The 56,960-nt window shown below is 62.1% G+C and carries 52 protein-coding genes and 2 pseudogenes (1 of these 54 only partly in view); 31 read left to right on the forward strand and 23 right to left on the reverse strand.

What is annotated here, in order from left to right:
• The first annotated feature begins 411 nt into the window (after positions 1-411).
• From DQ405_RS01680 to DQ405_RS01690, 3 genes are read left to right on the forward strand one after another with little or no spacing between them, the layout of a single operon-like run.
• A complete protein-coding gene (locus DQ405_RS01680) occupies positions 412-1,740 on the forward strand; it encodes a flippase (RefSeq protein ID WP_168422623.1) in 1,329 nt (442 codons plus the stop codon).
• Positions 1,737-2,795 (forward strand): nitroreductase family protein, encoded by a 1,059-nt coding sequence (locus DQ405_RS01685; protein ID WP_168422624.1) that lies wholly within the window; start codon positions 1,737-1,739, stop codon positions 2,793-2,795. The genes DQ405_RS01680 and DQ405_RS01685 overlap by 4 nt, the downstream gene beginning before the upstream one ends.
• Positions 2,796-2,803: 8 nt before the next feature.
• Positions 2,804-3,988 (forward strand): polysaccharide pyruvyl transferase family protein, encoded by a 1,185-nt coding sequence (locus DQ405_RS01690; protein WP_168422625.1) that lies wholly within the window; start codon positions 2,804-2,806, stop codon positions 3,986-3,988.
• 205 nt (positions 3,989-4,193) lie between these two features.
• On the opposite strand, the gene DQ405_RS01695 is transcribed toward DQ405_RS01690, so the two are convergent.
• From DQ405_RS01695 to coxB, 6 genes are read right to left on the reverse strand one after another with little or no spacing between them, the layout of a single operon-like run.
• On the reverse strand, positions 4,194-4,799 hold the full coding sequence (locus DQ405_RS01695; protein WP_168422626.1) for a DedA family protein: 606 nt from the start codon (positions 4,797-4,799) through the stop codon (positions 4,194-4,196).
• Between the two features lie 2 nt (positions 4,800-4,801).
• Positions 4,802-6,049, reverse strand: coding sequence for a c-type cytochrome (locus DQ405_RS01700; protein ID WP_206678892.1), 1,248 nt, complete (start codon positions 6,047-6,049; stop codon positions 4,802-4,804).
• Positions 6,030-6,659 carry a cytochrome c oxidase assembly protein gene (locus DQ405_RS01705; protein WP_168422627.1) on the reverse strand — a complete coding sequence of 210 codons (630 nt, stop codon included), beginning with the start codon at positions 6,657-6,659 and terminating at the stop codon, positions 6,030-6,032. Before DQ405_RS01705 ends, DQ405_RS01700 begins: the two co-directional genes overlap by 20 nt.
• Complete coding sequence (locus DQ405_RS01710; protein ID WP_168422628.1) at positions 6,656-7,069, reverse strand: hypothetical protein; 414 nt, start codon at positions 7,067-7,069, stop codon at positions 6,656-6,658. The genes DQ405_RS01705 and DQ405_RS01710 overlap by 4 nt, the downstream gene beginning before the upstream one ends.
• Positions 7,066-9,594, reverse strand: coding sequence for a cytochrome c oxidase subunit I (ctaD, locus tag DQ405_RS01715; protein ID WP_168422629.1), 2,529 nt, complete (start codon positions 9,592-9,594; stop codon positions 7,066-7,068). Before ctaD ends, DQ405_RS01710 begins: the two co-directional genes overlap by 4 nt.
• Positions 9,591-10,607, reverse strand: coding sequence for a cytochrome c oxidase subunit II (gene coxB, locus DQ405_RS01720; protein ID WP_168422630.1), 1,017 nt, complete (start codon positions 10,605-10,607; stop codon positions 9,591-9,593). Before coxB ends, ctaD begins: the two co-directional genes overlap by 4 nt.
• Positions 10,608-10,724: 117 nt before the next feature.
• Here coxB and DQ405_RS01725 point away from each other — a divergent pair, with 117 nt between their 5' ends.
• The gene (locus tag DQ405_RS01725; protein WP_168422631.1) at positions 10,725-11,381 is read left to right on the forward strand and encodes a DUF2238 domain-containing protein; all 657 of its coding nucleotides are present in this window, start codon (positions 10,725-10,727) and stop codon (positions 11,379-11,381) included.
• 19 nt (positions 11,382-11,400) lie between these two features.
• Here the strand turns inward: DQ405_RS01725 and DQ405_RS01730 are convergent, their stop codons facing one another.
• Positions 11,401-11,808, reverse strand: a complete 408-nt coding sequence (locus DQ405_RS01730) for a VanZ family protein (RefSeq protein ID WP_168422736.1) — start codon at positions 11,806-11,808, stop codon at positions 11,401-11,403.
• 343 nt (positions 11,809-12,151) lie between these two features.
• Here DQ405_RS01730 and DQ405_RS01735 point away from each other — a divergent pair, with 343 nt between their 5' ends.
• The 5 genes and pseudogenes from DQ405_RS01735 to DQ405_RS01755 form a co-directional block, all read left to right on the forward strand.
• Positions 12,152-13,303 (forward strand): MlaE family ABC transporter permease, encoded by a 1,152-nt coding sequence (locus DQ405_RS01735; protein WP_168422632.1) that lies wholly within the window; start codon positions 12,152-12,154, stop codon positions 13,301-13,303.
• A 2-nt stretch (positions 13,304-13,305) separates the two neighbouring features.
• Positions 13,306-14,088: an ABC transporter ATP-binding protein gene (locus DQ405_RS01740; protein ID WP_168422737.1), complete on the forward strand. Its 783-nt coding sequence runs from the start codon at positions 13,306-13,308 to the stop codon at positions 14,086-14,088.
• Between the two features lie 2 nt (positions 14,089-14,090).
• Entirely contained in the window at positions 14,091-15,029 is a 939-nt protein-coding gene (locus DQ405_RS01745; RefSeq protein WP_168422633.1) for an MlaD family protein, read from the forward strand.
• Positions 15,026-15,649 (forward strand): ABC-type transport auxiliary lipoprotein family protein, encoded by a 624-nt coding sequence (locus DQ405_RS01750; RefSeq protein ID WP_168422634.1) that lies wholly within the window; start codon positions 15,026-15,028, stop codon positions 15,647-15,649. The genes DQ405_RS01745 and DQ405_RS01750 overlap by 4 nt, the downstream gene beginning before the upstream one ends.
• Before the next feature lie 15 nt (positions 15,650-15,664).
• Positions 15,665-16,954 (forward strand): annotated as a pseudogene (locus tag DQ405_RS01755) (ATP-binding cassette domain-containing protein); the annotation flags it as partial.
• Positions 16,955-17,078: 124 nt separating this feature from the next.
• On the opposite strand, the gene DQ405_RS01760 reads toward DQ405_RS01755, so the two are convergent.
• Positions 17,079-17,312 (reverse strand): hypothetical protein, encoded by a 234-nt coding sequence (locus tag DQ405_RS01760; RefSeq protein ID WP_168422635.1) that lies wholly within the window; start codon positions 17,310-17,312, stop codon positions 17,079-17,081.
• 379 nt (positions 17,313-17,691) lie between these two features.
• Between DQ405_RS01760 and rfbB the strand changes: the two genes are divergently transcribed.
• From rfbB to dctM, 9 genes and pseudogenes are all read left to right on the forward strand, one after another.
• Positions 17,692-18,762, forward strand: a complete 1,071-nt coding sequence (rfbB, locus tag DQ405_RS01765) for a dTDP-glucose 4,6-dehydratase (protein WP_168422636.1) — start codon at positions 17,692-17,694, stop codon at positions 18,760-18,762.
• Positions 18,759-19,631 (forward strand): glucose-1-phosphate thymidylyltransferase RfbA, encoded by an 873-nt coding sequence (gene rfbA / locus DQ405_RS01770; RefSeq protein WP_168422637.1) that lies wholly within the window; start codon positions 18,759-18,761, stop codon positions 19,629-19,631. Before rfbB ends, rfbA begins: the two co-directional genes overlap by 4 nt.
• Positions 19,628-20,173: a dTDP-4-dehydrorhamnose 3,5-epimerase gene (gene rfbC / locus DQ405_RS01775; protein WP_168422638.1), complete on the forward strand. Its 546-nt coding sequence runs from the start codon at positions 19,628-19,630 to the stop codon at positions 20,171-20,173. Before rfbA ends, rfbC begins: the two co-directional genes overlap by 4 nt.
• Positions 20,170-21,080 (forward strand): annotated as a pseudogene (rfbD, locus tag DQ405_RS01780) (dTDP-4-dehydrorhamnose reductase). The gene rfbC and the pseudogene rfbD overlap by 4 nt, the downstream one beginning before the upstream one ends.
• Positions 21,081-21,182: 102 nt before the next feature.
• Positions 21,183-22,982, forward strand: coding sequence for a sensor histidine kinase (locus DQ405_RS01785; RefSeq protein WP_168422639.1), 1,800 nt, complete (start codon positions 21,183-21,185; stop codon positions 22,980-22,982).
• Between the two features lies 1 nt (position 22,983).
• Entirely contained in the window at positions 22,984-24,375 is a 1,392-nt protein-coding gene (locus DQ405_RS01790) for a sigma-54-dependent transcriptional regulator (protein WP_168422640.1), read from the forward strand.
• Between the two features lie 384 nt (positions 24,376-24,759).
• The gene (gene dctP / locus DQ405_RS01795) at positions 24,760-25,752 is read left to right on the forward strand and encodes a C4-dicarboxylate TRAP substrate-binding protein DctP (protein WP_168422641.1); all 993 of its coding nucleotides are present in this window, start codon (positions 24,760-24,762) and stop codon (positions 25,750-25,752) included.
• A 238-nt stretch (positions 25,753-25,990) separates the two neighbouring features.
• Complete coding sequence (locus DQ405_RS01800; protein ID WP_168422642.1) at positions 25,991-26,617, forward strand: TRAP transporter small permease; 627 nt, start codon at positions 25,991-25,993, stop codon at positions 26,615-26,617.
• Positions 26,618-27,898, forward strand: coding sequence for a C4-dicarboxylate TRAP transporter large permease protein DctM (gene dctM, locus DQ405_RS01805; protein ID WP_168422643.1), 1,281 nt, complete (start codon positions 26,618-26,620; stop codon positions 27,896-27,898).
• Between the two features lie 77 nt (positions 27,899-27,975).
• On the opposite strand, the gene DQ405_RS01810 is transcribed toward dctM, so the two are convergent.
• Positions 27,976-28,584, reverse strand: a complete 609-nt coding sequence (locus tag DQ405_RS01810) for a 2OG-Fe(II) oxygenase (protein ID WP_168422644.1) — start codon at positions 28,582-28,584, stop codon at positions 27,976-27,978.
• Positions 28,585-28,736: 152 nt separating this feature from the next.
• Between DQ405_RS01810 and DQ405_RS01815 the strand changes: the two genes are divergently transcribed.
• Positions 28,737-29,537 carry a hypothetical protein gene (locus DQ405_RS01815; RefSeq protein ID WP_168422645.1) on the forward strand — a complete coding sequence of 267 codons (801 nt, stop codon included), beginning with the start codon at positions 28,737-28,739 and terminating at the stop codon, positions 29,535-29,537.
• Here DQ405_RS01815 and DQ405_RS01820 read toward each other — a convergent pair.
• Positions 29,518-30,456 (reverse strand): alpha/beta hydrolase, encoded by a 939-nt coding sequence (locus tag DQ405_RS01820; protein ID WP_168422646.1) that lies wholly within the window; start codon positions 30,454-30,456, stop codon positions 29,518-29,520. The genes DQ405_RS01815 and DQ405_RS01820 overlap by 20 nt on opposite strands.
• An 85-nt stretch (positions 30,457-30,541) precedes the next feature.
• Between DQ405_RS01820 and DQ405_RS01825 the strand changes: the two genes are divergently transcribed.
• Complete coding sequence (locus tag DQ405_RS01825; protein ID WP_168422647.1) at positions 30,542-31,132, forward strand: DUF6436 domain-containing protein; 591 nt, start codon at positions 30,542-30,544, stop codon at positions 31,130-31,132.
• A 1-nt stretch (position 31,133) separates the two neighbouring features.
• Here the strand turns inward: DQ405_RS01825 and DQ405_RS01830 are convergent, their stop codons facing one another.
• The 8 genes from DQ405_RS01830 to DQ405_RS01865 all read right to left on the reverse strand — a co-directional run bounded on the left by DQ405_RS01830 (position 31,134) and on the right by DQ405_RS01865 (position 40,569).
• Positions 31,134-32,030, reverse strand: a complete 897-nt coding sequence (locus DQ405_RS01830; RefSeq protein ID WP_168422648.1) for an ABC transporter permease subunit — start codon at positions 32,028-32,030, stop codon at positions 31,134-31,136.
• 76 nt (positions 32,031-32,106) lie between these two features.
• Positions 32,107-33,003, reverse strand: coding sequence for an ABC transporter permease subunit (locus DQ405_RS01835; RefSeq protein ID WP_168422649.1), 897 nt, complete (start codon positions 33,001-33,003; stop codon positions 32,107-32,109).
• Positions 33,000-34,151 (reverse strand): polyamine ABC transporter ATP-binding protein, encoded by a 1,152-nt coding sequence (gene potA, locus DQ405_RS01840; protein WP_168422650.1) that lies wholly within the window; start codon positions 34,149-34,151, stop codon positions 33,000-33,002. Before potA ends, DQ405_RS01835 begins: the two co-directional genes overlap by 4 nt.
• Before the next feature lie 81 nt (positions 34,152-34,232).
• Positions 34,233-35,318, reverse strand: coding sequence for a polyamine ABC transporter substrate-binding protein (locus tag DQ405_RS01845; RefSeq protein ID WP_168422651.1), 1,086 nt, complete (start codon positions 35,316-35,318; stop codon positions 34,233-34,235).
• Between the two features lie 251 nt (positions 35,319-35,569).
• Complete coding sequence (locus tag DQ405_RS01850) at positions 35,570-36,667, reverse strand: polyamine ABC transporter substrate-binding protein (RefSeq protein ID WP_168422652.1); 1,098 nt, start codon at positions 36,665-36,667, stop codon at positions 35,570-35,572.
• Positions 36,668-36,918: 251 nt separating this feature from the next.
• The gene (locus tag DQ405_RS01855) at positions 36,919-38,277 is read right to left on the reverse strand and encodes an aspartate aminotransferase family protein (RefSeq protein ID WP_168422653.1); all 1,359 of its coding nucleotides are present in this window, start codon (positions 38,275-38,277) and stop codon (positions 36,919-36,921) included.
• A 144-nt stretch (positions 38,278-38,421) separates the two neighbouring features.
• The gene (locus DQ405_RS01860) at positions 38,422-39,777 is read right to left on the reverse strand and encodes a glutamine synthetase family protein (RefSeq protein WP_168422654.1); all 1,356 of its coding nucleotides are present in this window, start codon (positions 39,775-39,777) and stop codon (positions 38,422-38,424) included.
• Positions 39,778-39,822: 45 nt separating this feature from the next.
• Positions 39,823-40,569 (reverse strand): gamma-glutamyl-gamma-aminobutyrate hydrolase family protein, encoded by a 747-nt coding sequence (locus DQ405_RS01865; RefSeq protein WP_168422655.1) that lies wholly within the window; start codon positions 40,567-40,569, stop codon positions 39,823-39,825.
• Between the two features lie 252 nt (positions 40,570-40,821).
• On the opposite strand from DQ405_RS01865, the gene DQ405_RS01870 reads away from it, so the two are divergent.
• The 7 genes from DQ405_RS01870 (at position 40,822) to DQ405_RS01900 (ending at position 47,161) form a co-directional block, all read left to right on the forward strand.
• Positions 40,822-42,198 (forward strand): glutamine synthetase family protein, encoded by a 1,377-nt coding sequence (locus DQ405_RS01870; protein WP_168422656.1) that lies wholly within the window; start codon positions 40,822-40,824, stop codon positions 42,196-42,198.
• A 166-nt stretch (positions 42,199-42,364) separates the two neighbouring features.
• Positions 42,365-43,024 (forward strand): TetR/AcrR family transcriptional regulator, encoded by a 660-nt coding sequence (locus tag DQ405_RS01875; RefSeq protein ID WP_168422657.1) that lies wholly within the window; start codon positions 42,365-42,367, stop codon positions 43,022-43,024.
• Positions 43,025-43,160: 136 nt separating this feature from the next.
• Complete coding sequence (gene aguB, locus DQ405_RS01880; RefSeq protein WP_168422658.1) at positions 43,161-44,039, forward strand: N-carbamoylputrescine amidase; 879 nt, start codon at positions 43,161-43,163, stop codon at positions 44,037-44,039.
• A 94-nt stretch (positions 44,040-44,133) separates the two neighbouring features.
• Positions 44,134-45,249, forward strand: a complete 1,116-nt coding sequence (aguA, locus tag DQ405_RS01885; protein WP_168422659.1) for an agmatine deiminase — start codon at positions 44,134-44,136, stop codon at positions 45,247-45,249.
• 27 nt (positions 45,250-45,276) lie between these two features.
• The gene (locus DQ405_RS01890) at positions 45,277-45,951 is read left to right on the forward strand and encodes a hypothetical protein (protein ID WP_168422660.1); all 675 of its coding nucleotides are present in this window, start codon (positions 45,277-45,279) and stop codon (positions 45,949-45,951) included.
• A 134-nt stretch (positions 45,952-46,085) separates the two neighbouring features.
• Positions 46,086-46,679: a lytic murein transglycosylase gene (locus tag DQ405_RS01895; protein ID WP_178113968.1), complete on the forward strand. Its 594-nt coding sequence runs from the start codon at positions 46,086-46,088 to the stop codon at positions 46,677-46,679.
• Between the two features lie 98 nt (positions 46,680-46,777).
• Entirely contained in the window at positions 46,778-47,161 is a 384-nt protein-coding gene (locus DQ405_RS01900; RefSeq protein WP_168422662.1) for a hypothetical protein, read from the forward strand.
• Between the two features lie 59 nt (positions 47,162-47,220).
• Here the strand turns inward: DQ405_RS01900 and DQ405_RS01905 are convergent, their stop codons facing one another.
• Together DQ405_RS01905 and desA are read right to left on the reverse strand one after the other, a co-directional pair.
• Positions 47,221-48,219 (reverse strand): GGDEF domain-containing protein, encoded by a 999-nt coding sequence (locus DQ405_RS01905; protein ID WP_168422663.1) that lies wholly within the window; start codon positions 48,217-48,219, stop codon positions 47,221-47,223.
• 141 nt (positions 48,220-48,360) lie between these two features.
• Entirely contained in the window at positions 48,361-49,551 is a 1,191-nt protein-coding gene (desA, locus tag DQ405_RS01910; RefSeq protein WP_168422664.1) for a delta-9 fatty acid desaturase DesA, read from the reverse strand.
• Between the two features lie 487 nt (positions 49,552-50,038).
• Between desA and DQ405_RS01915 the strand changes: the two genes are divergently transcribed.
• From DQ405_RS01915 to DQ405_RS01925, 3 genes are read left to right on the forward strand one after another with little or no spacing between them, the layout of a single operon-like run.
• The gene (locus DQ405_RS01915; protein ID WP_168422665.1) at positions 50,039-50,425 is read left to right on the forward strand and encodes a response regulator; all 387 of its coding nucleotides are present in this window, start codon (positions 50,039-50,041) and stop codon (positions 50,423-50,425) included.
• A 34-nt stretch (positions 50,426-50,459) separates the two neighbouring features.
• Entirely contained in the window at positions 50,460-52,865 is a 2,406-nt protein-coding gene (locus tag DQ405_RS01920) for a PAS domain S-box protein (protein WP_168422666.1), read from the forward strand.
• Entirely contained in the window at positions 52,862-53,251 is a 390-nt protein-coding gene (locus DQ405_RS01925) for a response regulator (protein ID WP_168422667.1), read from the forward strand. The genes DQ405_RS01920 and DQ405_RS01925 overlap by 4 nt, the downstream gene beginning before the upstream one ends.
• A gap of 260 nt (positions 53,252-53,511) precedes the next feature.
• On the opposite strand, the gene DQ405_RS01930 is transcribed toward DQ405_RS01925, so the two are convergent.
• The 3 genes from DQ405_RS01930 to rpmB form a co-directional block, all read right to left on the reverse strand.
• The gene (locus DQ405_RS01930; protein WP_168422668.1) at positions 53,512-55,005 is read right to left on the reverse strand and encodes an aldehyde dehydrogenase; all 1,494 of its coding nucleotides are present in this window, start codon (positions 55,003-55,005) and stop codon (positions 53,512-53,514) included.
• A gap of 373 nt (positions 55,006-55,378) precedes the next feature.
• Entirely contained in the window at positions 55,379-55,534 is a 156-nt protein-coding gene (gene rpmG, locus DQ405_RS01935) for a 50S ribosomal protein L33 (RefSeq protein ID WP_014854577.1), read from the reverse strand.
• An 11-nt stretch (positions 55,535-55,545) separates the two neighbouring features.
• Positions 55,546-55,782, reverse strand: coding sequence for a 50S ribosomal protein L28 (gene rpmB, locus DQ405_RS01940; RefSeq protein ID WP_025243688.1), 237 nt, complete (start codon positions 55,780-55,782; stop codon positions 55,546-55,548).
• 613 nt (positions 55,783-56,395) lie between these two features.
• Here rpmB and DQ405_RS01945 point away from each other — a divergent pair.
• Positions 56,396-56,960 carry the 5' portion of an IclR family transcriptional regulator gene (locus DQ405_RS01945; protein ID WP_168422669.1) on the forward strand. It continues 218 nt past the right edge of the window, so only the first 565 of its 783 coding nucleotides appear in the window; it begins with the start codon at positions 56,396-56,398; the stop codon falls past the right edge of the window.

Consider the following 56,960-nt stretch of genomic DNA (forward strand, 5'->3'; position numbering starts at 1 on the left):
GGGTCACGGACCGGCCAGCAACGGCAGCAGGGTTAAGAGCTGACGTGATGGCAAAAGTTCCACTTTTGGAATGAAAAGGCCATCAGCTTAAGCGCGCCGAGGCTGGACGACGGATGCCGATAGTCGGCTGAGGCCAATGCACCTGGTCGGAGGCGCGCTGCGCAGCTGAACGAGCGACATCATCTGTGATGTCACGAGGGAGCGCCCGCCAGCGCTGCGATCCGGCACATTGGACAGTCTGATGGCCTTCCGCCGCGCCGGTTTACCGGTAGCGCATCGACACATGTCCTATTCCCAACGGGCCGGAACATACCGAATAGATCGCGGTCAGCTGTGCGTCGCCATACTCCAGCGCAACTGCAAGGCAATGCTTGCCACCACGGAGCCAGCCTTGAGGAGCCGGGCCACTCGATGACCGCGATTAAGACCATCTTCGACAAACTCAAGCTCTATCTCTTCAACGCCTCGTGGATGATGGCGGAGCGGTTGCTGCACATCGGTGTGGGTTTTCTTACGGCGATTCTGTTGGCGCGGTATTTGGGGCCGGAACAATTCGGCATCCTTTCCTACGCGATTTCGATGACGGCGATCTTCGCCTCCGCCGGACACATGGGACTGGCCGGGCTGGTGGTGCGCGAGGTCGTGAAGAAACCGGACAAGGTGCCGGAAACCCTGGGCACGACCTTTCTTCTTAAACTGACCGGCATGACGCTGGGGTTCGCCCTGATCGCTATCTACGCGCTGCTGTTCGAAGAGGTCGGTGGCACCGAGTTCTGGATGCTGCTGATCGTCGCCTCGGCGATTTTTTTCCAGACCTTCGACGTGGTGGAGTACTGGTTTCAGTCGCAGGTTCAGGCCAAGTACCCGGCCATCGCCAAGTCCAGCGCGATTGTGCTCTCGGCCGGCATTAAGCTGCTGTTGGTCTTCAGCGGCGCCGGCGTGATGGCCTTTGCCTTTGCCCATACCGCGCAGTTCGTGATGGCTGCGGTGATTCTGGCGATTCTCTACAAGGGCACCACCAGCGTCTCGCTGATGGAGTGGAAAGCCAGTTTCGCCAAGGCCAAGGAGCTGCTCAGCCAGGGCTGGATCCTCTATGTCGGCTCGATCTTCGCCGTGATCTACATGAAGATCGATCAGGTGATGCTCAAGTGGATAGTCGGCGCCGAGGAGGTCGGCGTCTATGCAGTCGCCGCGCAGCTGTCGGAAGCCTGGTACTTCCTGCCGACCGCCATCGTCGCATCCTTCTTCCCCAAGCTGATCAAGCTCCATGCCGCTGACTCGGCGCGATTCAATCAGCGCTTCCAGCAGCTGTTCGATGTGCTGTTCATCCTCGCCATCGCCGTTGCGCTGCTGGTGACGCTCGTCGCCGGGCCGCTGATTTCGCTGCTGTTCGGCGCCGAGTACCAGAACTCCGCCGCGATCCTCACCATCCATATCTGGGCGGGTGTGTTCATCTTTATGCGCGCGGCGTTCAGCCGCTGGATTCTGATCGAGGGCGCGCTGATGTTTTCCTTGATAACTCAGGGTCTCGGCGCGCTGGCCAACATCGGGCTGAACATGCTGCTGATCCCGCATTACGGCGGTGAGGGTGCAGCCATGGCAACCCTGATTTCCTATGCGATTGCCTCCTACGCCGCGCTGCTGGTGCATAAGAAGACCCGGCCGGTGTTCTACATGATGACCAAATCCATTTTCAGCCCGTTTCGCTATGCGTTCAGCGCTGTAGGAGCCGCCCGATGAGCCTCAAGTCCCTCGCCAAAGCCCTGCCTGAGCCGGTCAAGCACCTGATCAAGTCCACCCGAGACAACACCGGCCTAGCTCTGGTCCGGCTGTTTTCCAGCAACGGCTTCCTGTCTTCCATTTATTACTGCCTGATCAGCCGCGAGTTCGACCGCGAGCACCGCGCGGTGCTGCTGGGGCGGCTGCAGTTCGCCCGGCTGATGCGCAGCAAGGGCGAGAACGACGCCTTCCTGCGGCGTAACGTGCACCGCCTGGAGAAGGGGCTGATCATGCGCCCGCGGCGTTCCACCTTCGCCGAGGACTACATCGGCCCGACCGTGCGCTGCTTCGCTGATGCAGCCCAGGCCGGAGTCGCCAACGGCCAACAGCGCTGGGCCAACGACGTGCTCACCGACTACTTCTCTGCGGTCGGCAGCACGCCGCGCATCGACTCGGCCAAGCAAACCTTTGCCGGCGCGCAGAACCTCGATGAGGCCAGCCGTTGTGTGCCCTACCCGCACAGCGAGCTGCCACCGTGCCCGGTCAGCTACGACGAGCTGATGCTGCTGTTTCGCCGCCGCCGCTCGGTGCGCTGGTACCAGGACAAACCGGTCAGCAACGCGCTGATCGAACAGGCGGTCAGGGCAGCCGCCCTCGCGCCTTCGGCCTGCAACCGCCAGCCGTTTCGCTTTTACGTCAGCAACGACCCGGCCAAGGCGGCCGATGTTGCCCAGTGCGCTGGCGGCACGGCGGGTTTCCACGACAACCTGCCCTGCGTAATCGCGGTGGTGGGCGATCTCGGCTGCTACCCGGAGGCGCGCGATCGCCATGTGATCTATATCGACGGTTCGCTGGCAGCGATGCAGCTGATGCTGGCCCTGGAAAGCCTGGGCCTGTCCAGCTGCTCGATCAACTGGCCGGACGTCGAAGAAAAAGAGCGCCGTCTGGCAAATAAACTGGGCCTGGCCTACCACGAGCGCACGGTGATGCTGCTGGCGGTGGGTTATGCCGATCCAACTGGAGGGATCCCCTATTCGGACAAGAAGACCGAGAAAGACTTGATCGTATTCAACTGAGGTAAGCGATGATTATCGAGATCAGAAAGGCAGGCTTCGTCAATAAAGGCGCAGAGCTGATGTTGCATGCGGCACTGCAGAAGCTGAGGACACGGTATCCCTACGCTACCTTCGTCATGGCACCAACCCCGAAGAAGGCCGAACAGCCGTTCCGCAAGCTGGTCCAGCTGGGCTTCTATCCCAAGGCCTGGCTGTGGCGCTACGGCATCCAGTGGGGCACGCTGGCCAATTTCGCTCCGCGCCCGCTTCGTGAAATGTACGGCGTGGTGCTGGATAAAGAGGTCGACGTGGTCATCGACGCCGCCGGCTTTGCCTACAGCGATCAATGGGGTGAGGATCCCTGTGCCGAGTTGGCGCAATCGACCAAGCGCTGGAAGAAGAACGGCACCCGCGTGATCCTGTTGCCGCAGGCGCTGGGCCCGTACAAATCGGAGAAGAACCAGGCGGCGATGAAGACCGTGGTCGAGAACGTCGATCTGATCTTCCCCCGTGAGCGTGTCTCATACGACCACCTGACCCAGTTGGTCGGCGAGCAGCCCAAAATCAAGCAGTCGCCGGACTTCACCAACTTGATCACCGGCGTGCTGCCGCCGAACTTCAATGTCGAGCAGAACCGCTTCTGCATCGTCCCCAACTGCCGGATGCTCGACAAGACCGACCAGAAGACGCGCGAGGCCTACCTGCCGTTCCTGATCAGCTGCACACGTTATCTGCTGGAAAAGGGTGCCAAGCCTTTCGTGCTGGTGCATGAAGGCAAGGACGATCAGCGCCTGGCCGATGAGCTGTCGGCGGCCGTCGGCGGCATCCCGATTGTCCAGGAAAGCGGCGCGCTGGAGATCAAGGGCATCCTCGGCGCCTGCAGCGGTACGCTCGGCAGTCGCTTCCACGGCCTGGTCAGCGCACTGTCCCAGGGCGTGCCGGCCCTGGCCACCGGCTGGAGCCACAAGTACCAGATGCTGTTCGAGGACTACGGCTTCCCGGAAGGCCTGGTCCAAGTCACTACCGACGAGGCGGAGATCAAACGCAAGATCGATCTGGTGATCGACGACGCGGCCCGGATCAAGGCGCTAATCCAGTCGCGCACCGATCAGCTCAAGCAACAGTCCGAGCAGATGTGGCAGAAGGTCTTCGCCGTGATCGATGAATGCGAGCGTGTCCGGCAGACTCAGCACCACACTGCCGGCGCCGCCTGAGCCCGGCAGCCTGCCGAACGTCGACTACAACTGAACCCTACACGCGGGCCTGCGCGGTTTGTCGGGTGAGCCGGGCGGCGTTCCGCTTTAGCCCACCGGCTCAGTCACGCCGCGCGAAGCTGACGAATCAGTTTTGTAGGGTGGGCTTCAGCCCACCAGCAACGGACAAGTGGCAACAGACCTGGCGGCTTCCGCAGCCACCGGCTCAGTGGCGCCGGCCGAAGCGTTGACGGATCAGCCGATACAGGTAGTAGAGGACGAACAGCACCACCACGCCGGTAGAGATCGGGTCGAGGTACTGCGAGACCTTTTCATACTGCGATTCGAGGACGAAACCGGCCAGGGCCAGCAGCGCCGTCCAGATCAGCGAACCCAGCGTCGAATAGATCAGAAACAGCGCCATCGGCATACCGACGATGCCGGCCGGCACCGAGATCAGGGTGCGCACCGCTGGCATCAGACGGCCGAAGAACACCGCCCCCTTGCCATGCCGATCGAACCAGCCGCTCGCCTTGTCGATATCCTCCGGTGACAGCGTCAGCCAGTGCCCCCAGCGCTTGGCCAGGCGCTTCATGCGCGCCTGACCGAGCTTGGCGCCGGCGTAGTACCAAGGCAATGCGCCGACCACCGAGCCGGCCGTACCGACGGCGATCACTCCGGCAAAATTCAGCTCGCCGCGCGCCGCGACAAAGCCGGCCAGCGGCATGATCAGCTCCGAGGGGATCGGCGGAAAGATGTTTTCCAGCAACATCAGCGCAAATACGCCGAGGTAGCCGAACGCCGAAACCACTTCCACGATCTTGTCGAACATCGTTACCTCCGCTGGCTCGATGATGGGTCGTCTGGCGCTTCGGCCAGGGCGGGTGACGCCTTTGCCGGAAGCGATGCGTAGTAGTCCGCCAGTTCCTGCATCTGCTCGGGTTTGAGGCGCTGCGCGGCGCTGTGCATGACATGGGCGTATTCACTGCCGCCACGCTTGCCCGCTGTGAACAGCTCCAGTTGCAGCTTCAGATAAGCGCTGTATTGGCCGGCGATGTCCGGATACATGGGATTGCGAGGCGAGCGCTTCGGCCCGTGGCAATGAACACAGGACGGCACGCCCCGTTCCGGCACGCCGCGTTCGGCCAGGGCGCGGCCGCGCTTGAGCGCGGCAGCCGATGCGTCCGGCTTGTCCGCCCGGACAGGCACGGGCAGTTCGGCGTAATGCTTGGCGAGTGCGGTCAGCACGGGCGGTTCGAGCCCGGCGGCAATCGGCTGCATGATGCCGCTGTGGCGTTTTCCACCGGCATAGGCCTGCAGCGTTCCAAGCAGGTAAGCCTGACTCTGGCCGGCCAGTCGCGGAAAGGCGCCCTCCCCACGCCCACCGCCATCCGCCGCGTGGCAGCGGTTGCAGTTGTCCAACACCGGGCCCAGCGGGTCCTGCAAGGGCCGCTGAGAATCAGGCGTCAGCGCTTTGCTGCCGGCGCGGGCTCGCTCACCCAGCGCAAGCCGTTGGTAGCGCTCGGCCGGCATTTCCGGCAGCGCCTGCAGGAAGGCCACCATCGCCCAGACCTCGTCCTCCCGCTTCGTTGCCGGCCAGGCCGGCATGGCGGTGAACTTGACGCCATGTTTGACGATCCAGAACAGCTCGCGCGGCTTCCAGCGCTCTATCCGCGGGGGCAGGAACGGCGGCTCGGGGGTCATCTGCCGCACGATCAGCGAACGCTCTCGCCCCGGTGCGCCATGGCAGAACACGCAGCCTGTCTCGTAATGCCCGGCGCCCTTGAGCACCAGTACAGGATCGTCAAGGGGCGGCACCTTGATGCCCATCGACTGCGTACTGACTGCGCGGCGCATGGCGTAATGCAGCATCCAGCCAGTCGCCTTCCAGTGCCCGGAGCTGGCGCTGATCGAGACCAGCCCCAGCGATATGAGCAGGAAGCCACCCGCACCAGCAAGCCCCGCCAGCAACATGATGCCGGCCGCCACGCGCCGCCAGGAACCACCGGTCAGCCAGCGCAGCCAGCAACGCAGCGGCATCGACACGCGGCAGAGCAACGACCTAGCTGACCGAAACGACATCGCGCTTGTCCTGTAAAAGTCCACCGAGCAGACACAGCCCGCCGAGCAGGTAGGCGGTACCGCCGAATACCAGCATGATCACGCCACCCAGCTGTTGATCCTCCAGCGGGCTGAGGCCCGACAGCGCCGAACCTGCGTGTTCGAATAGCGGACGGCTGGACATCGCCAACAGCACGCCGAGCAGCGTCATGTGCATGGAGGTCAGCAGCAGCCCGGCGATACCGGCGAGCGCGCGCCTATGCCTGACTCCGCCGAACGCTGCGAGCCACACCAGCAGCCCGACGAACAGGTAGCTGCCCTGCTCCAGCACTTGCGCGGCCTGGGAGGTTCGCGCCGCATGGTGCAGTGCCGGCATGTGCCAGGCCCAGACGACGAACAGCTCGATCACCGAGGCCAGGATCGGTGAAAACAGCACCGGCACTCGGCTGGAAAAGTCCAGCCGGCCACCGGCCAGTCCGATTGCCAGCAAGGGCGCCGCCACCGCCACCACCATCACGTGCATCAGCATGTGGCCGACGAACAGACGATCCGCCATCGCCGGCAGCGGGCCGAGCCAGACCGCCGCCAGCGTGGCCAGTCCTAGCATCAAGGACAAGGGCCGCCAGATCATTCGCAGCTCCCGATGAAGACCACGCACAGCGCAACGAATACCGTAGCGACGAAGCTCAGGCCGCTCAGCAGTAGCGTCGAAAAGCCCAGAAAGCGATGGCGATCGGCAGCCGTATCGAAATCATGCGGAGCCGTCGCGTTGCCGAACGTATGCCGACGCCAGCCGCTCCAGCCGGTCAGCGCGATACCCGCCAGCGCCACGAACGTGAGCACGCCGATGGCGACACGCAGATCCCCCAGGGGACCGGCGCGCCCCGCCATCTTGGCGCACCAGACGGCCGCCGCCACGTACGACAACAGGAAGTGCATGGCCCAGATTGCCGGTCCGATGACGAGCAACCACAGCGTGTCGCGCACCTGTGGCGTGGCTTCCGGCTGGTCCTCAGGCCTGGGTTCGCGCTGTTCGCTCATGCGACCTCCGGGAAGCCGGCGATGACCGCGACGGTCACGACCAGGGTGATGGCCATGAAGTGCCAGTAGAGCGCGACGTTGCGAATGTCGATGTCGTACTCGGCCGTCATCCGTCCCGCCGCACGGCGAGCCAGGCAGTACAGTTGCATGATCAGCCCCACACCGAGATGCAGCAGGCACCAGAGCACCAACACCCAGACTGTCGCCGGGTAGACGTTCTCGGTCGGGTCGAGACCGTTGAAATGCGGTCCAGCCCAAAGCGAATAGGCACCGGCCAAGGTCAGAATGGCCGCCAGCCCCAGCGCGGCATAAAAGCCGGCCGCCTGGTCGCGGTGATTGCAGCGGCGGGCCAACAGCGTCAGGCCCCAGGAGGCGAGAATCAGGCCCAGGGCGGCCGTCGGCCACATCACACCCGGGCCCGCAGCATCGGCCGGCGGAAAGTTCTCGTGCACCGTCCAGAAGAAGAAGTAGCCGAAGACCAGGCTGGCGAAGGCGCTCATGTCGCCGATCATGGTGATGAAGGTGGCCCACCAGCCCACCGATTTGGCGCCCGAGGCATACAGCGGCAGCGACACATCCAGGCCGATGTCCTTGCGCGGTTTCTCCGGAATCAGCGCGGTACCCGTCCAGAGCCAGACGAGGATAGTCACCAGAGCCAGAAAACCACTTGCCAGGGCCGCGACATACCAGCTGTACGTGGCGAAGATGAACAGCCCGCCAGTGAAGATCGCCGCCCACATGCTCAGGAAGGTCGGGCCCGGCACGCGCAGGCACTGGATCGGCTCGGCATCGATGATGCTGCTGATCAACGTCTCGCGCTTGCCCTCCTCGGCATCCGGCAGATAGAAGCGCCCTGCATCGACGTCGCGCATCAGGTTGGGTTGATCCCATAGCGGATAGCGGCTCTTGATGATCGGGATCGAACGCGACCCCCAGGGCATGCCGGGCATTTCGGCGAGCCACTCCAGCGTGCCGGCGTTCCACGGGTTGCGCTTGCTGTAGGGCTGTTTGCCCTTGGGCCGCAAGACGTCCCAGACCAGCACCGCGACGCCGGCGGCGAGGATGAAGGCCCCGACAGTGGAGACCATGTTGAGCACATCGAAGCCCATGTCCGGCGCATAGGTGTAGACGCGCCGCGGCATGCCCAGCAAGCCGGTGAAGTGCATCGGCAGGAAGGCGATATTGAAGCCGATGAACATCAGCCAGAAGGCGATGCGTCCGAGGCGATCCGATAGCGTCTTGCTCATCGCCAACGGGAAGAAGTAGTAGAGCCCGGCGATCACCGGGAACAGCATGCCGCCGATCAGCACGTAGTGCAGGTGGGCGACGATGAAGTAGGTGTCGTGGGCCTGGAAGTCGAACGGCGCCAGCGCCACCATCACCCCGGTCAGACCGCCGAGGACGAAGATCGCCAGCGCGCCGGCGACGAACAGCATCGGCACCGATTTGACGAAGCGCCCTGCCAGCGCCGTTGCCAGAAAGCAGAAGATCTGCACGCCGGTGGGAATCGCCACCGCCTCGGACGCAGCCGAGAAGAACGCCAGCGAGATGGCCGGCATACCGGTGGTGAACATGTGGTGGACCCACAGCCCGAAGCTGATGAAACCGGTGCCCACGGCGGCCAGCACGATGAAGCTGTAACCGACGATGGGCCGCTGAGCGGCGGTGGGCACGATGGTCGCTACCAGCGCCACCGCCGGCAGGAAGATGATGTACACCTCGGGATGGCCGAATATCCAGAACAGGTGCTGCCACAGGAGCGGATCACCGCCGCGGCTGGCATCGAAGAACGGCCAGTCAAAGGCGCGTTCCAGCTCGAACAGCAGGTCGCCAGCGATCAGCGGTGGAAAGGCGAATAGAATCATTCCCGCCACCACCAGGATGTACCAGGAGTACAGCGGGATCAGGTTGATGCGCATGCCCGGCGGCCGCGTTTTCAGCACGCCGACGATCAGCTCCACCGCCGCCGCGATCGACGACACCTCGATGAACGACAGCCCGAGCAGCCAGATATCCGCGCCGAGGCCATCCTGATAAGTCGTGGTCAGCGGCGGGTACATGAACCAACCGCCCTGGGGCGCGACGCCGAAGAAGATCGAGCCGCAGACAAACACGCCACCGATGATGAAACACCAGAAGCCGTACGCCGAAAGCCGGGGGAACGGCAGATCCCGCGCCCCGAGCATCTGCGGCAGGATGAGAATCGAGAAAGCCTCGAAGATCGGCACGCCAAACAAAAACATCATCACCGAGCCGTGCAGGGTGAACACCTGGTTATAGGTTTCGGCCGACAGCAGATCATTGTCCGGCACCGCCAGCTGCGCACGGATCAGCATCGCCAGCACGCCGGCGAAGAGAAAGAACAGGAACGACACGCCGGTGTACCAGAGCCCGACCTCGGTGTTGTTCACCGCCGACCAGTAGCGCCAACCGGTGGGCGTCTTCCAGGCGGCGGCGAGGCGTTCGGCCTGAGCCTTGGCGCGGGCCTCTTCCGGCGGGTCGCGGTAGTCCATCGGCTCGCTCATTTCAGCCCCTTCAGGTAATGCGCCATGGCGTTCAGCTGGTCATCTGGCAGCATGCCAAAGGTCGGCATCTTCACGCCCGGCTTGATTTCGCCGGTATGCCCGATCCAGCGCCGGAACGCCTCGACATCGGCCGGCAGCGTCCCGGCCGCGAGGCTCAAGCGGCTGCCGACGTGTGTCAGGTCGGGGCCGACCGTGCCGTCCGCCTCGGTACCGCGCACCTGATGACAGGCGCCGCAACCGTTGCTGAGAAACGCCCGCTGGCCCTGGCGCTGCAATGCCGATTCAGCTGCCTGGGCCGGCTGTGCCTGGCGGGCGAGCCAGCTACTGAAGGCCGCCGGCTCCATCACCACCACGGGGAACGCCATCAGCGCGTGGGACGTGCCGCAATACTCGGCGCATGCGCCGCGAAAGGTCCCGGTGCGAGTCGGCTCGAGTACCAGCTGATTGGTGCGGCCGGGAATCATGTCGACCTTGCCACCCAGCGAGGGAATCCAGAACGAGTGGATCACGTCCGGGCTGGTCAGGTTGAAGGCGACCCGCTGGCCGACCGGTAACCGAATCTCGTTAGCCAGCTCCACCGTTTCACCGGCATCGGTCTGGTAGCGCACCCGCCACCACCATTGTTCCCCGGACACATCCACCCGCAGGTCGATATCGGTGGTTGAACGCAGCGACGGCATCAGCATCAGCCCATAGGTCAGCAGCCCGGTCAGCACCACGACAGGAAAGATGATGCCGCCGCCGAGAATCAACCAGCGCGCGCTGCGAATGCCATGTGCCTCCGGGTGCGCCTGGGTCGCGTAGAGCGCGATGCCCATAACCACGGCCCAGATCAGCACGCCGCCCGCGCACATCCACCAGAACAGCGTGGCGATGCTCTCGGCGCCGGTCCCGGCGGGGTTCAGCGTCGACTGCTGCCCATCACAGGCGACCAGCAATGCCATCGGCAACAGGCCGAGGCCACGCTGCCATTGCCGTGTCCGCTGGATGTCGTTACTGCGCTGATGCCACATGGTCCGGCTCGTTGAGGGTCCAGTTCGTGTGACCGCCTTCGAGGCCGAAAAGTTGGATGGACTCTCTCGCCGCAGCGCCGGTCGAATGCTCAAGCGCTCGAACTGCCGGAGAAAAGAATGGAGGCCGACCGTAGCCATCGACGCTATCTGCTGGCGCTGCTCATACTGTTTCTGCTGGTCTGGGGTGGCCTCGCCATCGCCCCGGAAGACCGGCATGACTGGGTGCTGGAGAACCTGTTGGTGCTCGCGCTGGCCGTCGCTCTGCTACTGGGTCACAGGCACTACCTGCCCTCGCGCAGCGCCGCGACACTGATCATCCTCTATCTGTGCATCCATCAGCTGGGCGCGCATTACACCTACGCCAAGGTACCGTACGACGCCTGGTGGCAAGCCATGACGGGAGAAAGCCTGGACCAGACGCTTGGCTGGGAGCGCAATCAGTTCGACCGGCTGGCGCATCTCAGTTACGGGTTGCTGCTGGCCTACCCCATCCGTGAAGTGCTGATACGCCTGGGCCTGAAGCCCGGTTACTGGAGCCTGTTGCTGCCGGTGGACATCGTCCTCTCGACCTCGGCGGTCTATGAGCTGATCGAGTGGTTCGGTGCCGCGACGCTTAGCGCCGAAGACGGACGTACCTTCCTCGCCGCGCAACATGATCGCTGGGATCCGCAGAAGGACATGGCCCTGGCAGCGGCCGGTGCGGTATTTGCCATGCTCTGCACGGCGCTGATGTCGTGGCGTGCCAACCACCTGGCCCGGCAGGCGTCGCCTTGATGCTGACGCCCGCGGGCACTCAGGGACGCGCGGGATTCTCGATACGCGCGACCGCATCGGGGGCTTCACGGTCGGTGGTGACACCGATGCGTCGCAGGTACCAGAGATACGCCAGGTGCGAGCAGCCCCAGCCAAGCAGCACGCCCAACGTATTGGCCAGCATGTCGCCCATCGATGCCCAGCGATTGGGCAGGAAGCTTTGGCCAATCTCGATCAACAGCGCCGCCCCGGTACAGGCGGCGAGGGTCCAGATCACACGCCACTGCGGAAAGGCCAGACGCAAGGTGAAGACCAGTGCGGCAAAACCCAGCATATGGTGCAGCTTGTCCTGCTGATCGAACACCTGCGGCACCGGTTCGGGCCGCAAACCGCTGAACAGGATCACCCCCAGAACCACGATGAACGGCAGGGCACGCAAGTAATTCATAGGCAAACGGAAACTCTCGCATTGGGCACGGATAAAGGGCTGGCAGGGCCCGAGCGGGCTGAATATAAAGGCGCGTCGGCAAACCGCCGGCGTAAGATAGCAACCCGCGGGCATTGCGTATCGATCGGGGTTGCCTGACTCGCACGCTATGGAGGCCGTTCGGAGTCGATAGTTCGCGACCGCCTGTAACAAATTGCGCACTCGCCGTCCGGCCGTACCCTTTGCGCATCACCTGCCCACGCTAAACGGAACCGTGATCGCAGGGTCCGACCTGATAGGATCTGTCAAAAGCCGCAGCGTACGGGCACCGGCGTCCTACGCCTCGCAAACATGGGAAACCACTTTGACGCACCCGATTTCGCCGCCCGGCAGTTTACAGCGGCAACCACACAGCGACACCTCCGCCGCGACCCTGGCGATCGGCGGTGACTGGACGCTAAAACACTACGCAACCCTGCACCGTCAGGTCGAGCGGGCTCGCCGTCAGGTCACCGATGCCGACCAGGTCGACCTCGATGCGATCGGCGAGCTGGACACGGCGGGCGCCGGTTTGCTGGTCGAACTGCTCGGACCGGCGCGAATGGCCCGCCTGCAGGAGTGGGCGCCGCAGCTGCCGGCGGAACGACAAGCGTTGCTGACGACCGTCGCCGCCGCGCTGGACCAACCAGAAGCCGAACAGGCACCTGAAACCAACGGCCTGGCCGATGTACTGGCACACGTGGGGCGCACCGTCTCAGGAGTCTGGAACCAGCAACGCACCCTGCTCGGCTTTATCGGCCTGACCCTGCAGACGCTCTTTACCGTCATCCTCAACCCACGGCGCTGGCGCGTGACCGCGCTGGTCGCGCATATAGAGCAGACCGGCCTGGATGCGATCCCGATCGTTGCCCTGCTGACCTTTCTGGTCGGCGCCGTGGTGGCTTTTCTCGGCGCCACGGTGTTGGCTGACTTCGGCGCAACCATCTATACGGTCAATCTGGTGGCGTTCTCCTTCCTGCGCGAATTCGGTGTGCTGCTGGCCGCGATCCTGCTCGCCGGCCGCACCGCCAGCGCCTTTGCCGCACAGATCGGGGCAATGAAATCCAACGAGGAGATCGACGCCATTCGCACCCTCGGCCTCAGCCCCATCGAGCTGCTGGTGCTGCCACGGGTGCTGGCGATGTTGATCACCCTGCCAATCCTGACCTTCATCGGCATCATCAGCGGCATCGTCGGTGGGCTGGTGGTCTGTTCGCTGGCGCTGGATATCTCGCCGGCGATGTTCTTCACCATTTTGCAGCGCGATATCCCGCTCAATCACTTCCTGGTCGGCATCGGCAAAGCACCGATATTCGCCTTCCTGATCGCGGTGATCGGCTGCCTTGAAGGCTTCAAGGCCAGCGGCAGCGCACAGTCAGTGGGCGAGCACACCACTTCCAGCGTGGTGCAGTCGATTTTCATGGTGATCCTGCTGGACGCCGTCGCCGCATTGTTCTTCATGGAGATGGGCTGGTGAGCATGAAAGAACCTGTGATCCAGGTCAGCGGGCTGGTCAATCGCTTCGGCAAACAGGCGGTGCACGTCAATCTCGACCTGGATATCCGCCGCGGCGAAATCCTCGGCGTGGTCGGCGGCTCCGGCACCGGCAAGTCGGTGCTGCTGCGCAGCATCGTCGGCCTGCGCCGACCGAACGCCGGCAGCGTCAAGGTGTTCGGCGAGAACCTGTTGAAGCTTCCCGCCCAGCGGCGCTCGGAAGTGGAACGACGCTTCGGCGTGCTGTTCCAGCGCGGCGCACTGTTCACCTCGCTGAACCTGCAGGAAAACGTCGCCCTGCCGCTGATCGAGCACATCGGTCTCAAGCGCGCCGACGCCGAACACCTGGCGCGGCAGAAGCTGGCGCTGGCCGGGCTGCCACCGGAAGCGGCCTGCAAATACCCCGACGAGCTGTCTGGCGGCATGGTCAAGCGCGCGGCGTTGGCCCGCGCCCTGGCGCTGGATCCGGAAGTGCTGTTTCTCGATGAGCCCACCGCCGGCCTCGACCCCATCGGCGCGGCAGCGTTCGACCAGCTGATACTGACTCTGCGCGATGCGCTGGGCTTCAGCGTGTTCCTGGTCACCCATGACCTCGACACGCTCTACACCATTTGCGATCGCGTCGCGGTACTGGCACAGAAGCGCGTACTGGTCGTCGACACCCTCGAAGCCGTCGCAGCCACTGACGATGAGTGGATTCGCGAATACTTCCATGGCCCTCGTGGCCGCGCTGCGCATGATGCCGCGCTTATGTTGGAGACACCCTGATCATGGAAACCCGTGCCCATCATGTTTTGATCGGACTGTTCACGGTCGTAGCGGTCGGCTGCGCGCTGCTGTTCGCGCTGTGGCTAGGCAAATCCAGCATCGACCGCGAATACAGCTACTACGATATCGGCTTCAGCCAGGCCGTGAGCGGGCTGTCCAGCGGCAGCTCGGTGGAATACAGCGGCATCAAGGTGGGCGATGTGACCCAGCTGTGGCTGGAGCCGGACGATCCGCGCAAGGTCCGCGCGCGCATTCGTGTCTACGGCGGCACGCCGATCAAGACCGACACCCAGGCGCGTCTGGCGCTGGCCAACATCACCGGCAGCATGGTCATCCAGCTGCACGGCGGTACGCCGGAGGCCCCGCGCCTTGAAGGCGACCCCGATGACCCGCCACTGATCGTCGCCGATCCTTCCTCGCTCAGCGCGCTGCTGGAGAACGGCGAGGATCTCATGAGCAACATCAACAACCTGCTGCTCAGCGCCAACCAGATCTTTTCCGAGGAAAACACCACGCGCCTGAGCCGCACCCTGGAACATTTGGAGCAGGCCACCAGCGTGCTCTCGGACCAGCGCGGCGACCTGGCCCAGACGCTGCAACAGTTCAATCAGCTGAGCCAGCAGGCCAACACCGTCATGGGCGAGTTGTCGAGCCTGGCGCGCAACGCCAACGGTCTGCTCGACGACCAGGGCCGCAGCGTACTCGACAGCGCGGCGCAATCGATGAGCGCGCTGGATCGCACCACGGCACGCCTGGATACCCTGCTGGAGGAGAACCAGGGCGCGCTGAACAACGGTATGCAGGGCTTCAACGAACTGGGCCCGGCCATCAACGAATTGCGCACCACCCTCGGTGCCCTGCGCCGGGTGACCCAGCGCCTGGAAGACAACCCGAGCGGCTTCCTGCTCGGCCGAGACAAACTGCAGGAGTTCAACCCATGAACCTTCGCCTTCATTCCCTGCCTCGCCTCGTCCTGCTCGGACTGCTCGTCGCGCTCTCGGCCTGCTCGATACTGCCGGAGTCCGAGCCGTTGCGAATTTATCTCCTGCCCACCACGACATCGCCGCAGCAAGCCCGCGAGCCGGCACTGCAACACGCGCTGCGCATCAATACCCCGCAGGCCAGTCGCATCCTCTCCAGCCCGCGCATCGCCGTGGTGCCGCAGGGCAACCAGATCAGCGCTTATGGCGGCGCACGCTGGAGCGATGCGGCGCCCGTGCTGCTGCGCGATCGCTTGATCGAAGCGTTCCAGCGCGATGGCCGCATGCCCTCGGTGAGCAACGAGGACGTGAATCTCTATGCCGACCTCAGCCTGCACAGCGATCTGCGCGCCTTCCAGAGCGTCTACATCGACGACAAGCCAGTCGTGGTCATCACCCTCGATGCGCGCCTGGTCAATCGTAACGACCAGCACACCCTGGCCAACCGACGGTTCGAGGTTCGCCAGCCCAGCGCCGACCCGAGCGTGGAAAGCGTGGTCGAGGCGTTCGGCAAGGCCAGCGACCGGCTCAGCGGCGAAATCCTCGAATGGACCTTGAGCCACGCCCGCAAGCTGCCATGACGAGTCAGCGCAACGCTTGCGACTATTCACGCCGATATCGGTGATTCCCGCCATCGTCGCAGGGTCTGCCCCCGTATCGCCTACATGCCGCAGGGGCTGGCAAGAACCTCTATCCGACGCTGACGGCCTTCGAGAACCTCGAATTCTTTGGGCGCCTGTTCGGCCAAGATGCGCAGGAGCGGCAATGGCGCATCGCCGAACTGACTCGTAGCACCGGGCTCGGCCCCTTCATCGACCGGCCCGCCAGCAAGCTCTCAGGCGGCATGAAACAGAAACTGGGGCTCTGCTGTGCGCTGATCCACGACTGACCTGCTGATCCTCGACGAACCCACCACCGGCGTCGATCCGCTGTCGCGGGCACAGTTCTGGGAGCTGATCGAACGCATCCGCCGCGAACGACCGCAAATGAGCGTGCTGGTCGCTACCGCTTACATGGGCGAGGCCCAGCGCTTCGATCATTTTGTGGCGATGGACGCCGGCACGGCGCTGGCCACCGGCAGCCCGGCAGAACTCCTTGTCTCGTACCGACAGCGACTCGCTGGAACAGGCCTTCATTCGCCTGCTGCCGGAAGCCAAGCGCAGCCAGCACCACGAATTGCTCATCCCGCCGCCGCTGCACAGCGACAGCATCGCGATCGAGGCCCATGGCTTGACCATGCGTTTCGGCGATTTCATTGCGGTGGATCAGGTCAACTTTCGCATCCCGCGCGGCGAGATCTTCGACTTTCTCGGCTCCAACGGCTGCGGCAAGACCACCACCATCAAGATGCTCACGGGTCTTCTGCCAGCCAGCGAGGGCGAGGCGCTGCTGTTCGGCAAAACAGCTCTCTCCAGCTGACGTGGCCATCCGTTATCGCTACAACCCCGACAAAGCCTGCCGGCCATGGCGCCGGCGATGATTCCGCTGCTGCTGATGATCCTGGCGATGCTCACCGCACTCGGTGTGGTACGCGAGAAGGAGCTGGGTTCGATCACCAATTTCTACGTCACCCCAACCACCCGCCTGGAGTTTCTGCTCGGCACGCAGCTGCCCTATATCGGTTTGGGCATGTTCAATTTCGCAACACTCGCCCTGCTGGCGGTATTCGTCTTCGGCATTCCGACCAAGGGCAGCCTGCTCACGCTCTGCCTCGGCGCGCTGCTCTACATCGTCTGCGCCACGGGGCTCGGACTGTTGATGTCATCGATCTGAACAGCCAGATCGACGCCATCTTCGGCACCACCATCGTCACCCTGCTGCCGGCCATCCAGTTTTCCGGACTGATCCACCCGACCTCGGCGATGGAAGGGTTCGGCGCCTTTATCGTCTGGCCGCAGCTACTGGCGCTGTTGGCCATCGGCGCGGTGTTCTTTCTTGGGGCGCTGTCCCGGCTGCGGAAGTCGCTGTATTAGGGACTGCCGGCGCTCGCTACGTTTTTTGAGTATTCATTCAGTCGTCAGCACCCGGTACGGACGCATCACCGTCGAGTGCGGCGGGCACCGGACCGCATGCTGCGCGGATTTCGGCAATTCGCGAGACCATCCGCCGGCTGGCGATCCGTACTGCCGGGTCTTCACTGGCCATGAGTTCGAAGGAAAACGTGATCAGAGCCTCGGCCAGTTCAGAAAAACCGGGCGTGGTGAGGCTCAGCAATTCAGCAAGCTGTTCATTGCGGGTGTGCATTCCATTGCTACCTGTCGATAATGTCGCGCTGATATTACCCAATCGCGTCCCTTACGCCACCGCTCCTTGTCCAGTGGGCTTGAGTCTGTTCGCATTTACGCACGGCTGAAAAGCAAGAGAGACGGGGGCACCGCGGTGCATAGGGCTGCTGCTACCGGTGTGAATGGGTCGCTGGCAAATAAACCGTCAGCACGCCGTAAGCCACCGCAACGCCTGAGGCGACTAGCGACGCCGGTCGTGCCGCTGAAAGCTGCCCGGCCGTTCACTGCGTCTTACCAACTCCAGCCCCGGCTGGGAATTTTTGTATTTTCGGCAGGTCTATCCTGCCGACATGCCAAGAGCCTGTTGCTCTGTAGCGCGCCAAGGAAGCCTTTCAATCATGCGCATTCTCGTAACCGGCGGAGCCGGATTCATCGGCTCTGCTCTGATCCGCCACCTCATCAAAGACACCGAGCACAGCGTCCTGAATCTGGACAAGCTGACCTACGCCGGCAACCTGGAGTCGCTGGCAGACGTGCAAAACAGCGATCGCTATCAGTTTCTACAAGCAGACATCGCCGACCGTGAGCGGGTGAGCGAAGCGCTGCTGGAGTTCCAGCCGGACGCCATCATGCATCTGGCCGCCGAATCCCATGTCGATCGCTCCATCGATGGCCCGGCCGAATTCATCCAGACCAACATCGTCGGCACCTACCAGCTGCTCGAAGCGGCACGCGCTTACTGGCAGACCCTGCCGACCGAGCGCCGTGAAGCCTTCCGCTTCCACCATATTTCCACCGATGAGGTGTACGGCGATCTGCACGGTGTCGACGATCTGTTCACCGAGACCACGCCCTACGCACCCAGCTCGCCCTATTCGGCCAGCAAGGCTTCGTCAGACCATTTGGTCCGTGCCTGGCAGCGTACCTATGGCCTGCCAGTGCTGATCACCAATTGCTCGAACAACTACGGGCCCTACCATTTCCCGGAAAAGCTGATTCCGCTGGTGATTCTCAACGCGCTGGATGGCAAGCCGCTGCCGGTCTATGGCGACGGCGCCCAGGTACGTGACTGGCTCTACGTCGAGGACCACGCCCGCGCGCTGTTCAAGGTTGTCAGCGAAGGCAAGGTCGGCGAGACCTACAACATCGGCGGTCACAACGAGCAGAAGAACATCGACGTCGTACGCGGTATCTGCGCCCTGCTCGAAGAGCTGGCGCCGCAGAAACCCGAAGGCCTGGCACGCTTCGAGGACCTGATCACTTTCGTCAAGGACCGCCCGGGCCACGACCTGCGCTACGCCATCGACGCCAGCAAGATCGAGCGCGAGCTGGGCTGGGTGCCGCAGGAAACCTTCCAGACCGGCCTGCGCAAGACCGTGCAGTGGTATCTCAACAACCTCGAATGGTGCCGTCGCGTACAGGATGGCAGCTATCAACGTGAGCGCCTTGGCGCGCTGGAGAACGCATGAAAGGAATCATCCTCGCCGGAGGCTCTGGCACTCGTCTGCACCCCATCACCCTGGGCGTATCCAAGCAGCTGCTGCCGATCTACGACAAGCCGATGGCTTACTACCCGATTTCGGTGCTGATGCTCGCCGGGATTCGCGACATCCTACTGATATCCACCCCGCAGGATTTGCCGCAGTACAAGAATCTGCTGGGTGACGGCAGCCAGTTCGGAGTGAACTTCAGCTACGCCGAACAGCCGTCACCGGACGGCCTGGCTCAGGCCTTTCTGATCGGTGAGGAGTTCATCGGTGATGACTCGGTGTGCCTGATCCTCGGCGATAACATCTTCCACGGTCAGCATTTCACCGAGAAGCTGCAGCGTGCCTCGGCGCAGCAGAAAGGCGCCACGGTCTTCGGCTACTGGGTCAAGGATCCGGAGCGTTTCGGCGTGATCGATTTCGACGAGAACGGCAAGGCGTTGTCGATCGAAGAGAAGCCGGCCAAGCCGAAATCCAGCTACGCGGTAACGGGTTTGTACTTCTACGACAACGACGTGGTCGAGATCGCCAAGTCGATCAAGCCGTCACCGCGCGGCGAGCTGGAGATCACCGACGTCAACAACGCCTACCTCAAGCGTGGCGACCTTAACGTCGAGCGCTTCGGTCGTGGCTTCGCCTGGCTCGACACCGGGACCCATGACAGCCTGCTTGAGGCCTCGCAGTACGTGCAGACCATCGAGCACCGCCAAGGGCTCAAGGTTGCCTGCCTGGAGGAGATCGCCTACCAGAACAAGTGGATCGACCGCGAGCAGCTACTGCGCCGTGCCGATGCGCTGGGCAAGACCGGCTACGGACAGTACCTGTTCAAGCTGGCGGGTGAAGACGCATGAAGGTCATCGAAACCGACATTCCCGATGTGCTGATCATCGAGCCCAAGGTGTTCGGTGATGAGCGCGGTTTTTTCTACGAAAGCTTCAACGCTGCGGCTTTCGAGGCGGCCACCGGGCTCAAACGGACCTTTGTTCAGGACAACCACTCCAAGTCCCAGCGCGGCGTGCTGCGCGGGCTGCACTACCAAATCCAGCAGCCGCAGGGGAAGTTGGTACGGGTCGTCGCCGGCGAGGTGTTCGACGTAGCGGTGGATCTGCGCCGCAGCTCGCCCAGCTTCGGTCGCTGGGTCGGCACCCGTCTGAGCGCCCAAAACCAGCGCCAGCTATGGATTCCTGAAGGTTTTGCGCACGGTTTCGTGGTACTCAGCGAAAGTGCCGAGTTCCTCTACAAGACCACCGACTACTACGCGCCAGCCCATGAGCGCTCACTGCTCTGGAACGATCCGCAGATCGGCATCGAGTGGCCGTTCCAGGAGCTGCCGCAGCTATCGCAGAAGGATGCGGCAGGAAAGGTTCTCAGCGAAGCGGAGCTGTTTGCATGAAAATCCTGATCACCGGTAGCAAGGGGCAACTGTCTCAGGAGCTGCAACTGGCGCTTGCCGGTGAAGGGAAGGTGCTCGCTTTGGGCCACAAGGTGCTGGACTTGGCCGAGCCGATGCAGATCCGCCAGCAAGTTCGCCTGCTGCGCCCCGACCTGATCATCAATGCCGCCGCCTACACGGCGTCGACCCGGCGCAGGACAATCGCGACCAGGCCTTTGCAGTGAACGCCACCGGACCTGCTGTGCTGGCCGAAGAAGCGGCCGCGCTTGGCGTACCCCTGATTCACTACTCCACCGATTACGTCTTCGACGGGCGCAAGCGCGAGCCGTACCACGAAGAGGACCAACCGGCCCCGTTGAGCGTATATGGCGCCAGCAAGCTGGCCGGCGAGCAGGCGATTCAGGCGGTCGGCGGCCAGCATCTGATCCTACGTACGAGCTGGGTCTATTCGCTGCACGGTCGTAATTTCCTCCTGACCATGCAACGCCTGTTGCAGGAGCGTGACGCGCTGTCGGTAGTTGACGACGAAGTCGGCGCACCAACCTGGGCCGGCACCATCGCCGCAGTGACCGCCGAGATGGTGCGCAAGTGGCGCACGGGCAACGGCGGCCCCAGCGGGCTGTACCACCTGACCGCCAGCGGCGAAACGTCCTGGTACGGCTTCGCCTGCAGCATTGCCCAACATTTGGAACGCCAAGGTCTGTTGCGGGCCCGGCTCGAACCCATCCAGTCCACGGACTACCCCACCGCTGCCCAGCGTCCGCTCAATTCGCGGCTCAGCTGCGCACGCTTGCAACATGACTGGGGCGTCGAGTTGCCGGACTGGGAAACCGCGTTGCATCAATGCCTCGGCAACACAGGCAACTTTCAGGCGATTGAAGGCCTTCAGGCCACACAAAGCATTTGAATGCCGCTGGGCATCGGCTCGGCCGTCCATTCCGCCCGCGCCTGCGGCGCCCTGCCCTGTGCTTAAGGTGCATAATGCCGCCCGAATCACAGGCGCATCTGCATGACACCACTCGAACCTCCTCGTCGCCCACGTTGGCGCAATCTGGCCCTGGTCGCTTTGCTGCTGGCGCCACTGCTGTGGCCGCTGCAGCAACTGGCCGAACGTTATTACAGCAATGAGCTGATCGAGCAGAACCGCCAGACGCTCGACCTCTACGTGGCCAACCTGCTCGGCTCGCTGCGTCGCTACGAGGTGCTGCCACGCATCCTCGGCGACTTGCCGACCCTGCGCACGGCACTGCGCCAGCCGGACAGCCCTACCGCCAAGGACCAGGCCAATCGCCTGCTGGATCAACTGCGCAAGGAAACCGGCGCCGATGTGATCTACCTGATGGCACCCGATGGCAACACCCTGGCGGCGTCGAACTGGAACGACGAGGACAGCTTCGTCAATCGCAACTTCGCCTTCCGGCCCTATTTCAGGGAAGCCATGGCCGGCAAGCTGGGTCGCTTCTTCGGCCTCGGTACTACTTCTGGCAAACGCGGCTACTACTTCGGCGCGGCCGTGCGCGACGGCGACGAGGTGCTCGGCGCGCTGGTGGTCAAGGTGGACCTGGACTACACCGAGACACTCTGGGGCAACACGCCCGAGCAGCTCATGGTGACCGACAATTTCGGTGTGGTGATCCTCACCTCCAAGCCGGAATGGCGATTCCGCGCAAGCCGGGCGCTGGATATCGAAGAACGCGAGCAGATCGCGTCCGAACGGCCCTACCCGACGCTCGAGCCCCAAGATCTGACGCTCGATATCGATGCCTGGCTGATCCAAAGTCGAGAGCTCAAGGAAACCGGCTGGACGGTACGCATCCTCGCCCCGATCAGCCTGGTCGAACGACCGGTGCGGACTGTCGTCGCGATCGGTGCGGCCACCCTCGCCGCGTTATTGCTGCTGCTCGGGTTGTTGATGCAGCGTCGCCGCCACTACCTGGAGCGCATCGCCCTGGATGCCAAGGCGCGGCAGCAGCTAGAGCGCCGCGTGCAGGAACGGACGCAGGATCTGGAGGCGCTGAACAGCCGGCTCAAGGAGGAAGTACTGGAACGCGAGCAGGCCCAACAGGAGCTGGTCCGTGCGCAGGACGAACTGTTGCAAGCCGGCAAGCTGTCGGCGCTGGGCACCATGTCGGCGAGCATCAGCCACGAACTCAATCAACCGCTGGGGGCGATTCGCAGTTATGCGGACAATGCCGGTGTGCTGCTCGATCAACAGCGCAACGAAGAAGCCCGCGACAATCTCCGACTGATCAGCGAACTGACCGCACGCATGGCGTCGATCATCGCCCACCTGCGCGCTTTTGCACGTCGGGATCGGCACGCGCCGGAGCGGGTGGCGCTACAGCCGGCCCTGGACGATGCGCTGGCCTTGCTGGCCAAGCGTCGCCAGGCCATGGGCGTCGAGCTGATTCGCGACCTTCCGGACGCGACGTTGTGGGTTCAGGCGGGTGAAACACGGCTGCGGCAAATCCTCTCCAACCTGCTGGCCAATGCGCTCGACGCGCTCAACGAGCGGCCACCGGTACGGCGCATCTGGCTGCGCGCCGAACGTCAGGGAGACGGCGTCTTGCTGACCCTGCGCGACAATGGCCCGGGCTTTTCCGCCGCGGCGCTGCAACGCGCCCGCGAGCCATTCTTCACCACCAAGACCAGCGCCCAAGGCCTGGGGCTGGGTCTGGCCATTTGCGATACCCTGACGCGGGCCCTGGACGGCGAGCTGACCATGGCCAACCATCCCGACGGCGGCGCCCAGCTCAGTCTTTACCTGCGATCCGCCGACCCCGGCGTCGCCTTTCCGAGCGAGGACTAGCATGACCAGCCAGATCGACCCGCAGTTTCAGGTAGTCCTGGTCGATGACGACCCCCATCTGCGCAAGGCGCTGAGCCAGACGCTTGACCTCGCCGGGCTCAAGGTGCTCAGCCTGGGCGATGCGCGCGGCCTGCCCGCGCTGTTGACGCCGGACTGGCCCGGCGTGGTGGTCAGCGATATTCGTATGCCCGGGCTCGACGGTCTCGAGCTGCAGCAGCAGTTGCACGCGACTGACAGCGAGCTTCCGGTTCTGCTAATCACCGGCCATGGCGACGTCCAGCTGGCGGTACAGGCGATGCGCGCCGGCGCTTATGACTTTCTCGAGAAACCCTTTCCCAGCGAGGCGCTGCTCGACAGCGTGCGCCGCGCATTGGCGTTGCGCCAGCTGGTACTCGACAACCGCAGCCTGCGCCTGGCGCTGGCCGACCGTCAGCAATTGTCGACGCGCCTGCTTGGCCAGTCACCAGCCATGCAGCGCTTGCGCGAACAGATCGGCGCGCTCGCAGGCACCCAGGCCGATGTGCTGATCCTCGGCGAAACCGGAGCCGGTAAGGAGGTCGTGGCGCGCGCGCTGCATGACCTGTCCAGTCGGCGCGCCGGTCCCTTCGTCGCCATCAACGCCGGCGCGCTGGCCGAGTCTGTGGTCGAAAGCGAGCTGTTCGGTCACGAGGCGGGCGCCTTTACCGGCGCGCAGAAACGTCGCATCGGCAAGTTCGAGTTCGCCAATGGCGGCACCCTGTTTCTCGATGAAATCGAAAGCATGAGCCTAGATGTGCAAGTCAAGCTGCTGCGCATGCTGCAGGAGCGGGTCGTCGAACGCCTGGGCGGCAACCAGTCCATTGCGCTGGATATCCGTGTGATCGCCGCCACCAAGGAGGATCTACGCCAGGCTGCCGACCAGGGCCGCTTCCGTGCCGACCTCTACTACCGGCTGAACGTGGCGCCGCTGCGCATCCCACCGCTGCGCGAACGCAGCGAGGACTTGCTGTTCCTGTTTCAGCATTTCACCGAAACCGCTGCCAGCCGCCACGGCCTGCCAATCCGCGAGCTACGCCCGGAACAGCGCGCGCAGCTGCTCCGGCATGCGTGGCCGGGCAACGTGCGCGAACTGCAGAACACCGCGGAGCGATTCGCCCTGGGTCTCGAGCTGGGCCTCGAAGATCCGAGCCAGATCGCCGCCGGCACAGCTGCTTCGGCCGGCAGCGCGCTCAACGAGCAAGTCGACGCCTTCGAACGGGCTCTGATCGCTGCCGAGCTGGCCCGGCCGCATGGCTCGTTGCGCAGCGTCGCAGAGGCTCTCGGCCTACCCCGCAAGACACTCCACGACAAGTTGCGCAAGCACGGCCTGGTTTTCAATGAAGCTGGCGGAACCTCGCCGGAAGACGGCGAATAGCTGGCGGATTTCCGCCACGAGCCAATGATCGGGAACCGGGTTTTCCCCCGCTGTGCGCTTTTGCCACGCCTTTGCAACAGTTGTCCGGCTAGATAACGCGCGCGGCCTAACCCAGCCGTCATCAATGAAAGCTCCGGGTTAGACGTGCTGGTTGAGAAATATTCGTCAGCATTCTGCCACTACACCGGTAAACTCCGGCATCACGAGGGCGGGCTATGTGTCTTCTGGCACAGCACTTGCTCTCGCTAATCCACGAGTTGGTGAAACAGGTCTACCCATGGGCGCCGCGACTTTTCCTCGATGACGCCTAGACTTGTCTTGCCGGCCACAGCCGAGCCGCCGTTGAGAAACGACGACTCAATTCACAACAAGAGGAAAACAACAATGTTCAAACTGACCGCCACGGCGCTTGCCTGCGCTCTGTCACTGGGTGTCGCAGGCCTGGCCCAGGCTGCCGATCCGATCCTGATCAAGTTCTCCCACGTGGTTGCGGACAACACGCCGAAAGGCCAGGGCGCCAACCTGTTCAAGAAGCTGGTAGAAGAGCGTCTGCCCGGCAAGGTTGAAGTTCAGGTCTACCCGAACTCCTCCCTGTTCGGTGACGGCAAGGAAATGGAAGCGCTGCTGCTGGGCGACGTGCAGCTGATCGCGCCTTCGCTGGCCAAGTTCGAGCACTACTCCAAGGGCGTTCAGGTGTTCGACCTGCCGTTCCTGTTCGACAACATCCAGGCGGTAGACCGCTTCCAGCAGAGCGAAGCCGGCCAGAGCCTGCTGAGCTCCATGGAAGACAAGAACATCACCGGCCTGGGCTACTGGCACAACGGTATGAAGCAGCTGTCCGCCAACAAGGAACTGCGCGAGCCGAAAGACGCGCGCGGTCTGAAGTTCCGCGTACAGGCATCCGCTGTACTGGACGAGCAGTTCAAGGCGCTGCGCGCCAACCCGCGCAAGATGAGCTTCGCCGAGGTGTACCAGGGCCTGCAGACCGGCGTGGTCAACGGTGCCGAGAACCCCTACTCGAACATCTACTCGCAGAAGATGCACGAAGTGCAGAAGCACATCACCGAGTCCGATCATGGTCTGCTCGACTACATGCTGATCACCAACACCAAGTTCTGGAATGGCCTGCCGGCTGACGTTCGCGGCGAGCTGGAAACCATCCTGGACGAGGTTACCGTTGAGGTGAACAAGCAGGCTGACGCGCTGAACCAGAAGGCCAAGGCCGACATCCTGGCCGCGGGCACCACCGAAATCCTCGTACTGACGCCGGAAGAGCGCGCCAAGTGGCGCGAAGCCATGAAGCCGGTCTGGAAGAAGTTCGAGAACGAAATCGGTGCAGACCTGATCAAGGCCGCTGAAGCGTCCAACGCTCAGTAAGTACTGACTGAAAGGGAGCGAGTGACCCTCGCTCCCTTCATTCAGCAAGGCAGTACCGACAGCGCAGCGAAAAAAACATAACGACATCGCGACCAAGACGGCAGCTGAATCAGCGCCTTTCTCGCCTTGTCCAGAACAGGCCTTTTCACTGCTCTGTCATCCGGTTACCAGGCCGGCTCATGGCGCACGCTCCGTACGCCTGTCGACACACAATGCATTCCATCGGGAGATGTCATCCATGAACGCCCTCTGGCGCGTCTGGGACCACTTCGAGGAGGGCTTCATCGCCTTTCTGCTGGCCGCCATGACTCTGGTGACCTTCGTTTACGTGGTCCTGAACAACCTCTACACCGTTTTCTACAGCCTTGCCGAGTCCTTTCCGGCAGCTGAAGACTTCTTCTTCGCCATTGGCGATTTCGTCATCGGCTTCGCCCAGGCGATGACCTGGAGCACCGCGCTGACCAAAGCACTGTTCGCCTGGCTGATCTTCTCCGGCCTGGCCTACGGTGTGCGTACCGCCGGCCATATCGGCGTCGATGCGCTGGTCAAGCTCGCGTCGCGCCCGGTACAGCGTTACATCGGCATCGTTGCCTGCCTGTTCTGCCTGGGTTATGCCGGCCTGATGAGCGTGGCCAGTTTCGAATGGATCCAGGCGTTGTTCACCGCCAATATCGGCGCGGAAGACCTTGGCCATTTCGGTGTCAAGCAATGGCACATCGGCATGATCGTGCCGATCGGGTTCGCGTTGGTCTTTATCCGTTTCGTCGAGATTTTCGTGCGCATCCTGCGCAACGAGCAAACCGGCCTGGGCCTGGCAGACGAAGCTGCCGAAGCGGCCAAGCTCGGTGAAGAGGAGCCGAAGTAAATGACTATCCTGTTCCTCTTCCTGGCGCTGTTCGCCCTGATGTTCATCGGCGTGCCGGTGGCCGTTTCGCTCGGCCTGGCCGGCTCGTTGACCATTCTGCTGTTCAGCCCGGACTCGGTCACTTCGTTGGCGATCAAGCTGTTCGAGACGTCCGAGCACTACACCCTGCTGGCTATTCCGTTCTTCCTGCTGGCTGGCGCCTTCATGACCACCGGCGGTGTGGCACGACGTCTGATCGACTTCGCCAACGCCACCGTCGGCCACATCCGTGGTGGCCTGGCCATCGGTGCGGTAATGGCTTGCATGCTGTTCGCCGCACTTTCGGGTTCGTCGCCGGCAACCGTCGCCGCGGTCGGCTCCATCGCCATCGCCGGCATGGTCCGCTCCGGCTACCCTCAGGCCTTCGGCGCCGGCATCGTCTGTAACGCCGGCACCCTGGGCATTCTGATCCCGCCCTCTATCGTCATGGTCGTCTACGCCGCCGCTACCGAAACCTCGGTGGGCAAGCTGTTCATGGCCGGTGTGGTGCCAGGCATTCTGCTGGGCGTCGGGCTGATGCTGGCGATCTATATCATTGCCGTGAAGAAGAACCTGCCGGCGATGCCGCGGGCGACCTTCCGTGAGTGGCTGTCATCGGCACGCAAGGCGGTATGGGGCCTTCTGCTGATGGTGATCATTCTCGGCGGAATTTACTCCGGCATGTTCACCCCGACCGAAGCGGCTGCGGTTGCGGCGGTGTATTCGGCCTTTATCGCGCTGTTCGTCTACAAGGACATCAGCATTCGCGATTGCCCGAAGGTGCTGCTGGAGTCGGGCAAGCTCACCATCATGCTGATGTTCATCATCGCCAACGCGATGCTCTTCGCACACGTGCTGACAACTGAGCAGATTCCGCAACAAATCACCGCCATGGTGCTCGAGGCTGGGCTGCAACCCTGGATGTTCCTGCTGGTAGTGAACGTCGTGCTGTTGATTGCCGGTGCGTTCATGGAGCCGTCGGCGATCATCCTGATCCTGGCGCCGATCCTGTTCCCGATCGCCGTGCAGCTGGGTATCGACCCGATTCACCTCGGCATCATCATGGTGGTCAATATGGAAATCGGCCTGATCACTCCGCCAGTGGGGCTGAACCTGTTCGTCGCCTCGGCGGTAACCGGTATGCCGGTCACTCAGGTGATTCGCGCAGTGCTGCCGTGGCTGGCCTTGCTGCTGACATTCCTGATGATCATTACCTATGTGCCGGCGATCTCCCTGGGCCTGCCTAACCTGCTGGGGATGTAATAAACGCCGCACATGCTTTTTTCTTTAGCCCGGCCTTAGTGCCGGGCTTTTTTATGCGTGTCCAGAGCGTTTCGGTCTTAGAGCGCCAACACATCCACCGGACGCCGGCGAAACCAGCCGGTCAACGACATCCGATCGCTGCGGGTGACCAACACTTCATGGGGAAAATCACCGGACATAAAGATCAGCAGGTCGCCGGCCTGCGGCGGGATGTCCCGGCTCGATCCATCAGCGAAATGCATGCGCAGCTCACCCCCATCGGCGGGCTGCCAGTTCGGGTTAAGGTAGAGCACGGCGCTGACGCAGCGGCTGTCGTCATCGCGGAAACGATCCAGATGGGTCTGATAGAAGGCACCGGGCGGATAGAGCGCGAAGTGGCACTCGAACTCTTCCAGACCAAGAAACAGCTCGCGATTGAGCATCTGCCGCAACCCGTCCATCAGCGCCAGGTAGGCATCGCAGACCTCCGCCTGTCCCTCTTCCAGCCAGTGAATATGGTCGCCACGAATACCTTCGCGCACTGCCTGTTCCTCGCCTCGACCGACACCGGCGGGTAACAGCTCACCCTCGGCATAACGTCTGCGGCACTCGTCGGCCAGCTCTTGGGTCACATCATTGGACAGGAAGGAACTCTGCAACGACCAGCCGCGCGCGGCGAGATCGTCGATGATCATAGAGAACGGCAAGGAAGGTGACTCCAATGGGTCGGATAACGTTTCCCCGCGGCCTCGGTGGGCCCGCCCGGAAACAGCGGCTGAGTCTAGCAGCAGTGCTTTCGCTCCTCGACAAGCCCGGGGCGCGACGCCGAAAATAAACCGCCCGCCACAGAGGAGCTTCCATGCGCGCCCTTATTGCTTGTGTATTACTCGCCTTCAGCCTGAACACGCTGGCCGATAGCTACGATGAACTCTACGAGGCCGCAGGCTGGGCCGAGCAGCGCGCCAACTTTTCCGATGCCCTGACGGCCGCTCAGCAACGCTACAAGAGCAGCTTGCCGCCCGCGGTTTATCAGGCGCTGGTGAACAACAGCAACCGGCGCTTCGCGGTCAACGCCATCGACCAGCGTGCCAAGCAGGCATTACGCAATAATCTGCAGGACCCGCAGCCAGCGCTCGACTTCTTCCAGTCACCGCTGGGTCACAAGGTCGTCGCGGCAGAAACCTTGGCTGGCCGCCGCGAGCAGCTGGCCCGCTACGAGAATGGCTTGCCACGCATGGAAGCCGGCAGCAATCGGCAACTGTTGATCCGTCATCTGGCGCAGGCATTGCCGGCGGCTGAAGCCGGTGCGGAGGTCAGCCTGGCGCTCGCCGGGGTCGCGGCCGATAGCCTCAGTCAGATGATTCCCGGCCTGCTCGGTGGCGGGCAGGCACAGGGGTTGCTCGACAGCCAGCGCGAGCGTTTGCAACAGCAGGTCGAGAGCGACCTGGACAACACCTTGCTGTACATCTATCGCGACCTCTCCGACGCCGAACTGGAGGAGTTCGTCGACTTCGCCCGATCGGAAGCCGGCCAGCACTACTACCAGGCCGCGCTAGAAGCCCTGCGGGCCGGCCTTGCGGTCGGCATGAGCAGCAGTGAAATTCAGGCACAGGCTGGCGCCGAGGATAAAGCGCTTGAGGCTACTTCAGCCGCTCGCTGAGAAAATCGAAATACTCGCGGCGTATTGCTTCGCGCTCGTTGACCAGATGATGACGTGCGCCGGGGAGGCAGAGGATCTCCGGCGTGGTGAATTTGCCTTCGAGTACCGGAAGGTTGTGCTGCCAGTCGACGGTCATGTCAGCGTCCCCCTGGATGATGATCGGGCTGTGCGAACTGCGCGGCGCATTCTCGATACGGGGAATCCACCGTGACAGTGCGCCGACCCAGGCAGTCGGCAGAATGTCCGGCTGCAGCGGATCGCCCGACTGGATGAACTGGAGAAACGCCGGATCGCCCGAGTTCTCGCTGAAGCGGCGAGGGATCTGTTTGACGAAGCGCCGTACCATTTCATAACTGAACCGCGACCAGCCCCAGGCGCGTGGCCGCACCAGCGGCGCCAGCAGAATGCCGCGCCCCAGTTGCGGGTGCTCCGGCTGACCGAGCAGATAATCGAGCACGATCGCAGCCCCGGTGCTCTGCCCCAACAGGTGCCAGGGCTGCGGCAGCTCCAGCCTTTCAGCCTCATGCAGCAGGCCGTGCAGCACTGCCTGATATTCATCGAATTCGTTGATGCTGGCGCGCGGGCCGCTGGACAGGCCATGCCCCGGCAGGTCGCAGGCGAGCACGGCGAAGCCCATGTGCAGCCCCCAGTCCACGACGTGCCGGTAAAGGCCCATATGGTCGTAATAGCCGTGCAGGATCAGCAGCGTCGCTACCGGCTGTTCGGGATACCACGCCTGTGCGGCAACCTGATAACCGTGCACCGAAAAGCAGCCCATACGCCGCTGGATACCCAAGCGATGGGGCAGATCCAAGCCGTAGTAGGCCTGGTAGAAGCGCGCGTCAGCGGTGAGCTCGGCTCCATGACTGAGGGGCCTCAGCTGTGCGCGGAGGGCGTCGGGATCGATTTGCGAAGGCATGACAGGTTTTCTTGCTCAAGTTGAACAGATATTCAGCTCTGCAGCGCGACGTGGCAAGCTGACGCCTCCATCGAAGAGCGCCTCCATGTCCTTACGCAGCAAATATCTGATAGCAGCGCTCGTCGCGCTACTGTGGGGCGGCGCCATGCTGGCCGCTTTCTGGTGGTTCGAGGCGCGCTATCTGCGCCCCTTCGAAAGCGAAAGTACGCAGTTGTTTTCAGGTGAGAACCTGGCGCTGCCCTCAGCCCTGGCCGGCGACGGGCCGATCCGCGTCGTGCATTTCTGGGATCCGGCCTGCCCCTGCAACGCAGGCAACCAGCAACACCTGTCCGAACTGGTGCAGCGCTTCGGCGATCGAGGTGTGCGCTTTTATGCGCTGCAAAAGCCGGGCACTCGGGGCCGTCTGCCGGAACAGCTGGCCGGCCTGCACGCCCTTTCTGCTTTTCCCGGCGCAGACAGCCTGCCAGCCAGCCCGGCCGTGGGTATCTGGGATACGAGCGGTCGCCTGGTCTATGTCGGCCCCTATAGCGAGGGCGCCGTGTGCAACTCCAGCAACAGCTTCATCGAGCCGATCCTCGAAGCGGTGCTGGCGGATCGTCAGGTCAACGCCACGCATTCGCTCGCGGTGGGCTGTTTCTGTGACTGGAACCCCGCCAGCCAGGGAGCGGTCAGGTAGCTCAGCTATGGGCCGAGGGTGGCGTCGCGACCGTATTGTCGACTGCCGGCCGCCAATTCGACTGAGCGCCCTCATCCATGGCCTGGCGCATCGCGCGAACCCTGCGTTTCTCTGCACGACGGCTGAAGTACCAGGCGAGGAAAGTCGCCAGCGACACCACCAGCAGGATCAGACTGGCCACCGCGTTGATCTCGGGCTTCACGCCAAGCCTGACGGCGGAGAAGATCTCCATTGGCAAGGTGGTCGAGCCCGGCCCGGAAACGAAGCTGGCCAGGACCAGATCGTCCAGCGACAGGGCGAACGAAAGCATCCCACCGGCCGCCAGCGATGGCGCGATCATCGGCATGGTGATCAGAAAGAACACCTTCCAGGGCCGCGCACCGAGGTCCATTGCCGCTTCCTCGATGGATTGGTCAAGCTCGCGCAGACGCGCCATCACGACCACCGCGACATAAGCCGAGCAGAAGGTGGTATGCGCGATCCAGATGGTCACGATGCCCCGCTGTGCCGGCCATCCGATCAGTTGTGCCATCGCGACGAACAACAGCAGCAGCGATAGACCGGTGATCACTTCAGGCATGACCAGCGGCGCGGTGACCAACCCGCCGAACAACGTGCGGCCTCGGAAATTGGGAATCCGCGTCAGCACGAACGCCGCCATGGTCCCCAGCGCCACCGCGGCCACAGCGGTATACAACGCAATCTCCAACGAGCGCATCACCGCGCCCATCAGCTGGCTGTTGTCCAGCAAGCCGATATACCACTTCAGCGACCAGCCGCCCCACACCGTCACCAGCCGCGACGCGTTGAACGAATAGATGACCAGCAGCACCATCGGCAGATAGATGAACAGCAGCCCAAGCACCAGGATGAGATTGGAAAAGCTCAGACGCTTCATAGCTTGCCCCCCGACTCTTTCGCCGTGCTGGTGGGTGACGTGCCGGTTGAACAGGGCAGCCGGCTACTTGGATGAGTCATAGCTTGCCCTCAAGTTCTTTGGCCTGGTTGCGGTTGAACAGAATGATCGGCACCAGCAGGATCGCCAGCATTACCACAGCAAGTGCGGACGCCACTGGCCAGTCACGGTTGTTGAAGAACTCCTGCCAGAGCACCTTGCCGATCATCAGCGTTTCGGGCCCGCCCAGCAGTTCAGGGATGACGAACTCACCTACTACCGGAATGAACACCAACATACAGCCAGCAATGATGCCGTTCTTCGACAGCGGCACGGTGATCTTCCAGAAGCTGGTGAGGTTGCGCGCACCGAGGTCCGAGGCGGCTTCGAGCAGGCTGAAGTCGTGCTTCACCAGATTGGCGTAGAGCGGCAGGATCATGAACGGCAGGTAGGAATAAACCACGCCGATGTATACAGCCAGATCGGTGTTGAGGATGCGCAGCGGTTCGTCGATCAGGCCCAGGCCCATGAGCAGGCCGTTGAGAATACCGTTGCTGCTGAGGATGCCCATCCAGGCGTAGACGCGGATCAGGATCGCAGTCCAGGTCGGCATCATGATCAGCAACAACAGCACGGTCTGCAGATCCTTGCGCGCCCGGGCGATGGCGTACGCCATGGGGTAGCCGATCAGCAGGCACAGAAGGGTGCTGAAGAAGGCAATTTTCAGCGAGCCGGCATAGGCGGCCCAATACAGATCGTCTTCGCTGAGGAAGATGTAATTGCCAAGATTGATCACCACCTGCAGCTGTTGCTCGGCGTAGGCGAAGATATCCGTGTATGGCGGAATGGCCACATCCGCTTCGGCAAAGCTGATCTTCAGCACGATGGCGAATGGCAGCAGAAAGAACAGCATCAGCCACAGGAAGGGCACGCCGATGACCAGTCGGCGCCCGCTGTTCAAGCGCGAGCGGCTCATGCCTGCAGCACCACGCCGCTGTCGCTCTGCCAGTGCAGATAGACCTGTTCTTCCCAAGTCGGCCATTTCACGTGGCGCTCGGCGTTGGCGACGAAGGCCTGCAGCAGCATCCCCGACTCAAGCTTGATGTAGTACACCGAGTGACCGCCCAGGTAAGCGATATCGTGCACCTCGCCCTGCACCCAGTTGTAGTCGGCCATCTCCAGCACCGGCTTCTCCAGGCTCATGAGGAGTTTTTCCGGGCGCAGGGCGTAGGTCACGCGCTTATCCTGGGCCCGCGTGCTGATGCCGTGGCCGACATAGATCGGCCGCTCCAATTGCGGGCAGGCGATCACGGCATAGGCTTCGGAGTCTTCGATCAACTCGCCGTCGAACAGGTTGACGTTGCCGATGAATTCGCAGACCAGCCGACTAGCCGGCGTTTCGTAGATATCCATCGGGCTGCCGACCTGGGCGATCCAGCCCAGGTGCATGATTGCGATGCGCTCGGCCATGGTCATGGCCTCTTCCTGGTCGTGCGTAACCATCACGCAGGTCACGCCGACCCGCTCGATGATCTGCACCAGCTCCAGCTGCATCTGCGAGCGCAGCTTCTTATCCAGGGCACCCATGGGCTCATCGAGCAGCAGCAGCTTCGGGCGCTTGGCCAGTGATCGCGCCAGCGCCACCCGCTGCCGCTGACCACCGGAAAGCTGATGCGGCTTGCGCTTGGCATATTGGGTCATCTGCACCAGGCCGAGCATTTCCTTCACTCGTTCGTCGACCTCGGCCTTGGCCAATCCGTCCTGCTTGAGGCCGAAGGCGATGTTCTGCTCCACGCTCATGTGCGGAAACAAGGCATAAGACTGGAACATCATGTTGATCGGCCGCTCATAGGGCGGCATGTCGGTGATGTCCTGACCGTCGAGGAAAATCCGTCCTTCGGTAGGCCGTTCGAAGCCCGCCAGCATGCGTAGCAAGGTTGATTTGCCCGAGCCCGAGCCTCCGAGCAGCGCGAATATTTCGCCCTGATGGATACTCAGCGAGACATCATCGACCGCCACCGTTTCATCGAACTTCTTGGTGACGCGGTCGATCTTCAGCAGCACCTGCTTGTTCTGGCTCTCACCGGTGAGGGCTTTTTTGTAGGCGCTGGAGGCAACTGCCATGCGCGAACTCCCGATTGGAAAAATAGGCCCGGCGCGCCGGGAGTATCGGGTGGGCGCGATGCACCCACCACTTCGTCGTCGTTACTGGCCGGACTTCACTTTGGTCCAGCTACGGGTCTTCAAGCGCAACACCTTCTGCGACAGCTCGGCGGAGACATACAGCCGATCCAGCACTTCCTGCGGCGGGTAGACCGAGGGGTCATTGCGCACTTCCTGATCCATCAATTCATCGGCTTTCGGGTTGGGGTTGGCATAGCCCACGTAGTCGCTGACCGACGCGATCACGTCCGGCTTCAGCAAGTAGTTGATGAATGCATGAGCTTCGTCGACATTCTGCGCGTCCGCCGGGATGGCGAGCATGTCGAACCAGAGATTGCCGCCTTCCTTGGGAATCGAGTAGGCGATGTCGATGCCCTTGCCGGCCTCGTCGGCGCGAGCAGCGGCCTGGAAGACATCCCCCGAGAAACCGGCGGCGATGCAGATATTGCCATTGGCCAGATCGGAAATGTACTTGGACGAATGGAAGTACCGCACGTACGGGCGCACTTCCAGCAGCTTGGCTTCGGCCAAGGCGTAATCTTCGGGGTTCTCACTGTTGGGGTCCAGGCCCAGATAGTTGAGCATGGCCGGAATCATCTCGTCGGCCGAGTCCAGAAAAGCAATGCCGCAACCGGCGAGCTTCTTGGCATTTTCTGGCTCGAACAATACCGCCCAGGAATCCACCTTCTCGATCCCCAGTGCGGCGGTCACCTTCTCGACGTTGTAGCCAATGCCGTTGGTTCCCCAGAGATAAGGGGCAGCGTAGGCATTGCCGGGATCGTTCTTTTCCAGCTGTTTGAGCAGCGCCGGGTCAAGGTTTTCCCAGTTCGGCAGCTTGCTCTTGTCCAGTTTCTGGAAAGCCCCGGCCTGGATCTGCTTGCCTAGGAAGTGATTGGAAGGCACCACCACGTCATAGCCCGTGCGGCCGGCAAGGAGTTTGCCCTCGAGGGTTTCGTTGGAGTCGAAGACATCATAGACAGGCTTGATGCCGGTCTCTTTCTCGAATTCTTCCAGCGTGGTTTCGCCGATGTAGTCAGACCAGTTGTAAATGTGAACGGTATCGGCCTGCGCGGTAGCGGCGCCGCCAACGGCAGCGGCGATGATGAGCGACTTCAGTGTCGAGTGCATGGGATTGTCCTCTTGTTACAGACCGCACCTGCCGCAGCGGGCGAAAGGCGGGCTGTTTATTGGAAAAACCTCGAAAAATCAACTGGAAGAACGCAACCGGTGATGCGGCCATGCTCCAGAAACAAACTGCACGTGAAGAATGCCGGCCAGAAATGCGGTTCCGTGCATGCCATCCTCCCGATAAGAATGCCGGCGGTTGTCCCGCCGGCGTATCGCCAGACCGCTCCGAAGAGCGGGCCTGAGCGCCTCGATCAACGACCCGACTTGATCTTGGTCCAGCTGCGGGTCATGGTCCGTTGGGTTTTCGGATCGAGATCCGGGAACGTGTAGAGCTTCTGCAGCACAGCCTGGCTCGGATAGATGCCCGGATCGGTTCGGATCGCCTCATCCACGAGAGGCGTCGCCGCCGCGTTTCCGTTGGGGAACTGGACGTAGTCGGTGATCGACGCCATCACTTCGGGCTTCATCAGGTAGTTCAGGAAGACATGCGCGCTCTCGACATTCTTCGCGTCGGCCGGAATGGCCAGCATGTCGAAGAAGGTGCCGGCGCCTTCCTGAGGAATGTTGTACTTCACCGTGACCGCGTTGCCCGCTTCCTCGGCACGCGCCTTGGCCTGGTACACATCGCCCGAATAGCCGATGGCGACGCAGACGTTGCCGTTGGCCAGATCGGAAATATATTTGGAGGAATGGAAGTACGCCACGTGCGGGCGGATCTGCATGAACAGCTCTTCGGCCTTTTTCAGCTCGTCCGACTTGGTGGAGTCCGGTTCATAACCGAGATAGTGCAGCGCCGCCGGGATGATTTCTGTCGGCGAGTCGAGGAAAGACACGCCGCAGGATTTCAGCTTTTCCATGTTTTCAGGCTTGAACACCAGATCCCAGGAATTCACCGGGGCGTCTTCGCCGAGCGCGGCCTTGACCTTCTCGGGGTTATAGCCGATGCCGATGGTGCCCCACATGTAAGGAACCGCGTACTGGTTGCTCGGATCGCTCGGTTCCAACGCCTTGAGCAGATCCTTGTCGAGGTTTTCCCAGTTCGGCAATTTGCTCTTGTCGAGTTTCTGGAATACCCCGGCCTTGATCTGCTTGGCCAGGAACGGGTTGGACGGCACGACCACGTCATAGCCCGAGCTGCCCGCAAGAAGCTTGGCTTCCAGCACCTCGTTGCTGTCGAAGACGTCGTAGACCACCTTGATGCCGGTTTCCTTGGTGAAGTTTTCCAGAGTGTCTTCGGCGATGTAATCGGACCAGTTGAAAACGTGCAGCACCTTGTCTTCGGCCTGCGCAGCGCCAGCTACGGCGCCAGCCAGCGTCAGGGCAAGTAGGGTTTTGGCAAAGGGTTTCATCCGTGCAGCTCCTGTTGTCGTCGTTCTGTATCGGGCTAGGGACAGGTCGGAAAGATGAACATCATCTCCCACCGCTTCCTCGCAGCAACCGGTTGCGCCGGCTTCGACACACCCCTCGGTAGTCTGGCCAAAGCACGCGCGCAGTCTGGCAAGGTCGGTGTCCGTTTTTCAACAACCCGAACGCGGTTCGCACCCACGTTCGTAACATTAGCTCTTGGCGGTGCTGAGCACCTTCGTTCGCACCCTTTCGGTCAGCCGAGCGCGTCCTTGGCGGTGGCATCCAGGCACAGGCGAACCTTGCCGATCAGCTCGTCGATCTGCTCTTCGTTTATCACCAGAGGCGGCGAGATGATCATGGTGTCACCCACCGCGCGCATCACCAGACCGTTACGGAAGCAATGCTCACGACAGAGCATGCCCACCCCTGGATCGGCAAAACGCTCGCGGGTCTTCTTGTTCTTTACCAGCTCCAGCGCGCCAAGCATGCCCACGCCCCTCGCCTCACCCACCAGCGGATGCTCGACCAGCTCCTGCCAGCGAGACTGCAAATAAGGTGCCGTCTTGCTCTTGACCCGCTCGACGATTTTTTCTTCGCGCATGATGCGGATGTTTTCCAGCGCCACCGCGGCCGCCACCGGATGCCCCGAATAGGTGAAGCCGTGGTAGAACTCGCCGCCCTCATTGAGGGTGTGCACCACTTCGTCGCGCACCACCACGCCGCCCATGGGCAGGTAGCCCGAGGTCAGGCCTTTGGCAATCGGCATCAGATCCGGCGCATTGCCGTAGTAGTCACTGCCGAACCACTCGCCGGTGCGCCCGAAGCCGCAGATGACTTCGTCGGCGATGAACAGAATGTCGTAACGCGCGAGAATCTCGCGGATCTTTGGCCAATAGCTGTCCGGTGGAATGATCACTCCACCTGCGCCCTGGATCGGCTCGGCGATGAAGGCGGCGACCTTGTCTCCGCCCACCTCGAGAATCTTCTGCTCGAGTTGCTCGGCGACGCGCGTGCCGAACTCGTCCGGATCCAGATCACCACCCTCGCCGAACCAGTAGGGCTGGTCGATATGCTCGATCCCTGGGATCGGTCCATCGCCCTGCTCGTGCATCGCCTTCATGCCGCCAAGGCTGGCACCGGCAATGGTCGAGCCGTGGTAGCCGTTCCAGCGACCGATGACGACCTTCTTCGCCGGCTGGCCCTTGATCGCCCAGTAGTGCCGCACCATACGCAGCACAGTGTCGTTGGCCTCCGAGCCGGAACCGGTGAAGAACACGTGGTTCATGCCTTCCGGGGCGATTTCGGCGATGGCCTGGGCCAATGCCAGCGCTGGCGGATGCGCGGTTTGAAAGAACAGGTTGTAGTAGGGCAGTTCGCGCATCTGGCGAGTCGCCGCCTCGACCAGCTCCTCACGACCGTAACCCAGGTTCACGCACCAGAGCCCGGCCATGGCATCGAGGATCTTGTGCCCTTCGCTGTCCCACAAATAGACGCCCTCGCCGCGGGTGATGATGCGCGTGCCCTTGGCGTTGAGCGCCTTGAAATCGGTGAACGGCGGCAGGTGATGGTCGCGGCTCAGGGCTTGCCATTGCAGGGTTTGCGAATCGCTCATCAGTCACCTCTTTTATCCGTGATTTTCGATGGATGAAAAGCTCGTCCATCCGAAGCCTCCGGCCAAACGTGGGGTAGATCACGCCTAATCGATCCACCCCACGGGGCCATGGTGGATCGATGAAGCGCGATCCACCCTACAGCGTTACACCGAGAGCATCAGAAACTCGCGCTCCCAGGAGCTGATCACCCGGTGGTAGTTCTCCTGCTCGGCACGCTTGACTGCGACGTAGCCGGTGATGAACTTCGGGCTCAGGTATTTCTCCAGCTCGCGGCAGTTCTCCATCCGCTCCAGCGCCGCCTCCAGGGTCAAAGGCAGGCGCAGGTTGCGGCGTTCATAGCCTCGCCCCTTGACGGGCTGGCTCGGCGTCAGCTCCTCGACCATGCCGATGTAGCCACATAGCAGGCTGGCAGCGATGGCGAGATACGGATTGGCATCGGCACCTGGCAGGCGGTTCTCGACACGACGGTTCTGCGGGTCGGAATCCGGTACGCGCAGGCCGACGGTGCGGTTCTCTTCGCCCCACTCGACGTTCACCGGCGCCGATGTGTCGGGCAGGAAGCGACGGAACGAATTGACGTTCGGCGCGAACAGCGGCAGCAGCTCGGGAATGTACTTTTGCAGGCCGCCGACGTGATGCAGGAACAGCTGGCTCATGGTGCCGTCGCTGTTGGAGAAGATGTTGCGTCCGGTCTCGTCGATCACGCTCTGGTGCAGGTGCATGGCGCTGCCCGGCTCGCCCGTCATCGGCTTGGCCATGAAGGTCGCCGCGACGTTGTGCTTGAGCGCGGCCTCGCGCATGGTGCGCTTGAATACCAGTATCTGGTCGGCCAGGTGCAACGCCTCGCCATGACGGAAGTTGATTTCCATCTGCGCGGTGCCTTCTTCGTGGATAAGGGTATCCAGATCCAGCCCCTGGGCCTCGCACCAGTCGTACATATCTTCAAACAGAGGGTCGAATTCGTTCGCCGCATCGATGGAAAACGACTGCCGACCCGTTTCCTGGCGACCCGAGCGGCCGATGGGCGGCTGGAAAGGCAGATCGGGGTCCTCGCAGCGCTTGGTCAGGTAGAACTCCATCTCCGGCGCGACGATCGGCTGCCAGCCCTTGGCGGCGTACATCTTCAGCACACGCTTGAGGATGTTGCGCGGCGATATCTCGATGGGATTGCCCATCTTGTCGTAGGTGTCGTGGATCACCTGAGCGGTGGGTTCGATGGCCCAGGGCACGAGAAATACCGCGTCTGGATCGGGGCGACAGAACATGTCGATGTCGGCGGGATCAAGCAGCTCGTAGTAGATGTCATCCTCGACGTAATCGCCGGTGACGGTCTGCAACAGCACACTCTCAGGAAGGCGCATGCCCTTCTCGTCGAGAAATTTGTTGGTGGGGGAAATCTTGCCGCGGGCGATCCCGGTCAGATCGCTGATCAGGCATTCCACCTCGGTGATCTTGCGTTCTTTCAGCCAGCCGGTGAGCTGGTCGAGCTTGCTGGACATAACGACCTCAGAGATTAATGAAACGAGCGCCGTGCCGGCCCGCGCTCAGCGCCGTCCTGCGCGTTCCCGGCATGCGCGAGCAAAGCCCTCGAACAACGCCAGGTAGTAAGGGTGCTGATGCACCTTCCATTCCGGATGCCACTGCACGCCGAGGGCGAAGCTGCGCGCGCCCTCGACGGAAAACGCCTCGATCAACCCATCCGGTGCCAGCGCTTCGATGCGCAGGCCATGGCCAAGCCGCTCCACGCCCTGACCGTGCACCGAATTGACCTCAATCTGAGCGGGAAGACCGATCTGTTCGAGCAAGCCTCCGGGCTGAACATGCACCGGGTGACTGAGGCCGTACTGCACCTCGACCGGATCGTCCGCTCGCTCGCGGTGATCGGCGAAGGGGCCGGCTTCATGAACCTTCTGATGCAAGCTGCCGCCGAAGGCGACGTTCATTTCCTGAAAGCCACGGCAAACGCCAAACACCGGTATGCCAGCTTCTACCGCGGCGCGGATCAAAGGAAGTGTCAGCTGATCACGCGATGGGTCATGAGGCGTGCCTTCGGCACTGGCGGGGCCGCCGTAATGGTGCGGCTCGACATTGGATGGCGAGCCGGTAAAGAGCAGCCCGTCTACGCTATCAAGGAGAACAGCGGGATCAATCAGGTCGCCGAGCGCCGGGATGACCAGCGGCATACCGGCTACAGCCGCCGCGCGCAGGTACTTGTCGCCGGCAATGTGGAAACTGTGGTGGCCGATCTGCCTGGTACAGGCCGAAACGCCGATCAAAGGCACGCGAGGCATGGGATACTCGTCTTTCCAGGGTGGGCTCGTCGGAGAGTAGTCTTGTTCATTTTTATAGACAATAGCCGACCGATCGACCTTCCGAAAGCGACCGCAGCGCCGCGCAGCTTTTTTCGGTACCGCCCCAGAACCGCCCACTGTGGGCGCTCTTGGGGCATTCAGAGGCGCTATTGACAGCGAGTTGGCTTTCCGATTGACTCCAAGACATGTTGTTTGCTGATTGAAATTTTTAACAATTAAGGTGTTTTCATCATGCTTCCGCCGCCGCGTGCCGTTCAGCTCAATGAAGCGAACGCGTTTCTGAAAGAACACCCGGAGGTCCAATACGTCGACCTGCTGATCGCAGACATGAACGGTGTCGTGCGAGGCAAGCGCATCGAGCGTGCCAGCCTGCATCGGGTGTACGAAAAAGGCATCAACCTCCCCGCTTCGCTGTTCGCGCTCGACATCAATGGCATCACCGTGGAAAGCACCGGGCTGGGCATGGACATCGGTGATTCGGACCGGACCTGCTTCCCCATCCCCAACACCCTGAGCAATGAACCCTGGCAAAAGCGCCCCACCGCGCAGCTATTGATGACCATGCATGAGCGCGACGGCTCGCCATTTTTCGCCGATCCGCGCGAAGTGCTGCGCCAGGTGGTCAGCAAGTTCGATGCGCTGGGCCTGACCGTCTGCGCTGCGTTCGAGCTGGAGTTCTACCTGATCGACCAAGAGAACGTGAACGGTCGCCCACAGCCGCCACGCTCGCCAATTTCCGGCAAGCGCCCGCACTCGACCCAGGTCTATCTGATCGATGACCTCGATGAATACGTCGATTGTCTGCAGGACGTCCTCGAAGGCGCCAAGGAACAGGGCATTCCCGCCGATGCCATCGTCAAGGAAAGCGCCCCGGCGCAATTCGAGGTCAACCTTCACCACGTTGCCGACCCGATCAAGGCCTGCGACTACGCGGTGCTGCTCAAGCGACTGATCAAGAACATCGCCTACGACCACGAGATGGACACCACCTTTATGGCCAAGCCCTACCCCGGCCAGGCCGGCAACGGGTTGCATGTCCATATCTCGCTGCTCGACAAGAATGGCAACAATATCTTCGCCACCGACAATCCGCTGGAAAGCGAAACGCTGCGCCATGCCATCGGCGGCATTCAGCAGACCATGGCGGCGTCGATGGCCTTCCTCTGCCCCAACGTCAATTCGTACCGCCGTTTCGGCGCGCAGTTCTATGTTCCCAACGCACCTTGCTGGGGCCTGGATAACCGCACCGTGGCGCTGCGTGTCCCAACCGACAGCCCCGACGCCGTGCGCATCGAACATCGCGTAGCCGGGGCGGACGCCAACCCGTACCTGCTGCTCGCCGGCGTGCTGGCCGGCATCCATCACGGGCTGACCAACAAGATCGCGCCGGACGAACCAATAGAAGGCAACTCCTACGAGCAGGTCGAGCAAAGCCTGCCGACCAACCTACGCGATGCGCTGCGCGAGCTGGACGACAGCGAGATCATGGCGCGCTACATAGACTCGACCTACATCGATATCTTCGTTGCCTGCAAGGAGAGTGAGCTGGCCGAGTTCGAACACTCGATCTCCGATCTGGAATACAACTGGTACCTGCATACCGTTTGATCGGAAGCCCGGTTGCGCAGGTCGTCCCGCGCAATCGGCGGTTGGCTCAAGCGTGCCGACCCCACTCGGCCACGGTACGCCTCTTCGCCGCGCATGCCGTGAATACGACGCCGTGGTGGCCTGCCTGTTTGCCACGAGGCAACCAAGTGGCTTCCAATAGGCGACTATGAAAATACCCGACAGCTCGCCCCTCCCCACGCCAAGCCGCAAGCCTCGCGCCAGCAGCCAGGCGCGTATCGCGCAGATCCTCCGCGCCGCACGCGAGCTGCTTGCTGCTCAAGGCGTGGTCGGGCTTTCGATCTACAGCGTCGCCGAACGCGCCGGCATTCCACCGTCCTCGGTCTATCACTTCTTCGCCAACGTTCCAGCACTTCTCGAAGCCTTGACCGCCGATGTGCATTCGGCTTTTCGTTCAAGCCTTGAGCAACCTGTCGATCACCTGGCCTTGAACAGCTGGCAGGACCTGTCCCGGCTGATCGAGCGGCGCATGCTGGCCATCTACGAGGCGGACCCCGCAGCCCGCCAATTGATCCTCGCCCAGCATGGGCTGACCGAAGTGACTCAGGCGGACCGGCAGCACGACACCGAACTCGGCGAACTGATGCAGGTCCTTTTTGAACGGCATTTCCATCTACCCGCACTGCCGGACGATGTCGAGGTATTCGCCCTGGCGCTGGAGCTTGGCGACCGGGTTTACGCACGATCAGTGCATTTGCATGGTCGAATTACTGCGCGAATGGCCGAAGAGGGTATGCGCGTCTTCGATGCGTACCTGGGGCTTTACCTGCCGCCCTTCCTGCCCAAACGTGAGCAGCCAAACGGATAACCGATACTTATCGGTAAATTACCGCCTTAAAAGCTGGAATGGCGGAAATAACGCTTCAAAACCGGATAACTATCGAATAGATTTCGCAACACCCGAGACAGGGTCCCACTCACGCCAGCATTCGCGAGGTTTTCCAATGTCCCGCACCGTTACCGTCGCCGCCACCCAGATGGCCTGCTCCTGGGATCGCCAAGCCAACATTGCCAATGCCGAGAAGCTGGTCCGTGAAGCGGCTGCCAAGGGCGCGCAGGTGATTCTGATCCAAGAGCTGTTCGAGACGCCCTACTTCTGCCAAAAGCCGAACCCCGAATATCTGCAACTGGCCAGCTCCGTCGAGGAGAACCCGGCGATCCAGCATTTCCAGAAAGTCGCCGCTGAGCTGCAGGTTGTGCTGCCGATCAGCTTCTTCGAGGTGGCTGGCCGCGCCCGCTTCAATTCCATTGCCATCATCGATGCCGACGGCAGAGTACTCGGCGTCTATCGCAAGAGCCACATCCCGGACGGCCCCGGCTACCACGAGAAGTACTACTTCAATCCGGGCGACACCGGCTTCAAGGTCTGGAATACCCGCTACGCCAAGATCGGCGTGGCCATCTGCTGGGACCAGTGGTTCCCCGAGACGGCGCGCAGCATGGCGCTGATGGGTGCCGAACTGCTGTTCTATCCAACGGCCATCGGCAGCGAGCCGCACGACCCGAACATCACCTCGCGTGATCACTGGCAGCGCGTGCAGCAAGGCCATGCCGGCGCCAACCTGATGCCGCTGATCGCGAGCAATCGTATCGGCACCGAAGAACAGGACGGCTACGACATCACCTTCTACGGTTCCTCATTCATCGCCGACCAGTTTGGCGCCAAGGTCGAGGAAATGGACGAGACCAGTGAAGGCGTGCTGGTGCACCAGTTCGATCTCGATCAGCTTGAGCACATTCGCAGTGCCTGGGGTGTGTTCCGTGACCGTCGCCCGAATCTGTATAGCCCAATCAAGACGCTGGATGGCTCGCTGGAGTCCTGATCAAACCTTTGACCTACAGTAGGAGCGCGAGCTGCAGCGCCGCATTGGCAATCAAGCTCGCGCCTACAGGCAGCGCACTCTACGGAAACGACCGATGACCACCCTCACCACCACGCCGCGTGCCGACGACTATCACATGCCAGCCGAGTGGGCACCGCATAGCCAGACCTGGATGGTCTGGCCGCAGCGCCCAGACAACTGGCGCGACCAGGGCACGCCGGCGCAAGCGGCCTTTACCGCGGTGGCCAAAGCCATAGCGCGCTTCGAGCCGGTCACGGTCTGTGCTACCGCCGAGCAGTACGTGGCTGCGCGGGAACAACTCGACGACCCGCGTATCCGCGTGGTGGAAATCAGTAGCGACGATGCCTGGGTACGCGATACCGGCCCGACCTTCGTGATCAACGGCAAGGGCGGCCTGCGCGGCGTCGATTGGACCTTCAACGCCTGGGGCGGACTGAACGGCGGGCTCTATGAGGACTGGCAGCGCGACGATGAAGTGGCGCGCAAGATCCTCGAGATCGAGCGCTGCGACCGCTACCGCACCGAGGGCTTCGTCCTTGAAGGCGGTTCGATTCATGTCGACGGTGAAGGCACGCTGATCACCACCGAAGAGTGCCTGCTCAACCGAAATCGCAACCCGCACCTTTCTCGCGAAGAGATCGAACGGGTGCTGGCCGATCATCTGGCGATCGATAAGGTCATCTGGCTGCCATACGGACTGTACAACGACGAAACCGACGGGCACGTGGACAACTTCTGCTGTTTCGTTCGCCCAGGCGAGGTCCTGCTGGCCTGGACCGATGACCGCGACAACCCGAATTACGAGCGCTGCCAGGCCGCCATGAGTGTACTGGAGCAGGCGCGTGATGCCTGGGATCGACAACTGGTGGTACACAAGATGCCCATCCCAGGACCGCTTCACGCCACCGAAGAAGAATGCGCCGGTGTCGTGCCGCTGGTCGGCACCCAGCCGCGTGATCCTTCGATCCGCCTGGCCGGCAGCTACGTGAACTTCCTGATCGTCAACGGCGGCATCATCGCCCCGTCATTCCGCGATCCACTGGATAGCGAAGCAGAGGCTATTCTTAGCCGCGTGTTTCCACAGCATCGGGTCGTCATGGTACCGGGTCGCGAGATTCTGCTCGGCGGCGGCAATATCCACTGCATCACCCAGCAGCAGCCCGCCGCGTCGAACCGCCCTTCGGCGTAGCGCACCCATCAGAGGAGATCGCCGGGCATGCATTTCAGAGCCGTTCTACTGTGCATGTTGCTGGCGCCATCGGTTCAGGCGATCGAGGCCTATTCGTGCCGCAACGGCTTCTTCCCGGCATTCGCAGGCCAGGTGCAACAGGCCGAACTGGTCGCTGACAGCGGCCAGCGGGTGCACTTCAGAGACGATGCCGCCGGCTGCCCCGAAGATGAGTCCTGCCTGCAGAAAGCCTATCTTGTGGATGGTGACAGGCTTCTTGTCGGCAACCAGGCGGATGGCTGGGCCTGCGTCTGGTACTTTGCCGAGAAGCGCGAGTTCGTCGGCTGGCTGCCCGCAAGCCACATCGACATTGAAGCCTCACAAACACCCACGGCCGACGACTGGATTGGCCGCTGGGTGCCGATTGCGGGCAGCAACAGCATCGTCATCAGCCGTCCCTCGCCGGCCGGCCCGCTTTTCGCCGAAGGCGACGCGACCTGGTATGGCGGTCTCAACAGCCATGGCGAGAGGATCGTCCATGTCGGTGCATTCGCGGGCGAGGCACGGCCTTCCGGCGATTTGCTGAAGATCGCAGAGGGCGATGACGACTACGACTGCAGCGTCACCTTGCAGTACGTTGCAGGTAACCTGGTCGTGACCGACAACAGCCATTGCGGCGGGATGAACGTTCGGTTCGATGACGTCTACCGCGAAGCGCCCTAGGGCTTTGTCTGATCCCGCTTCCTTGAAGCGCAGCCGATCTGGTCTAGAGTTCAGGCTTTCAGACGACGGCGGTGCCAGCACGGCAGTCGCCACCCCGATCACCTGACCTTAAACAGGAACATGCTGCTGTGCTGATGCCCCGTTCTGCCCTGCCGGCTTTGCTGGCCCTTGCGCTTGTCACCAGCGGCTGCGATGACGATGGCGACCCCGGCGCCGATCCCAGCGCTGGCTACGTCCCGCCGACCCTGGAACAACTTCCCGACTGCAACCGGATAGCCGCAACGCTTGGGCCGATGATCGACGGGCTGGTGCTGGTCGACGAAGAAGACGGCGGGCGCTACGACAATGTGACTGTCTACGGCATCAGCTGCACCTGGCTATCCAAGGAAATGCAATCCGGCAACGCGTTCGAGATGGTCAAGGGCGGCGGCTTGTCGATCGGCATCAGCGTGGACCCGGAGCCATCGGACGCGAAGCTGCTTCGGCAGATTGGGATGATCTATGACGATCACAGGGTTGAGGACATCGGCGGATTCGTCGTGGACCCGAGCAAGCAGTTGGATCCAGCTGCCCAGCTGGGCATCGTCGGCCCGCAGGTGGTTGTCGGCAGAGTCACTGTTATCGCGGCGGCGGGAGGCATTGCGCTGCAGAAGGTCGAGAGCATGCAGGGCATCACCAACGACCAAGCCATTGAAGGTGCGGTTGCCGTTCACAAGATGCTGCGTTGAGGTCACAGAAACTGAACTGACAAGGCAATGAAAACACTAAGCGCAGCGACAGCGCAGAACATAAAACAGGAAACAGGAAACAGGAAACAGGAGCGAACATGTCTTTAGCAACAGGGCTGCAAACGCTTTCCATGGCCGGCGTACTCATGCTGATCAGCCTCAGCGGACAGGCTCAGGAACCGAGCCATCAAACGATGATGTCGAACATGCACACCCAACTGGCCAACTTCGGCGGCTCCATGCACACGACGGCCAAGGTCTGCGGGGACTCCTCAGACGAACAGCTGGCCGAGCAAAAAGAGAAGCAAAGAGCCCTGTCGATCCAGAACGGTATGGACACGGCCGCTTTTGACAAGGCCTTCAACGCCGGTGCAAGCGAGGCGAAAACAAAATGGGCAGCCATCCCGGCGTCTGAACGTCAGGCCAAATGCGACGAGTTCAAGCAAGAGATGGAAGCGTTAGGCCAGCAGTTCATGCAATGACAGCGCTCGCATAGGCCATCGGTCGCGGCGAGCGGCGCCGTACCAGCCCAAGGCGCCACTCAGGACACGATCACCTGATTCTTGCCCAGGCGTTTGGCGGTATACATCGCCGCATCGGCACGAGCGAACATTGCGCTCAGATCCGGATCGCTGGCTCTGATATAGGTCACGCCGAGGCTGATGGTGACACCGAAACGCTGGCCGTCTGGGCTGGTGAAGACCAGTCGCTGAATCTCGCGCTGCAGCCGTTCGGCGATCTGCTCAGCGAGGTCAGGCTGGCAGCCGGGTAGCAGCAAAGCGAATTCTTCACCGCCAATGCGACCGAACAGATCGCCGCGACGCAGTACCGATGAGCCGCACTGGGCTACGCGCTGCAGCACCTGGTCGCCCGTCTGATGCCCATGGGTGTCGTTGATTCGCTTGAAGTCATCGATATCCAGCAGCTGAAAAGCCAGCGGACTCGCGTATTGCCGGGCCAGATCGAACTCGCGCTGAGCGCATTCGAAGAAGTAGCGTCGGTTGCTGCTCTGGGTCAGCACGTCGGTGGTGGCCAGCCGCTGCAGTTCACCTTCGAGCTGCTTCTTTTCCGTGATGTCTTCGGCGATGCCGACGATGATCGGCCCGCGCGAGCTATCCTCGCTGCCCGCGATGAAGCACTTGTCGCTGAGCCAGCGCAGTTGCCCGTCGGCACGGATGATGCGGTACTCACGCTCTTCGACGGCGCCCTTGTCCAGAACCTCGAGCATGCTGCGCTGCGCGTATTCCAGATCATCGGGGTAGATGCTGTTGCGCCATTCGCCGAAATCCGCCAGCAGCAACGCGACGGAGCGGCCAAACACCTGCTCGTATGCCGGGCTGACGTAGATCATCTGCTGGGCCTTCCAATCAAACGCCCAGAGCACAGCCTTGACCGCACCCATCAGGGTGCTGAACAACTGTTCACGCTCGCTCAGGCGCTCGACCTCACCGCGCGCGTGCATGAGAGCCAACAGGGTTTGCGCCTCAGTCGGGGGAAGAATGCCAACCCCCGTATCGCTTCGCGACTTCACCACATTCATACCTGCATTCCCAAATGGCGCCGGCACCAGCGGAGGCCCACTAGGGGTTGCTGTCGCGTTAGCACCAGAATGCAGTTCAGAGAGCGCCGGCTGAGCAAAGTTCCAGCCGGCGCGCCCATCGTGAAACGCGCCGATCGGAGGTCAGGCGTGGGCGACGGCCGGCCTCAGCGAGTAGGTTCTCAGGTGCTCGGCGAACTCGCGCAGCGATTGGATACCGCTGGCTTCGGCTTCCTGCACCCATTGTTTCATCGCGGCGAGCATGTCATGGCCGTTGGCGCTGGTACGGGTCCATATCTGCTGCAAGGCCAGACGCTGCTCGTAAATGATGCGCAGCGACTGGCTCTGTTCCAGGATCACCGCGATACGCGCCTGTTGCTCATCCTGCAGCAGGCTTGGTTCACGCGACAGCAGCCGCTTGGCCCGGCGAAACTGATGGCGCATCGAGGCATCGGCGCGCTCCAGTTCCAGGCGCACGAGCGGCTTGATCACCAGCTTGCGGTACTGCGCCATGATCTGGAAGCGGTTGTTGAGAATCGCCATGGCGCTATCCATGTCCAGCTGACGCTTGGCCGTGACGCGGTGGGCGATGGGCGCGGTGCGATTCACTTTCGCCAGGCCAAACAGGCTGAACAGCTTGATCCAGGCCCAGCCCATGTCGAACTCCCACTTGCGCACCGACAGCTTGGCCGAGTTCGGATAGGTATGGTGATTGTTGTGCAACTCTTCGCCGCCAATGAGGATGCCCCAGGGCACCAGGTTGGTCGCCGCATCCCGGCATTCGAAGTTGCGATAACCCACGGCATGTCCCAGCCCGTTGACCACCCCGGCGGCCCAGAGCGGGATCCAGATCATCTGCACCGCCCAGACAGTCAGGCCGATCACACCGAACAGCGCCAGATCGAGGCCAAGCATCAGGACGATACCCAGATTGGGGAAGCGCGAATACAGATTGCGCTCGATCCAGTCATCCGGGCAGTTTTTGCCATAGATGCGCAGGGTTTCTTCGTTCTTCGCTTCTTCCATGTACAGCTCGGCGCCGCGCCGCAGAACCGTGCCGAGCCCTTTCTGCACCGGGCTATGCGGGTCGTCCGGCGTTTCGCATTTAGCGTGGTGCTTGCGGTGGATGGCCGTCCATTCACGGGTGTTCATCGCCGTGGTCAGCCACAGCCAGAAACGGAAGAAATGTTTGAGCCCAGCATTCAGCTCAAGCGAACGGTGAGCGGAATAGCGATGTAGATAAACGGTGACCGCAACAATCGTCACGTGAGTCAGTAGCAAGGTGGCCGCGACCACTTGCCAGGCCGAGAGGTTGAGAAATCCGGTGTACCACATGTGTAGCAGCCTCGCAGCGAAGAAAAACCCGGGCCGGCAGCGCCAGCGCCGGACCATTATCTGCCCCTGACGATACATTGCGCGCCCGCCCGTCGCAGCATCGCGACTTTTCGATGGGCGCCGGTGTACGCAGATGCGCACCAGGCTAATTTACCGCTCGCTCGCCTGGTCGCGGGCCGCTCTAGCTCTGCGCTCGCCGCATGCTCGCCAGCGTTCGTCAGCGGATGGTTTTCGATGCTGACCAGCCGACCGGCGGCAGACGCTGAGCGAAACGCCTAAGCTGATTGGAGTTGCCTCTGTTCAGCGTCAGATCCAAATGGCACGGCGTCTCGCCCGCGCCAGGGTAATGGAGCGCAGAATCGCCAGCCGACCTTGGCAACCCCGGGCGCTGGTGCCCGCCAAGCAATTTTTTTCCGAGCAATGCGCCAGCCGACCATCAAACTGGCAAACTGCTGTTCAAGTGCCGGAGCACTGCCGGAGGTCCCGCATGACCGAGCTGAAACGGATTCTGCATGTCGAGGACGACCCGTCCATCCAGGCGGTCGTCAAAGTAGCGCTGGAAGCGATCGGAGGTTATCAAGTGCTGTCCTGCTCGTCCGGCCTGCAGGCACTGGGAGAGGTTGAATGGTTCGCACCGCAGTTTATCCTGCTCGATGTGATGATGCCGGGCATGGGCGGTACGGAAACCCTCGCCCGGCTCGGCGAACAGGTCGACCTGGCGCAGGTGCCGGTGGTCTTCATGACCGCCAAGGCTCAGCCCGGCGAGCTCGAAAATCTGCGCAAACTCGGCGCACGCGACGTGATCATCAAACCGTTCGATCCGATGCGTCTGGCCAGCCGGATCCAAGCAATCTGGGAAGCCGGCGACGCCTAAGCCGCCGTCCCCACCTCAACGAGACAGTCAGCAGATGGAGTCATCGAAATCGATGCCGGCGCCTTCCCCTCCTCCCCGCGAATTGTCCCGGCTCGCCGCCCTGCTGCGCTACGAAATCCTCGATACACCGGACGAGTCCGCCTTCGATGACTTCACTCAGCTGGCGTCGTATATCTGCGACACCCCGATTGCGCTGATCTCGCTGGTTGATGATCACCGCCAGTGGTTCAAGAGCCGCTTCGGCCTCGATGTCAGCGAAACCCCGCGGGAGATCTCGTTCTGCACCCATACCATCGAAGGCCAGGGCATTTTCGAGGTCAACGACGCACAACAGGATCAGCGTTTTCAGCAAAATCCGCTGGTGACTGGCGCCCCTCGCATCCGCTTCTATGCCGGCACGCCACTGACTTCGCCGGATGGCTACAACCTCGGCACGCTCTGCGTAATCGATCATCAGCCGCGCCAGCTCAGCGATGCGCAGCGCGACGCCCTGGCGAATCTGAGCCGACAGATCATGCGGCTGTTCGAAGAGCGCCTGCAGGGCCACCGCTACGCCGAGCAGGCGGCGCTGCAGCAGGCCCTGATCAACAGCGCCGGCAGCGCGATGCTGCTGACCACCGCCGACGGGCGGATATCGGGCGTCAACCCGACCGCCGAACGCCTGTTCGGCTATTCCGAGCAGATGCTGGTCGATCAATCGCTGACCTCGATATTGTTTCCGCCGGACGCCCTCGCCCGTCGCGCGAGCATCCTCAGCGACGAACTGGGCGAGATCATCGAGCCGGGATTCGCCGTGCTCACCGCACCATTGCTCGAAGGTCGCCGCGAGATGCGCGAGTGGCGTCTGCTGCACCGCACCGGAGAGAGCGTGCCGGTACTGCTGAATGTGTCGGCAATTCACGACGAACGCGAGCTGCTGCGCGGTTACATTATCAGCGCCTATGACCTGGCCCATCAGGAGCGCTTGCAGCTGCGTCTGCAACAGATCGCGGCACAGGTTCCCGGCATGTTGTTCCAGTTCTGCTGGCGACCCGACGGAACCAGCTCCTTCCCGTACCTTAGCGAGGGGGTCGAGGATATCTACGGGCTGAGTGCGGCCGAGATGACGCCAGGCATCGGCCCGGTCTTCGACCGCATTCATCCTTGTGATCGCGAGCCCGTGCTGACAAGCATCGGCAAGGCCGCCTCGACACTCACACCCTGGTACTTCGAGCACCGTATCGATCACCCCCGCAAGGGCTTGATATGGGTCGAGGCACGCGCCACGCCGATGCGTCAGGCGGACGGGTCGGTACTCTGGCACGGGCTGGTCACCGACATCACCGACCGCAAGGCCGAGCAGCTGGAACTGGACAAGCAGCAGGAAATGAACCGACGCCTGCTCGAAGCCCTGTCCGAAGCTGTCGTCGCCTGCGACTCGGAAGGCCAGCTCACCCTGTTCAACCACACCGCCCGGCTCTGGCATGGCGTCGACGCGCAGCGCCTTACGCCGGAACAGTGGCCGGCCGCCTATCACCTCTGCCAGACCGACGGTGTGACGCCGATGGCCTATGAGGAAGTCCCGCTGACGCGTGCCTTGCGTGGCGAGCGCATCCGCAACCTGGAGCTGACCATCGTCAACCAGGGCATGATCCGCCACGTCTCAGCCAATGCCGATCCGATGTATGCCTCCAACGGCCAGCAGAACGGTGCCGTGGTGGTGCTGCACGACATCACCGAGCGCAAGCAGATCGAGACGCTGCAACGGGATTTCGTCTCCACCGTCAGCCATGAGTTGCGCACACCGCTGACCTCCATCACCGCCTCGCTCGGGCTGATCTGCGGCGAGGTGATCGGCGAAGTACCGGAGCACCTGCAGGAGCTGCTGGATATTGCCCATCAGAACAGCAAGCGCTTGAGCGCGCTGATCGATGACCTGCTGGATATAGACAAACTCTCGGCTGGCAAGATGCGTTTCGAGCTGCAGCTGCAGCCACTGCAACCTCTGCTGGAGCAGGCCCTGCGCAGCAACCAGGGTTACGCCGAGAGTTATTCGGTCACCACCGAGCTGATCAGCTGCCCCTCGGTGTCGATCAGAGTCGATACGATGCGGCTGGAGCAAGTATTGAGCAATCTGCTATCCAACGCAGCCAAATACTCGCCGCCTGGCGAGACCGTCGAGCTGTGGGCCGAAACGGTCGATGCCCATAAAGTCCGCGTCAGCATTCGCGACAAGGGGCCGGGGATTGCCGATACCTTCCGCGAACGGATATTCAGCAAGTTTGCGCAGGCGGACGCTTCGGATACGCGCCAGCAAGGCGGTACCGGCCTTGGCCTGGCCATCAGCAAGGAGTTGATCGAGCATATGGACGGACAGATCGGTTTCGATTCGGCCCCTGGCGCAGGCGCCTGTTTCTGGTTCGAGCTGCCCTGCTATCCGTTACATGAGGCTCAGCCATGAAGCCATTGCAGCGGATCCTTCATGTCGAAGACGTCCCGTCCATTCGAGTGGTAACGCGGATCGCCCTGGAGAAGCTTGGTGGCTTCCAGGTGCTCAGCTGCGCGTCTGGCCTGGAAGCGCTGGAACAGGCCCAGCGCTTCGCACCTGACATGATTCTGCTGGATGTAATGCTGCCGCAGATGGGCGGCATCGAATTACTGCGTCAGCTCTCGCTGCAGATTGATCTACGGCAGACGCCGGTAGTGCTGCTGACCGGACAGCCGAACGAACCCGCCGATGCAGGCGAGCTGCAGCGGCTCGGTGTACGCAAGCTACTGCAGAAACCATTCGACCCCCTGCAACTGGCGACGCAACTGCAAGAAATCTGGAATTCCGAGCAGCGATGACAGCGCCAATCTGTGCTACGCAGCGGGTTGCCAAACGCCCTCGGCGACACTGACGAATTCGCGCAGCGCGCCGACCGCTTGTCGCGAATTCGAGCCGGAGCAGCGCCGACGTCGCTGCTGAAGCTCGCAGGCCTCCGCGTCGTCTGGCCGGCATTGCTGAACTCGGCTAACCCCTTTTTGGGATCAGCCGCACCGGTAGCCGCTCGGCGCACAAGCTGACCGTCGACGACACCTTTCAGGTTTGACTTGCCGCTGTCCCTTCAAAGCTTTATCCAGGTTGCCTTCAGCTCGGTGTATTTGTCGAAGGCATGCAGTGACTTGTCGCGACCGTTGCCGGATTGCTTGAAGCCGCCGAACGGCGCGGTCATGTCGCCGCCGTCGTACTGATTGACCCAGACGCTGCCGGCCCGCAGCGCCTTGGCGGTCAGATGGGCCTTGGACAAATCGGCAGTCCACACCGCCGCTGCAAGGCCGTACGGGGTGTCGTTGGCGATCGCGACGGCCTCTGCCGCCGTGTCGAACGTAATCACCGACAATACCGGGCCGAAGATTTCCTCCCGGGCGATCTTCATTGCATTGCTGACACCATCGAAAATAGTCGGCTCGACGTAAAGGCCGCCAGTGTCTTGCAGTGTCCGCTGGCCACCGATAAGCACCTGAGCGCCATCGTTGCGGCCGGCTTCGATGTAGCCGAGCACGGTATCCAGCTGCTGCGTGTCAACCAGGGCTCCGACATTGGTCGCCGGGTCCAGCGGATTACCTGGCTTCCAGCCCTTCAGCGCCTCGACCACCAGCGGCAGGAAGCGCTCCTTCACCGCGCTTTCCACCAACAGACGCGAGCCGGCCGTGCAGACCTCCCCCTGGTTGAAGGCGATGGCGCTGGCAGCCGAGCGGGCTGCAGCTTCGAGATCGGGCGCGTCGGCGAAGACGATGTTCGGGCTCTTGCCGCCCGCTTCCAACCAGACCCGCTTCATGTTGGATTCGCCAGCGTAGATCATCAGCTGCTTGGCGACCCGCGTGGAGCCGGTGAATACCAGCGTATCGACGTCCATATGCAGCGCCAGCGCTTTGCCCACGGTGTGTCCGTAACCCGGCAGCACATTGAGCACCCCCGGCGGAATGCCCGCTTCGATGGCCAGTTGCGCCACACGGATCGCACTCAGTGGCGATTTCTCGGACGGTTTGAGTATCACCGAGTTGCCGGTGGACAACGCCGGACCGAGCTTCCAGCACGCCATCATCAGCGGGAAGTTCCATGGCACGATGGCCGCCACCACACCGACCGGCTCACGGGTGACCAAGCCCAGCTGATCATGCGGAGTCGCCGCTACTTCGTCGTAGATCTTGTCGATAGCCTCACCCGACCAGCGCAACGCATTGGCCGCCCCGGGGATATCGATGCTCAGCGAATCGCCGATGGGCTTGCCCATGTCCAGGGTTTCCAGCAACGCCAGCTCTTCGGCGTTGGCTTGGAGGAGATTGGCGAAGCGGATCATGACCGCCTTGCGCTTGGCCGGCGCCAGCCGCGACCAGACGCCCGACTCGAAGGCCATGCGCGCGCTGATCACGGCGCGGTCGGCATCAGCTTCGTCGCAGCTCGCCACTTGCGCCAACACACGCCCATCGACCGGACTGATGCAATCGAAGCTGGCCGCTGCGCTGGATGCCGTGTATTCGCCCTGAATGAAGGCACGACCTTCGATGCGCAGGTCGCGGGCACGCTGTTGCCAATCGGCGAGAGTCAGGGTGGTCATGGGGCGTCCTCTGGTATTGGTCAATAATCAGAAAGGCACCCTAAACCAGCAGCGCCAGGGCTATCAATATTTTTTACGAAATGCCTAATTTACGCCTTTTAATGTTCGTTTTTTAAAACATGGCTTCGCCAAACCAGCTATGTGAATAACGTTGCGTACAGCATAGCCGTCAACCTGTACCGTCGGCGCGGACCGGAGCCAGTGATCTCGCCGCACCGCAGAACTTTTCGAATGCTCCTTTGCCAACCACACATTACGCTTTCGTCAGCTTCGAGCGCATCGAGTCGACCCCGCAACAACAGCTGGCAGAACGGTCGCAGCCAGAAACGAAAAAACCCGCCAATTGGCGGGTTTTTCTTCAAGGGCCGATCAATTACTTGATCTTGGCTTCCTTGTAGATCACGTGCTTACGCACGACAGGATCGTACTTCTTGATTTCGATCTTGTCGGGGGTGGTGCGCTTGTTCTTGTCGGTGGTGTAGAAGTGGCCGGTACCGGCGCTGGACACCAAACGGATCAGGTCACGCATGATAGTTCTCCTTAAACCTTTTCGCCGCGAGCGCGGATTTCAGCCAGAACGGCGTCGATGCCGCGCTTGTCGATAACGCGCATGCCCTTGGCGGTCAGGCGCAGACGTACGAAGCGGTTTTCGGACTCGACCCAGAAGCGATGATGCTGCAGGTTCGGCAGAAAACGACGACGGGTTTTGTTGTTCGCGTGGGAAATGTTGTTCCCGGTTACCGGACCCTTACCGGTAACTTGACAGACTCTCGACATGCCTCAGCCCTCTAAAACCACATGCCCAACCCGGCATGGGTTGGCCGCTTGAATTCAATTGTCTTTTTGGCGCTCAGCGCCACGTTTCGTTGGGGTCTTACCGGCTACGCGGCAAGCGAAGAAACCGGGCCCCTAGAAAAGAGCGCTGCTTTATATCAGAAAGCCCCCCTAGCAACAAGCATGGCGTGACTTTTCCTTGCCGGCCGCTTTGGGCGCAAACCCCGGCAAGAGCAGGCCTGGAGCAAGCATTCATGGATTCGCCGTTCGTCGCCTGACACCCCGCGATCAATCAGCTTATATAGCCGAAGCGGCGCCGTTGCGATGCCATCTTTGAGCGTTGCCGTCCGGCCATCATTGCGGGTTACGAATAACGAGCAGTGACCTTAATAGCCCGCTGATACTTACCTTATCGGTGCGCCACTCTTCAAAAATCGAATTATAGTTTTACTGTGCGGAATGCAGGATCGTTTTTTTCAGCTACCATGGAATAAATCTTCACAGCAATGCAGGCGATGCCAAGCCTAAGGGTGCCCCGTAGCCGCACTGCCTGCCATCAGGGCGATCTGCTATCGTTCGCCCCCGCTGCCCCATTACCAGACAGACCGATATCACCATGAGCGACGCTGAAGACATCGAGAACCCAAAGGACCGCAAATTCGTCGAGGCCTTATCTCGCGGGCTGGATGTACTGCGCGCCTTCACCCATGGCTCGGTGGTGATGGGCAATCAGGATATCGCACGCATCACCGGGTTACCGAAGCCTACGGTGTCGCGTATGACCTACACCTTGACCAAGCTCGGCTACCTCAGCTACTCGCAGCAGCTCGAGAAATATCAGCTCGACTCCGGCGTGCTGGCGCTGGGTTATGCCTACGTTTCCAACCTGCGCGTGCGCCAGCTGGCCAAACCGTACATGGACGAGTTCGCTCGTCGCACCAATACCTCCGTCGGCCTGACCTGCCGCGATCGGCTATCGATGATCTACGTGGAGAACTGCCGCCCCGCCGAAGTATCGACGCTGCGCATGGATGTGGGTGTGCGTCTGCCACTGGCTACCACCGCCGCTGGCCGTGCCTTTCTGGCCGCCACTCCGGAAAAGGAGCGCGAGCACCTGATGGCCGCGTTGGAAACCAAATACGGCGACGACTGGCCGACGATGAAACGGTCGCTAGAAGAGT

The organism is Pseudomonas sp. SST3 (genome assembly GCF_003325755.1).

Coding starts and splice junctions, on each gene's coding strand:
- DQ405_RS01835 (WP_168422649.1), bottom strand. CDS start 33,003: ATGAGCCGCTCGCGCTTGAACAGCGGGCGCCGACTGGTCATCGGCGTG.
- DQ405_RS01695 (WP_168422626.1), bottom strand. CDS start 4,799: ATGTTCGACAAGATCGTGGAAGTGGTTTCGGCGTTCGGCTACCTCGGC.
- DQ405_RS01690 (WP_168422625.1), top strand. CDS start 2,804: ATGATTATCGAGATCAGAAAGGCAGGCTTCGTCAATAAAGGCGCAGAG.
- DQ405_RS01855 (WP_168422653.1), bottom strand. CDS start 38,277: ATGAGCGATTCGCAAACCCTGCAATGGCAAGCCCTGAGCCGCGACCAT.
- DQ405_RS01870 (WP_168422656.1), top strand. CDS start 40,822: ATGCTTCCGCCGCCGCGTGCCGTTCAGCTCAATGAAGCGAACGCGTTT.
- DQ405_RS01680 (WP_168422623.1), top strand. CDS start 412: ATGACCGCGATTAAGACCATCTTCGACAAACTCAAGCTCTATCTCTTC.
- rfbB (WP_168422636.1), top strand. CDS start 17,692: ATGCGCATTCTCGTAACCGGCGGAGCCGGATTCATCGGCTCTGCTCTG.
- DQ405_RS01915 (WP_168422665.1), top strand. CDS start 50,039: ATGACCGAGCTGAAACGGATTCTGCATGTCGAGGACGACCCGTCCATC.
- DQ405_RS01800 (WP_168422642.1), top strand. CDS start 25,991: ATGAACGCCCTCTGGCGCGTCTGGGACCACTTCGAGGAGGGCTTCATC.
- DQ405_RS01750 (WP_168422634.1), top strand. CDS start 15,026: ATGAACCTTCGCCTTCATTCCCTGCCTCGCCTCGTCCTGCTCGGACTG.
- rfbA (WP_168422637.1), top strand. CDS start 18,759: ATGAAAGGAATCATCCTCGCCGGAGGCTCTGGCACTCGTCTGCACCCC.
- DQ405_RS01790 (WP_168422640.1), top strand. CDS start 22,984: ATGACCAGCCAGATCGACCCGCAGTTTCAGGTAGTCCTGGTCGATGAC.
- DQ405_RS01875 (WP_168422657.1), top strand. CDS start 42,365: ATGAAAATACCCGACAGCTCGCCCCTCCCCACGCCAAGCCGCAAGCCT.
- DQ405_RS01820 (WP_168422646.1), bottom strand. CDS start 30,456: ATGCCTTCGCAAATCGATCCCGACGCCCTCCGCGCACAGCTGAGGCCC.
- rpmG (WP_014854577.1), bottom strand. CDS start 55,534: ATGCGTGACCTGATCCGTTTGGTGTCCAGCGCCGGTACCGGCCACTTC.
- DQ405_RS01740 (WP_168422737.1), top strand. CDS start 13,306: ATGAAAGAACCTGTGATCCAGGTCAGCGGGCTGGTCAATCGCTTCGGC.
- desA (WP_168422664.1), bottom strand. CDS start 49,551: ATGTGGTACACCGGATTTCTCAACCTCTCGGCCTGGCAAGTGGTCGCG.
- DQ405_RS01700 (WP_206678892.1), bottom strand. CDS start 6,049: ATGTCGTTTCGGTCAGCTAGGTCGTTGCTCTGCCGCGTGTCGATGCCG.
- DQ405_RS01830 (WP_168422648.1), bottom strand. CDS start 32,030: ATGAAGCGTCTGAGCTTTTCCAATCTCATCCTGGTGCTTGGGCTGCTG.
- DQ405_RS01860 (WP_168422654.1), bottom strand. CDS start 39,777: ATGTCCAGCAAGCTCGACCAGCTCACCGGCTGGCTGAAAGAACGCAAG.
- DQ405_RS01925 (WP_168422667.1), top strand. CDS start 52,862: ATGAAGCCATTGCAGCGGATCCTTCATGTCGAAGACGTCCCGTCCATT.
- coxB (WP_168422630.1), bottom strand. CDS start 10,607: ATGTGGCATCAGCGCAGTAACGACATCCAGCGGACACGGCAATGGCAG.
- dctM (WP_168422643.1), top strand. CDS start 26,618: ATGACTATCCTGTTCCTCTTCCTGGCGCTGTTCGCCCTGATGTTCATC.
- DQ405_RS01895 (WP_178113968.1), top strand. CDS start 46,086: ATGCCCCGTTCTGCCCTGCCGGCTTTGCTGGCCCTTGCGCTTGTCACC.
- aguB (WP_168422658.1), top strand. CDS start 43,161: ATGTCCCGCACCGTTACCGTCGCCGCCACCCAGATGGCCTGCTCCTGG.
- DQ405_RS01785 (WP_168422639.1), top strand. CDS start 21,183: ATGACACCACTCGAACCTCCTCGTCGCCCACGTTGGCGCAATCTGGCC.
- potA (WP_168422650.1), bottom strand. CDS start 34,151: ATGGCAGTTGCCTCCAGCGCCTACAAAAAAGCCCTCACCGGTGAGAGC.
- DQ405_RS01850 (WP_168422652.1), bottom strand. CDS start 36,667: ATGAAACCCTTTGCCAAAACCCTACTTGCCCTGACGCTGGCTGGCGCC.
- DQ405_RS01725 (WP_168422631.1), top strand. CDS start 10,725: ATGGAGGCCGACCGTAGCCATCGACGCTATCTGCTGGCGCTGCTCATA.
- DQ405_RS01685 (WP_168422624.1), top strand. CDS start 1,737: ATGAGCCTCAAGTCCCTCGCCAAAGCCCTGCCTGAGCCGGTCAAGCAC.
- DQ405_RS01920 (WP_168422666.1), top strand. CDS start 50,460: ATGGAGTCATCGAAATCGATGCCGGCGCCTTCCCCTCCTCCCCGCGAA.
- DQ405_RS01815 (WP_168422645.1), top strand. CDS start 28,737: ATGCGCGCCCTTATTGCTTGTGTATTACTCGCCTTCAGCCTGAACACG.
- rfbC (WP_168422638.1), top strand. CDS start 19,628: ATGAAGGTCATCGAAACCGACATTCCCGATGTGCTGATCATCGAGCCC.
- DQ405_RS01865 (WP_168422655.1), bottom strand. CDS start 40,569: ATGCCTCGCGTGCCTTTGATCGGCGTTTCGGCCTGTACCAGGCAGATC.
- DQ405_RS01890 (WP_168422660.1), top strand. CDS start 45,277: ATGCATTTCAGAGCCGTTCTACTGTGCATGTTGCTGGCGCCATCGGTT.
- DQ405_RS01745 (WP_168422633.1), top strand. CDS start 14,091: ATGGAAACCCGTGCCCATCATGTTTTGATCGGACTGTTCACGGTCGTA.
- DQ405_RS01710 (WP_168422628.1), bottom strand. CDS start 7,069: ATGAGCGAACAGCGCGAACCCAGGCCTGAGGACCAGCCGGAAGCCACG.
- DQ405_RS01730 (WP_168422736.1), bottom strand. CDS start 11,808: ATGAATTACTTGCGTGCCCTGCCGTTCATCGTGGTTCTGGGGGTGATC.
- aguA (WP_168422659.1), top strand. CDS start 44,134: ATGACCACCCTCACCACCACGCCGCGTGCCGACGACTATCACATGCCA.
- DQ405_RS01825 (WP_168422647.1), top strand. CDS start 30,542: ATGTCCTTACGCAGCAAATATCTGATAGCAGCGCTCGTCGCGCTACTG.
- DQ405_RS01705 (WP_168422627.1), bottom strand. CDS start 6,659: ATGATCTGGCGGCCCTTGTCCTTGATGCTAGGACTGGCCACGCTGGCG.
- DQ405_RS01760 (WP_168422635.1), bottom strand. CDS start 17,312: ATGCACACCCGCAATGAACAGCTTGCTGAATTGCTGAGCCTCACCACG.
- DQ405_RS01845 (WP_168422651.1), bottom strand. CDS start 35,318: ATGCACTCGACACTGAAGTCGCTCATCATCGCCGCTGCCGTTGGCGGC.
- rpmB (WP_025243688.1), bottom strand. CDS start 55,782: ATGTCGAGAGTCTGTCAAGTTACCGGTAAGGGTCCGGTAACCGGGAAC.
- DQ405_RS01900 (WP_168422662.1), top strand. CDS start 46,778: ATGTCTTTAGCAACAGGGCTGCAAACGCTTTCCATGGCCGGCGTACTC.
- dctP (WP_168422641.1), top strand. CDS start 24,760: ATGTTCAAACTGACCGCCACGGCGCTTGCCTGCGCTCTGTCACTGGGT.
- ctaD (WP_168422629.1), bottom strand. CDS start 9,594: ATGAGCGAGCCGATGGACTACCGCGACCCGCCGGAAGAGGCCCGCGCC.
- DQ405_RS01930 (WP_168422668.1), bottom strand. CDS start 55,005: ATGACCACCCTGACTCTCGCCGATTGGCAACAGCGTGCCCGCGACCTG.
- DQ405_RS01905 (WP_168422663.1), bottom strand. CDS start 48,219: ATGAATGTGGTGAAGTCGCGAAGCGATACGGGGGTTGGCATTCTTCCC.